Source organism: Streptomyces netropsis (assembly GCF_014203545.1).
In the GTDB taxonomy this organism is placed as follows: Bacteria; Actinomycetota; Actinomycetes; order Streptomycetales; family Streptomycetaceae; genus Streptomyces; species Streptomyces netropsis.
Genome location: NZ_JACHJG010000003.1, coordinates 57,672 through 115,342, shown reverse-complemented (window position 1 = coordinate 115,342; position 57,671 = coordinate 57,672). Strand labels below are relative to the sequence as shown.

46 protein-coding genes and 1 riboswitch (1 of these 47 only partly in view) are annotated in these 57,671 nt (G+C 71.3%); of the genes, 25 read left to right on the top strand and 21 right to left on the bottom strand.

Annotated elements, in window-relative coordinates:
• Positions 1-229: 229 nt before the first annotated feature.
• Together FHS38_RS08280 and FHS38_RS08275 are read left to right on the top strand one after the other, a co-directional pair.
• Positions 230-790: an RNA polymerase sigma factor gene (locus FHS38_RS08280; RefSeq protein ID WP_184732414.1), complete on the top strand. Its 561-nt coding sequence runs from the start codon at positions 230-232 to the stop codon at positions 788-790.
• Complete coding sequence (locus tag FHS38_RS08275; protein ID WP_184732412.1) at positions 787-1,770, top strand: hypothetical protein; 984 nt, start codon at positions 787-789, stop codon at positions 1,768-1,770. The genes FHS38_RS08280 and FHS38_RS08275 overlap by 4 nt, the downstream gene beginning before the upstream one ends.
• Positions 1,771-1,915: 145 nt before the next feature.
• On the opposite strand, the gene glgB is transcribed toward FHS38_RS08275, so the two are convergent.
• The 5 genes from glgB to FHS38_RS08250 all read right to left on the bottom strand — a co-directional run bounded on the left by glgB (position 1,916) and on the right by FHS38_RS08250 (position 11,606).
• Positions 1,916-4,123, bottom strand: a complete 2,208-nt coding sequence (glgB, locus tag FHS38_RS08270; RefSeq protein WP_229822744.1) for a 1,4-alpha-glucan branching enzyme — start codon at positions 4,121-4,123, stop codon at positions 1,916-1,918.
• A 430-nt stretch (positions 4,124-4,553) separates the two neighbouring features.
• Positions 4,554-6,128 carry a maltokinase N-terminal cap-like domain-containing protein gene (locus tag FHS38_RS08265; RefSeq protein ID WP_184732410.1) on the bottom strand — a complete coding sequence of 525 codons (1,575 nt, stop codon included), beginning with the start codon at positions 6,126-6,128 and terminating at the stop codon, positions 4,554-4,556.
• Positions 6,129-6,445: 317 nt separating this feature from the next.
• Positions 6,446-8,176, bottom strand: a complete 1,731-nt coding sequence (gene treS / locus FHS38_RS08260) for a maltose alpha-D-glucosyltransferase (protein WP_184732408.1) — start codon at positions 8,174-8,176, stop codon at positions 6,446-6,448.
• Entirely contained in the window at positions 8,173-10,164 is a 1,992-nt protein-coding gene (locus FHS38_RS08255) for an alpha-1,4-glucan--maltose-1-phosphate maltosyltransferase (RefSeq protein WP_184732406.1), read from the bottom strand. The genes treS and FHS38_RS08255 overlap by 4 nt, the downstream gene beginning before the upstream one ends.
• A gap of 470 nt (positions 10,165-10,634) precedes the next feature.
• Complete coding sequence (locus tag FHS38_RS08250) at positions 10,635-11,606, bottom strand: helix-turn-helix domain-containing protein (RefSeq protein WP_184732404.1); 972 nt, start codon at positions 11,604-11,606, stop codon at positions 10,635-10,637.
• 108 nt (positions 11,607-11,714) lie between these two features.
• Between FHS38_RS08250 and glgP the strand changes: the two genes are divergently transcribed.
• Positions 11,715-14,342, top strand: coding sequence for an alpha-glucan family phosphorylase (glgP, locus tag FHS38_RS08245; RefSeq protein WP_184732402.1), 2,628 nt, complete (start codon positions 11,715-11,717; stop codon positions 14,340-14,342).
• A 73-nt stretch (positions 14,343-14,415) separates the two neighbouring features.
• Here the strand turns inward: glgP and FHS38_RS08240 are convergent, their stop codons facing one another.
• The 4 genes from FHS38_RS08240 to FHS38_RS08225 form a co-directional block, all read right to left on the bottom strand.
• The gene (locus tag FHS38_RS08240) at positions 14,416-15,990 is read right to left on the bottom strand and encodes a M4 family metallopeptidase (protein WP_184732400.1); all 1,575 of its coding nucleotides are present in this window, start codon (positions 15,988-15,990) and stop codon (positions 14,416-14,418) included.
• Positions 15,991-16,254: 264 nt separating this feature from the next.
• Positions 16,255-18,522 carry a M4 family metallopeptidase gene (locus tag FHS38_RS08235; RefSeq protein WP_184732398.1) on the bottom strand — a complete coding sequence of 756 codons (2,268 nt, stop codon included), beginning with the start codon at positions 18,520-18,522 and terminating at the stop codon, positions 16,255-16,257.
• A gap of 689 nt (positions 18,523-19,211) precedes the next feature.
• Positions 19,212-19,910, bottom strand: coding sequence for a response regulator transcription factor (locus FHS38_RS08230; RefSeq protein WP_184733362.1), 699 nt, complete (start codon positions 19,908-19,910; stop codon positions 19,212-19,214).
• A gap of 56 nt (positions 19,911-19,966) precedes the next feature.
• Positions 19,967-21,196, bottom strand: coding sequence for a sensor histidine kinase (locus FHS38_RS08225; RefSeq protein WP_184732396.1), 1,230 nt, complete (start codon positions 21,194-21,196; stop codon positions 19,967-19,969).
• Between the two features lie 164 nt (positions 21,197-21,360).
• Here FHS38_RS08225 and FHS38_RS08220 point away from each other — a divergent pair, with 164 nt between their 5' ends.
• Together FHS38_RS08220 and FHS38_RS08215 are read left to right on the top strand one after the other, a co-directional pair.
• Entirely contained in the window at positions 21,361-21,699 is a 339-nt protein-coding gene (locus FHS38_RS08220; protein ID WP_229822721.1) for a DUF4190 domain-containing protein, read from the top strand.
• A 5-nt stretch (positions 21,700-21,704) separates the two neighbouring features.
• Positions 21,705-23,204 carry an alpha/beta hydrolase gene (locus tag FHS38_RS08215; protein WP_184732394.1) on the top strand — a complete coding sequence of 500 codons (1,500 nt, stop codon included), beginning with the start codon at positions 21,705-21,707 and terminating at the stop codon, positions 23,202-23,204.
• Between the two features lie 51 nt (positions 23,205-23,255).
• On the opposite strand, the gene FHS38_RS08210 is transcribed toward FHS38_RS08215, so the two are convergent.
• Together FHS38_RS08210 and FHS38_RS08205 are read right to left on the bottom strand one after the other, a co-directional pair.
• Positions 23,256-25,109, bottom strand: a complete 1,854-nt coding sequence (locus tag FHS38_RS08210; RefSeq protein WP_184732392.1) for an ABC transporter ATP-binding protein — start codon at positions 25,107-25,109, stop codon at positions 23,256-23,258.
• Positions 25,106-26,926: an ABC transporter ATP-binding protein gene (locus FHS38_RS08205; RefSeq protein WP_184732390.1), complete on the bottom strand. Its 1,821-nt coding sequence runs from the start codon at positions 26,924-26,926 to the stop codon at positions 25,106-25,108. Before FHS38_RS08205 ends, FHS38_RS08210 begins: the two co-directional genes overlap by 4 nt.
• A 179-nt stretch (positions 26,927-27,105) precedes the next feature.
• Here FHS38_RS08205 and FHS38_RS08200 point away from each other — a divergent pair, with 179 nt between their 5' ends.
• Positions 27,106-28,287: a hypothetical protein gene (locus FHS38_RS08200; protein ID WP_184732388.1), complete on the top strand. Its 1,182-nt coding sequence runs from the start codon at positions 27,106-27,108 to the stop codon at positions 28,285-28,287.
• On the opposite strand, the gene glgX is transcribed toward FHS38_RS08200, so the two are convergent.
• The gene (glgX, locus tag FHS38_RS08195; protein WP_184732386.1) at positions 28,257-30,638 is read right to left on the bottom strand and encodes a glycogen debranching protein GlgX; all 2,382 of its coding nucleotides are present in this window, start codon (positions 30,636-30,638) and stop codon (positions 28,257-28,259) included. The two genes, FHS38_RS08200 and glgX, sit on opposite strands and share 31 nt — an antisense overlap.
• Positions 30,639-31,047: 409 nt before the next feature.
• On the opposite strand from glgX, the gene FHS38_RS08190 reads away from it, so the two are divergent.
• From FHS38_RS08190 to FHS38_RS08170, 5 genes are all read left to right on the top strand, one after another.
• Positions 31,048-32,271, top strand: coding sequence for a L,D-transpeptidase (locus FHS38_RS08190; RefSeq protein WP_229822719.1), 1,224 nt, complete (start codon positions 31,048-31,050; stop codon positions 32,269-32,271).
• Between the two features lie 115 nt (positions 32,272-32,386).
• Positions 32,387-33,154 (top strand): enoyl-CoA hydratase/isomerase family protein, encoded by a 768-nt coding sequence (locus FHS38_RS08185; protein ID WP_184732384.1) that lies wholly within the window; start codon positions 32,387-32,389, stop codon positions 33,152-33,154.
• A gap of 178 nt (positions 33,155-33,332) precedes the next feature.
• Complete coding sequence (locus FHS38_RS08180) at positions 33,333-33,941, top strand: ATP-binding protein (protein WP_373301845.1); 609 nt, start codon at positions 33,333-33,335, stop codon at positions 33,939-33,941.
• Positions 33,942-34,451: 510 nt separating this feature from the next.
• Positions 34,452-34,976, top strand: a complete 525-nt coding sequence (locus FHS38_RS08175; protein ID WP_229822718.1) for an N-acetylmuramoyl-L-alanine amidase — start codon at positions 34,452-34,454, stop codon at positions 34,974-34,976.
• A 72-nt stretch (positions 34,977-35,048) separates the two neighbouring features.
• Complete coding sequence (locus FHS38_RS08170; RefSeq protein WP_184732378.1) at positions 35,049-35,261, top strand: EF-hand domain-containing protein; 213 nt, start codon at positions 35,049-35,051, stop codon at positions 35,259-35,261.
• Positions 35,262-35,298: 37 nt separating this feature from the next.
• Here FHS38_RS08170 and FHS38_RS08165 read toward each other — a convergent pair whose 3' ends face one another.
• Positions 35,299-35,607 (bottom strand): hypothetical protein, encoded by a 309-nt coding sequence (locus FHS38_RS08165; RefSeq protein ID WP_184732376.1) that lies wholly within the window; start codon positions 35,605-35,607, stop codon positions 35,299-35,301.
• Positions 35,608-35,669: 62 nt separating this feature from the next.
• Between FHS38_RS08165 and cutA the strand changes: the two genes are divergently transcribed.
• Positions 35,670-35,996 (top strand): divalent-cation tolerance protein CutA, encoded by a 327-nt coding sequence (gene cutA / locus FHS38_RS08160; protein WP_184732374.1) that lies wholly within the window; start codon positions 35,670-35,672, stop codon positions 35,994-35,996.
• Here cutA and FHS38_RS08155 read toward each other — a convergent pair.
• The 5 genes from FHS38_RS08155 to gcvT all read right to left on the bottom strand — a co-directional run bounded on the left by FHS38_RS08155 (position 35,965) and on the right by gcvT (position 41,011).
• Positions 35,965-36,387: a VOC family protein gene (locus tag FHS38_RS08155; protein WP_184732372.1), complete on the bottom strand. Its 423-nt coding sequence runs from the start codon at positions 36,385-36,387 to the stop codon at positions 35,965-35,967. The genes cutA and FHS38_RS08155 overlap by 32 nt on opposite strands.
• A gap of 90 nt (positions 36,388-36,477) precedes the next feature.
• On the bottom strand, positions 36,478-37,860 hold the full coding sequence (locus FHS38_RS08150) for an L-serine ammonia-lyase (protein WP_184732370.1): 1,383 nt from the start codon (positions 37,858-37,860) through the stop codon (positions 36,478-36,480).
• A 250-nt stretch (positions 37,861-38,110) separates the two neighbouring features.
• Positions 38,111-39,373 carry a serine hydroxymethyltransferase gene (glyA, locus tag FHS38_RS08145; protein ID WP_184732368.1) on the bottom strand — a complete coding sequence of 421 codons (1,263 nt, stop codon included), beginning with the start codon at positions 39,371-39,373 and terminating at the stop codon, positions 38,111-38,113.
• Between the two features lie 47 nt (positions 39,374-39,420).
• A complete protein-coding gene (gene gcvH, locus FHS38_RS08140; RefSeq protein WP_184732366.1) occupies positions 39,421-39,795 on the bottom strand; it encodes a glycine cleavage system protein GcvH in 375 nt (124 codons plus the stop codon).
• A gap of 100 nt (positions 39,796-39,895) precedes the next feature.
• A complete protein-coding gene (gene gcvT, locus FHS38_RS08135) occupies positions 39,896-41,011 on the bottom strand; it encodes a glycine cleavage system aminomethyltransferase GcvT (RefSeq protein ID WP_184732364.1) in 1,116 nt (371 codons plus the stop codon).
• Positions 41,012-41,187: 176 nt separating this feature from the next.
• Positions 41,188-41,284, bottom strand: a riboswitch (glycine riboswitch).
• A gap of 248 nt (positions 41,285-41,532) precedes the next feature.
• On the opposite strand from gcvT, the gene FHS38_RS08130 reads away from it, so the two are divergent.
• Complete coding sequence (locus tag FHS38_RS08130) at positions 41,533-42,117, top strand: AAA family ATPase (RefSeq protein WP_308433570.1); 585 nt, start codon at positions 41,533-41,535, stop codon at positions 42,115-42,117.
• Between the two features lie 24 nt (positions 42,118-42,141).
• Here FHS38_RS08130 and FHS38_RS08125 read toward each other — a convergent pair whose 3' ends face one another.
• On the bottom strand, positions 42,142-42,675 hold the full coding sequence (locus tag FHS38_RS08125; protein ID WP_184732360.1) for a hypothetical protein: 534 nt from the start codon (positions 42,673-42,675) through the stop codon (positions 42,142-42,144).
• Positions 42,676-43,043: 368 nt separating this feature from the next.
• On the opposite strand from FHS38_RS08125, the gene FHS38_RS08120 reads away from it, so the two are divergent.
• The 10 genes from FHS38_RS08120 to FHS38_RS08075 all read left to right on the top strand — a co-directional run bounded on the left by FHS38_RS08120 (position 43,044) and on the right by FHS38_RS08075 (position 54,665).
• Entirely contained in the window at positions 43,044-43,907 is an 864-nt protein-coding gene (locus FHS38_RS08120) for an enhanced serine sensitivity protein SseB (protein WP_229822716.1), read from the top strand.
• Between the two features lie 144 nt (positions 43,908-44,051).
• Positions 44,052-44,810 carry an enhanced serine sensitivity protein SseB C-terminal domain-containing protein gene (locus tag FHS38_RS08115; protein WP_184733358.1) on the top strand — a complete coding sequence of 253 codons (759 nt, stop codon included), beginning with the start codon at positions 44,052-44,054 and terminating at the stop codon, positions 44,808-44,810.
• Positions 44,811-45,249: 439 nt separating this feature from the next.
• Complete coding sequence (locus FHS38_RS08110) at positions 45,250-46,248, top strand: ABC transporter permease (RefSeq protein WP_184732358.1); 999 nt, start codon at positions 45,250-45,252, stop codon at positions 46,246-46,248.
• Positions 46,249-46,363: 115 nt separating this feature from the next.
• A complete protein-coding gene (locus FHS38_RS08105; RefSeq protein WP_184732356.1) occupies positions 46,364-48,133 on the top strand; it encodes an ABC transporter substrate-binding protein in 1,770 nt (589 codons plus the stop codon).
• A gap of 120 nt (positions 48,134-48,253) precedes the next feature.
• A complete protein-coding gene (locus tag FHS38_RS08100; protein ID WP_184732354.1) occupies positions 48,254-49,252 on the top strand; it encodes an ABC transporter permease in 999 nt (332 codons plus the stop codon).
• Positions 49,249-50,358 carry an ABC transporter ATP-binding protein gene (locus tag FHS38_RS08095; protein ID WP_184732352.1) on the top strand — a complete coding sequence of 370 codons (1,110 nt, stop codon included), beginning with the start codon at positions 49,249-49,251 and terminating at the stop codon, positions 50,356-50,358. The genes FHS38_RS08100 and FHS38_RS08095 overlap by 4 nt, the downstream gene beginning before the upstream one ends.
• 41 nt (positions 50,359-50,399) lie before the next feature.
• The gene (locus FHS38_RS08090; RefSeq protein ID WP_308433576.1) at positions 50,400-51,452 is read left to right on the top strand and encodes an ABC transporter ATP-binding protein; all 1,053 of its coding nucleotides are present in this window, start codon (positions 50,400-50,402) and stop codon (positions 51,450-51,452) included.
• A gap of 93 nt (positions 51,453-51,545) precedes the next feature.
• On the top strand, positions 51,546-52,958 hold the full coding sequence (locus FHS38_RS08085) for a M1 family metallopeptidase (RefSeq protein WP_184732350.1): 1,413 nt from the start codon (positions 51,546-51,548) through the stop codon (positions 52,956-52,958).
• Positions 52,959-53,045: 87 nt separating this feature from the next.
• Positions 53,046-53,705, top strand: a complete 660-nt coding sequence (locus tag FHS38_RS08080; RefSeq protein WP_184732348.1) for a trimeric intracellular cation channel family protein — start codon at positions 53,046-53,048, stop codon at positions 53,703-53,705.
• A gap of 108 nt (positions 53,706-53,813) precedes the next feature.
• Positions 53,814-54,665 (top strand): thioesterase family protein, encoded by an 852-nt coding sequence (locus FHS38_RS08075; RefSeq protein ID WP_184732346.1) that lies wholly within the window; start codon positions 53,814-53,816, stop codon positions 54,663-54,665.
• A 25-nt stretch (positions 54,666-54,690) separates the two neighbouring features.
• Here FHS38_RS08075 and FHS38_RS08070 read toward each other — a convergent pair whose 3' ends face one another.
• Positions 54,691-55,134, bottom strand: a complete 444-nt coding sequence (locus FHS38_RS08070; protein WP_184732344.1) for a carboxymuconolactone decarboxylase family protein — start codon at positions 55,132-55,134, stop codon at positions 54,691-54,693.
• A 106-nt stretch (positions 55,135-55,240) separates the two neighbouring features.
• Between FHS38_RS08070 and FHS38_RS08065 the strand changes: the two genes are divergently transcribed.
• Positions 55,241-56,410 (top strand): cysteine desulfurase family protein, encoded by a 1,170-nt coding sequence (locus FHS38_RS08065; RefSeq protein ID WP_184732342.1) that lies wholly within the window; start codon positions 55,241-55,243, stop codon positions 56,408-56,410.
• Here FHS38_RS08065 and FHS38_RS08060 read toward each other — a convergent pair.
• Positions 56,403-57,065, bottom strand: a complete 663-nt coding sequence (locus tag FHS38_RS08060; protein WP_229822715.1) for an N-acetylmuramoyl-L-alanine amidase — start codon at positions 57,063-57,065, stop codon at positions 56,403-56,405. The genes FHS38_RS08065 and FHS38_RS08060 overlap by 8 nt on opposite strands.
• 176 nt (positions 57,066-57,241) lie before the next feature.
• Between FHS38_RS08060 and mnmA the strand changes: the two genes are divergently transcribed.
• Positions 57,242-57,671, top strand: the 5' end (the start) of a protein-coding gene (gene mnmA, locus FHS38_RS08055; RefSeq protein ID WP_184732340.1) for a tRNA 2-thiouridine(34) synthase MnmA. The gene runs 737 nt beyond the window's last position; 430 of the gene's 1,167 nt are visible here — the first part of the coding sequence; the start codon lies at positions 57,242-57,244; its stop codon lies beyond the right edge, outside the window.

Below are 57,671 nucleotides of genomic sequence, written 5' to 3'. Positions count from 1 at the left end.
GGCGATTCCCCGCCGATGCCGATGGCCAAGGGGAGTCCCCCTCCGGCCGGCGCCCAGGTCCTGGCGCGGAGGCGTGGGGCGGCGAGGGTGACGCGACCGGCTGCCCCGACGGGCCGTCGCACCGTACACGGCCGCCCGTGCCCGGCTCCCGGGGCGCGAACGCTTTCGCGGGGCGGACACAAGAAGGGGGAGGGGCCGCGGACGGCGTGGCCCGTGGAAGGGGAGGTCCGTGGCGACGGACGAGGAAGTGCTGGCGCGCTCGGGAACCGACGCGTCGGCCTTTGAACCGCTCGTGGAGCGCCATTCGAGGGCGCTCCACGGCTACTTCGCGCGCCGGGCGCCCGGCGCGGCGGACGATCTGCTGGCCGAGGCGTGGCTGCGGGCCTACGCGGGGCGCGGCACCTACGACCCGGCCCGCGGGCCGGTCCGGGCGTGGCTCTTCGGCGTGGCCCGCAACGTGCTGGCCGCGCACTGGCGCGGGCAGGAACGGCCCGCGGCCGCCGCCGCGCTCGCCGGTGAGGCGAGCAGCGACCCGTGGCACGCCGTCGACCGGAGGCTGGACGCGGCGGCGGTCGCGCCACTGATGCGCCGGACCCTGGCCGAGCTGCCGGCCGTGGAGCGGGAGCTGCTGCTCCTGATCGCGTGGGAGCAGCTCAGCCCCACCGAGGCCGCGGCCGTCGTCGGCGTCCCCGCGGGCACGGCCAGGTCCCGGCTGCACCGGGCGCGCACCCGGCTGCGCGCGGCGCTCGGCCCCTCCGCCCCGCTTTCCCTGACAGGAGACCTCGTATGACCGGGCAGGACAGGAACACGGACGGCACGGACTTCCTCGAATTCCCCGGTGCCGGGCGGTTGAGGGCCGCGGGCAAGGTCGCGCCGCCCTCGGCGGACGCCGTCGCCGCGGCGCTGGCCGCGGTGCGGTCGGCGGCCGGCCGGGCGGAGGGGGACGGGCCGGCCATCGAGCTCGAATGGGAGCCGGTGGCCGCGGTCGTCCCGGTGCGGACGTGGCGGCGGCGCCTTCCCGTGCTGGTCTCGGCGGCGGCGGTCGTGGCGATCGCGCTGGGTGTCGCGTTCCAGCCCGGGTCGGGCTCCGGGGACGCGCAGGGCTCCCCGGCGGCGGAGCGGACGGCGGAGCGGACGGGGACGGCACCGTACTGGAAGGTACGGATCCACCAGTGGAACCGGACCAGCGCCCAGCGGCCGGACGACTCGTACGAGACCGTCTGGCTGAGCCGGAGCGACACACGCGGGCAGTTCGGTGACGGTCCGGTCCGGGAGTACACGCCAGTGGAGATGGCGGGGACGGCCTACGTGGTCGGCCGCAATCCGATCATGTGGCGCGAGCTCACGACGCTGCCCACCGACCCGGCGGCGCTGCGGGCCCGGCTCGTCGGGAAGGCCACCGGGGAGGGGGTCGAGGAGGGGCTCTTCGACGGCGTCGAAGAGTTGCTCGCCCGGTCACCCGCCGAACCGGAGCTGCGGGCCGCGTTGTTCAAGGTCCTCACCGGGATTCCCGGGGTGCGGGTGACGGAGCGGGTCAAGGACAGCACCGGGCGCGTCGGCACGGCCGTCGACCTGGACGCCGACACCTGGCGCCGGCGGCTGATCATCGACACCGAGGCGTTCCACACGCTGGAGGCCGTGGACACGGCGCGGGACGACGGCCTGAAGTGGGGGACGCAGAAGCTCCGGGCCGGGGACCTCCTCCACCGCACCACTTACCTCTCCGTCGGGCCCGTCTGGGAGGCGCCGAAGCCGTCCCCGCGGACGTAGCGGCCCACCTTCGGCATCAGGCAGCAGATTCACCCGCACGGCCTTCGTCCTGGTCGGTGCACCTTGGCCGGAGCACATGATCAGGCGAAGGCCGCCTCGACCTCCGTCTGCGCCGTACGACACAGACGGAGGTCAAAAGTCGAGCTCAGGCCGGCCGCAGCCAGACCGTCGCCAGCGGGGGCAGGGTCACCACGATGCTCGACGGGCGGCCGTGCCGCCGGGTCGGCTCGGACTTGATCGGCTCCGTGTCCGTGACACCGCTGCCGCCGTAACGCCCGTCGTCGGTGTTGAGGACCTCCTGCCACAGGGCGTGCCGGGCCGGGACGCCGAGGCGGTAGGCGTGCCGGACGACGGGGGAGAAGTTGCTGACGGCCAGCAGTGGCGAGCCGTCCGCGTCGAAGCGCAGGAACGCGAAGACGTTGTCCTCGCTCGCGTCGCTCTCGACCCACTCGAATCCGCCCGGGTCGGTGTCGCGCTGCCACAGCGCGGGCGTCGCGGCGTAGACCGAGTTCAGATCGCGCACCAGATCCCGCACGCCCCGGTGGTCGGCCTCCGCCGAGTACGAGGGGTCGAGCAGCCACCAGTCCGGGCCGTGCCCCTCGGACCACTCCGCACCCTGGGCGAACTCCTGCCCCATGAAGAGCAACTGCTTGCCCGGGTGGGCCCACATGAACCCCAGATAGGCACGGTGGTTGGCGCGCTGCTGCCACCAGTCGCCCGGCATCTTGGACACCAGCGACCGCTTGCCGTGCACGACCTCGTCGTGGGAGATGGGCAGGACGTAGTTCTCGCTGTAGGCGTAGACCATGGAGAAGGTCATCTCGCCGTGGTGGTACTTGCGGTGGACCGGCTCCTTGACCACGTACTCCAGCGAGTCGTGCATCCAGCCCATGTTCCACTTCAGACCGAAGCCGAGACCGCCGAAGCCGCTCACGCCCACGTGGTGGGTGGCCCGGGTGACCCCGTCCCACGCCGTGGACTCCTCGGCGACGGTGATGACACCGGGGCAGCGGCGGTAGACCGTCGCGTTCATCTCCTGCAGGAACGCCACCGCGTCGAGGTTCTCCCGCCCGCCGTGCTCATTGGGCGTCCACTGGCCGTCCTCGCGGGAGTAGTCGAGGTAGAGCATCGAGGCGACCGCGTCCACCCGCAGCCCGTCGATGTGGAACTCCTCGCACCAGTAGACGGCGTTGGCCACCAGGAAGTTGCGGACCTCCGTACGGCCGTAGTCGAACTCCAGCGTCCCCCAGTCCGGGTGGACCGCCCGCGCCGGGTCCGCGTGCTCGTACAGCGGCCGGCCGTCGAACTCGGCCAGCGCCCAGTCGTCCTTGGGGAAATGCGCCGGCACCCAGTCCACGAGCACCCCGATGCCCGCCCGGTGCAACGCGTCGACCAGGTACTTGAAGTCGTCGGGGGTGCCCAGCCGTGCGGTCGGGGCGTAGAAGCCGGTGACCTGGTAGCCCCACGAGCCGCCGAAGGGGTGCTCGGCGACCGGCATCAGCTCGACGTGCGTGAAGCCCAGGTCCTTCACGTACGCGGGGAGCTGCTCGGCCAGCTGCCGATAGGTCAGCCCCGGGCGCCAGGACGCCAGGTGCACCTCGTAGACGGAGAAGGGCGACTCGTGCACATGCCGCTCCGCGCGGCGGGCCAGCCACTCCTCGTCTCGCCACCGGTGGTGCGAGGCGTGCACGATCGAGGCGTTGGCCGGGGGGACCTCCGTGCGCCGCGCCATCGGGTCGGCGCGCAGCGTGTGCGAACCGTCGGGGCGGGTGATCTGGAACTTGTACAGGGTGCCCTCGCCGATACCGGGCAGGAACAGCTCCCACACCCCGGAAGAGCCCAGCGAGCGCATCGGGGACCCGGTGGCGTCCCAGTAGTTGAAGTCCCCCGCGACCCGTACGCCCTGCGCGTTCGGCGCCCACACGGTGAAGCGGGTGCCGATCACGCCCTCGTGCGTCATCGGCTGCGCGCCGAGCGCCCGCCACAGCTCCTCGTGCCGGCCCTCGCGGATGAGGTGCATGTCCAGCTCCCCGATGGCGGGCAGGAAGCGGAACGGGTCGTGCACCTCCAGCTCGGTGTCGTCGTACGTCACCACCAGGCGGTAGTCGGGGATCTCCTTCAGCGGGAGCACGCCCCCGAACAGCCCGTCCCCCTCGTCGTACAGCTCCGCCCGCAGCCCCTTCGCGGTGACCGAGACCGCCCGGGCGAAGGGGCGCAGGGCCCGGAACGCCACACCGCCGGGTACGGGGTGCGCCCCGAGCAGGGCGTGCGGATCGTGGTGCGCGCCGTGCAGCAGGCGCTCGCGCTCCCCGGCGTCCAGCGGTTCGGCCGGGCGTACGCCCCGGCGGGTCACGGTCTGTGTCGCGGGTGCGGCCGGCGTGTTCGGCGTGGCCGGTGAGGTCTCCGCCGCCGGGGCGCCGTCCGGCGCCGCCACGGGGTCCGCCACCGGGTCGGGCGCCTGGTCGGACACGGGGTCCGGTGACCGGTCCGACGCCGGGTCCGGATCCCACGCGCCATCGGACTCCGGGTCGTCCGTCGAGTCCCACACCGACCACCGGTACACCGGCACCGGCGCGTCCGTCTCCTCCCCGGCCCTCGGCGGACGCCCGCGCGGTGGGGACGCGGGCAGGAACGTGGCCGGAACCGGGGCAGGACCGCCGGGGCGGTCGGCCCCGGGCTCGCGGGACGGTCGGCTGGACGGCGGACGAGCGGTCACGGGGCGGTCCTCCTCGGTGTCCCCCGGACGGTCGGCCGGGGGCGGATCTGGCTTGCGGGTCGGTGGGTCATACGGGATTCCTCGGGCCGGGCCGCAGGTCGCCGCCGCCCGAGGACGGGTCGGTGGGCGCGCCGCCCTCCGCCGGTACCTCCGCGAGCCGCCGGATCGCGGCCATCGGGACCGGGAGCCAGTCGGGGCGGTGCCGGGCCTCGTAGAGGACTTCGTAGACGGCCTTGTCCGTCTCGTGGGCGCGCAGCAGCCGCGGCTCCTCGCGGGGGTCGCCGTGGACCGTGGCGTAGCCCTCGCAGAACGCGGCCCGGGCCCGGTCCGACCAGGCGGTGCCGGCCGCCCGGCCCACCGCCGCCGCGTAGTCGAAGGAGCGCAGCATGCCCGCGATGTCCCGGGCGACGGGCTGCGGCCTGCGGCGCTCGGCCAGCGGACGCGCGGGCTCACCCTCGAAGTCGATGAGGGACCAGCGGCCGTCCGAGGCCGTCCGCAGCGTCTGCCCCAGGTGCAGATCACCGTGGATGCGCTGCGCGGACCAGGTGCGCCCGGCCCGGCCGAGCGCCGCGAGCTCCTCGTACGCCCCGCGCAGCGCGGCCCGGTAGGGGCGCAGGGCGGGGACCGCGTCGGCGGCGGCGTCCAGGCGCTGGGTCATGGCGCCGGCGAGCCGCTCCAGCTGGGGGCGGCGCAGGACGACGGTGGGCAGCGCCTCCGCGAGCGCGCCGTGCACCTCGGCCGTGGCGTGCCCGAGGGCCCGGGCGGAGGCGGTGAAGTCGGCCCGTACGGCCAGGGCGCCCAGGGCCAGTTGCCAGCCGTCGGCCGAACCGGGCAGGAAGGGCTGGAGCACACCGAGCGTCATCGGCTCGCCGCCGGTGCCGGGCAGCCCGGCCGGCCCGGTCAGCCTGGTCAAGTCCGCCTCGAACCAGGCGGCGGGCGTCGGCACCCGCCGGCAGCCCGCGCCGGCGAGCGCGCGCGGCAGTTCGAGATCGGGATTGGTGCCGGGGCAGACGCGGCGGAAGAGCTTGAGGATATACGTTTCGCCGTAAACGACCGAGGAGTTGGACTGCTCCGAGCCGAGCAGCCGGGGCGCGAGGCCCGCGGCGATGACGGTCCCCTCCTCCCGGGCGAAGCGCAGCGGCCCCAGGCGTCCCGGCAGCCGCAGCCGCTCCAGGACCACGGCCGCGAGACGGGGGTCGGCGAGGCCCTCGTAGACGACGCGGCCGTGCAGCGGTCCGCCCGCGGGGCGGCCGATCAGGGCGGGCGCGAGCTGTGGGGGCAGGACGTCCTGGACACCGAGGAGCAGCTGATAGCAGTCGTCGGTGCCGCGCGCCGGGGCGCCGCCGGGGCCCGTGGACCCCAGCTGCTGCGCGCGGACGAGCAGATGGACCAGGCCGGGGGCGGTGCCGCCGGCCGGGGCCGGCAGCAGTTCGGTGGCCGCGACGAGCGTGAAGCCGGTGATCGGGCGGCCCTTGCCCGCGAACCAGCGCTGCCGGGGCAGCCATTCCGAGAGCAGCGGGGCCAGCGAGCCGAGCAGCCCCCCGTCGGCGGGGGGCGCCGCAGGCCGCGCGGCGGTGGCCCGGGCCGCGGACGGCAGAGGACCGGGAGGCGCCCCCCGGCGGGACGGTGCAGCGTCCGACATGGCGTCGCGTCCTTTCCCCGGGCACACGACAGGTAGGGCAAAGTGTCCCGGATTGCGGCTTTGACCGTGCGCGGTGCGGGACGTGTCGGGCGAGGATCGTCCGTACGGTCAGCGCCTGAGGCCCCTGTGTGCGGTGTCGCTGGCTTCTGCGGACTGTGCGGCCACGTGTGGCGGAGTCTGCGTGTGTCGAACGGTGTCGAGCGGTGTCGACGCGGTCGACCCGGGTCCGTGCGTAGTAGTGAGGGTGCCCAGGGCCCGGAAGGGAAAACCGTCCGTGCGCGGTCGGACGACCGTGACCGCCGCGCACGGGGGCGGGTTCAGTGCCCGGCGGGTGGCGCGCCGCGCCGCAGCCGGAACCAGTAGAAGCCGTGACCGGCCAGGGTGAGCAGATAGGGCAGTTCACCGATGGCCGGGAAGCGCACCCCACCGATCAGCTCGACGGGATGCAGCCCGTTGAACGTCTGGAGGTCGAGTTCGGTCGGCTGTGCGAAGCGCGAGAAATTGTTCACGCACAGGACGAGGTCGTCCTCCCGCTGCCCGGGCAGCCGCATCTCGCGCAGGAACGCGAGCACGGCCGGATTGCTCGACGGCAGCTCGGTGTACGAACCGAGACCGAAGGCCGGGTTCTGCTTACGGATCTCGATCATCCGGCGGGTCCAGTGCAGCAGCGAGGAGGGGCTGCTCATGGCCGCCTCGACGTTGGTGACCTGGTAGCCGTAGACCGGGTCCATGATGGTCGGCAGATACAGCCGCCCCGGGTCGCAGGAGGAGAAGCCCGCGTTCCGGTCGGGTGTCCACTGCATCGGGGTGCGCACCCCGTCGCGGTCGCCGAGCCAGATGTTGTCGCCCATGCCGATCTCGTCGCCGTAGTAGAGGATCGGCGAGCCCGGCAGGGACAGCAGCAGGGCGGTGAACAGCTCGATCTGATTGCGGTCGTTGTCGAGCAGCGGGGCGAGCCTGCGGCGGATGCCGATGTTGGCGCGCATCCGCGGGTCCTTGGCGTACTCCGCGTACATGTAGTCGCGCTCTTCGTCCGTCACCATCTCGAGCGTCAGCTCGTCGTGGTTGCGCAGGAAGATGCCCCACTGGCAGTGGGCGGGGATCGCCGGGGTCTTGGCGAGGATTTCCGAGACCGGATAGCGGGACTCCCGGCGGACGGCCATGAAGATGCGCGGCATGACCGGGAAGTGGAACGCCATATGGCATTCGTTGCCGCCGGCCGCGTAGTCGCCGAAGTAGTCGACGACGTCCTCGGGCCATTGGTTGGCCTCCGCCAGCAGCACCGTGTCCGGGTAGTGCTCGTCGATCTCGGCCCGCACCCGCTTCAGGAAGTCGTGGCTGCGCGGCAGGTTCTCGCAGTTGGTGCCCTCCTCGGCGAAGAGGTACGGCACCGCGTCGAGCCGGAAGCCGTCGATGCCGAGGTCCAGCCAGAACCGCAGCGCGGCCAGGATCTCCTCCTGTACCGCCGGGTTCTCGTAGTTGAGATCCGGCTGGTGGGAGAAGAAGCGGTGCCAGTAGTACTGCTGGCGCACCGGGTCGAAGGTCCAGTTGGACGACTCGGTGTCGACGAAGATGATCCGCGCGTCCTGGTACTGCTTGTCGTCGTCCGCCCAGACGTAGTAGTCGCCGTAGGGGCCGTCGGGGTCGGCGCGCGACTGCTGGAACCACTCGTGCTGATCGCTCGTATGGTTCATGACAAAGTCGATGATGACGCGCATGCCCCGCTGGTGCGCCGCGTCCACGAACTCCACGAAGTCGGCGAGATCGCCGAACTCGGGCAGCACCGCGGTGTAGTCGGAGACGTCGTAGCCCCCGTCGCGCAGCGGCGACTGGAAGAACGGCGGCAGCCACAGGCAGTCGACGCCCAGCCACTGCAGATAGTCCAGCTTGGCGGTCAGGCCCTTGAGGTCGCCGACGCCGTCGCCGTCGCTGTCCTGGAAGGAGCGTACGAGCACCTCGTAGAAGACGGCACGCTTGAACCAGTCGGGATCCAGGTCCTTCGCGGGTGTGTCCTCGAACGTGTCCTGTACGGGCTCATTGACGATCATGATGTGGGTGACCCTCCGATCGGTGAGGACGGTCGCAGCGAGAACACGTGCGCGGGCGCGATGGAACGGCCCGGCTCGAGGCGCACATAGTTGTCCCTGCCCCAGTGATAGGTCTCTCCGGTGAGCTCGTCGCGCACCGGGACGGACTCGTGCCATTCGAGGCCGAGTTCCGGCATGTCCAACGAGACCGTGGCCTCCTGGGTGTGGTGGGGGTCGAGGTTGACGACCGTGAGGACGCAGGAGCTTGCCGTGCGCTTCGAGTAGGCGATGACGGCGTCGTTGTCGGCGTCATGGAAGCGCAAGTTCCGCAGTTGGCGCAGGGCCGGCTGCCGCCGTCGCAGCCGGTTCAGCGCGGTGAGCAGCGGGGCCAGGGAGCGCCCCTCGTGCTCGGCGGCCTCCCAGTCGCGCGGCCGCAGCTGGTACTTCTCGGAGTCCAGGTACTCCTCGCTGCCCGCGCGCACCGGGGTGTTCTCGCACAGCTCGTAGCCCGCGTAGACACCCCAGCTGGGGGAGAGGGTCGCGGCGAGCACGGCTCGGATCTCGAAGGCCGCGCGGCCGCCGTCCTGGAGATAGGCGTGCAGGATGTCGGGCGTGTTCACGAAGAGGTTGGGCCGCATGACGGCCGCGGACTCGCCCGACAGCTCCCGCAGATAGTCGGTGAGTTCACGCTTGTCGTTGCGCCACGTGAAGTAGGTGTACGACTGCTGGAAGCCGATCGCGCCCAGGGTACGCATCATCGCGGGGCGGGTGAACGCCTCGGCGAGGAAGACGACATCGGGGTCGGTGCGCCCCACCTCGGCGATGACCTTCTCCCAGAAGACCACCGGCTTGGTGTGCGGATTGTCGACCCGGAAGATCCGGATGCCGCGGTCCATCCACACCCGCAGCACCCGCAGCGTCTCGGCGACGAGGCCGTCGAAGTCCTCGTCGAACGCGAGGGGGTAGATGTCCTGGTACTTCTTCGGCGGGTTCTCGGCGTGCGCGATCGAACCGTCCGCCCGGTGGTGGAACCACTCGGGGTGCTTCGCCACCCACGGATGGTCGGGGGAGCACTGCAGGGCGAAGTCGAGCGCGACCTCCATGCGCAGATCGCGGGCGCACGACACGAAGTGGTCGAAGTCCTCGAACGTGCCGAGGTCCGGGTGGATCGCGTCGTGCCCGCCCTCGGCCGAGCCGATCGCCCAGGGGCTGCCCACGTCGTGCGGGCCCGCGGACAGCGCGTTGTTGGGGCCCTTGCGGAAGGAGGTGCCGATGGGGTGGATCGGCGGCAGATACACCACGTCGAACCCCATCGCCGCCACCGCGGGCAACCGCCGGGCGGCCGTACGGAACGTACCCGACCGCGGCCTGCCGCCTGCCGACGTCGCGCCCTCCGAGCGCGGGAACAGCTCGTACCACGAGCCGAACAGCGCCCGCTCCCGCTCGACGAGCAGCGGCAGCGACCGCGAGCTGGTGACCAGTTCACGCAACGGATAGCAGGTCAGGGCCGCGGTCACGGCCGGGGTGAGGGCGGCCGCGAGCCGGTCGGCGACCTGCCGGTGCCGGTCGCGCAGCGCGTCGGCCGCGGCCAGCACCGTCTCCCGGCCGTCGCTCTTCGGCACCCCGGAGGCGGCCCGCTCGTAGAGCAGGGCGCCCTCCTCCAGGACCAGCTCGGTGTCGATCCCCGCCGGGATCTTGATCCGTGCCTGGTGCCGCCAGGTGGCCACCGGATCGCTCCACGCCTCGACCGCGTACGTCCAACGGCCCTCGGTGTCCGGGGTGACCTCCGCCCCCCAGCGGTCGGTGCCCGGCGCCAGCTCCCGCATCGGGGCCCAGGGGCCCGAGCGGCCGGCCGGGTCGCGCAGCACCACATTGGCACCCAACGCCTCGTGGCCCTCGCGGAACACGGTGGCCGTGACCTGGAAGGTCTCGCCCACCACCGCCTTGGCCGGTCTGCGACCGCAGTCGACGAGCGGCCCGAGGTCCAGGACGGGGATGCGACCGATCATGGGATCACCTGGAGGTTCGACGGAATCTGAGGGTGTGGCGGGTTCTGTACTTTCTATCTGCTCCGTCGGCAGTCGGCTGGCTGCGCGCATGACTGCTCCTGTCCGCGCTGGCCCGGGTTCACTCGGGTGGACGGAAGCGAGGGCGTGGAGAACGGAGCCGTGACCGAGCCGACGGACGCATGACGGGCTGCATACCGGTTGAGCTTTCCCACCAGCCCCGGCCGGGCATGCCCGGACCGTGCGAACTGCCGGTGCGTAGATCCCGTGGCACCAGCTGAGGAGGTCGGCCGGATCGCGTCACCCGTAGGGAGTCTCCTCCGTCGGCCGATCGTGTGCAACGTGACGAAACGGGGTAAGCGGCCGCCGATCGGGGGAACGGCGCCCCGGCCTCCTCACCGGCAGCCGTAGCGGGATTTCGCCGCCCGCACCCCTGCTGTACGCGCGGCGTAGTTCCGCCTCGTACCAGCGCATCAGCCGGTGATCGGCCGCCCCCGTTCGGCCGGCCGGTCCTGTCCACCATGCGGACCGGTGCCGGTTTCCGCGCTTGTTTCCGTGCCGGACCCGGCGCTCGCCCCGGTCGCCCTGGCCGGGCTCGGCCCGGTCGCCGACGCGAGCAGCCGCAGCGCCGCCTCCGACGCCGAACCCGGCTCGGCGCTGAACGCCACCACCCCCTGACCGCCCGAGTCCGGCAACCGCAGCATCTCGAACGACAGCGACATCCGTCCCACCAACGGGTGATGAAAGTCCTTCACCCCCGACGTGCACGCCCGTACCGGATGCCGGGCCCAGAGCGCCGCGAACTCCGGGCTCTTCATCGTCAGCTCCCCGATCAGCTCCGCCAGCCCACGGTCCTCCGGGTGCTCGCCCGCCGCCAGCCGCAGCGAGGACACCGCCCGCCGCGCCTCCGTGTCCCACTGCGGGTACAGCTCGCGCGCGTGCGGGTCCAGGAAGAACAACCGCTGCGTATTGGGCCGGTCGGCCGGGCGCGCCGGGGCGTCGGCGGCCAGATGCCCCGCCAGCAGCGCGTGCCCCAGGGCGTTCCAGCCCAGCACGTCGTAGCGGAGGTCGACGATGATCGCCGGCACCCCCTCCATGGCCGCGACCAGCTGCCGCACCCCCGGCCCGGCCGTCTCCACCCGGGGCGCCGGCCGCCGCCCGGCCCGCCCCGGCCGGGCCAGATTCCGCAGATGATCGTGCTCGTCGGGGGTCAGCCGCAGCGCCCGCGCGATCGCGTCCAGGACGCCGTCCGAGGCGTTGCCCGACTGGCCCTGCTCCAAACGGGTGTAATACGCGACGCTCACGCCCGCCAGCTGCGCCAGCTCCTCGCGCCGCAGCCCGGGCACGCGCCGGCGCGCCCCGTACGACACGAGACCGACGTCCTCCGGCTGCAACCGGGCACGGCGCGTACGGAGGAAGCTTCCCAACTCGCCAGGTGTGTTCATACGTTCCAGTCAACAACACGGCGCACGCCCGTTGCCTGCCCCTGTCAGGGGCAGGCAGTTGGCGTCACTGCCGGAAACCCGGGGGGCCGCGCCGCTACCGTCGTGGGGGTGAAGGCCATTCGTCGATTCAGTGTGCGCCCCGTCCTTCCGGAGTCCCTACGACCGCTCAGTGAGCTGGCGCGCAATCTGCGCTGGTCCTGGCACCCCGAGACCCGCGAGCTCTTCCAGTCCGTCGACCCCGAGGGCTGGCAGGCCGCAGGCGGGGACCCGCTGCGGCTGCTCGGCGCCGTGCCCGCCACCCGGCTGGCCGCCCTCGCCGACGACCGCCGCTTCCGGCGGCGGCTCGCCGCGGCCGCCGACGATCTGCACGACTATCTCACCGGTCGGCGCTGGTACCAGGAGCAACCGCCCGGGCTGCCCGAGGCGGTCGCCTACTTCTCGCCCGAGTTCGGCATCACCGCCGCCCTACCGCAGTACAGCGGCGGTCTCGGCATCCTCGCCGGCGACCATCTGAAGTCGGCCAGCGACCTCGGCGTCCCCCTCATCGGCGTCGGGCTGCTCTACCGCCACGGCTACTTCCGCCAGTCCCTCTCCCGCGAGGGCTGGCAGCAGGAGACCTACCCCCTCCTCGACCCCGACGAGCTGCCCCTGTCCATGCTCCGCGAGCCCGACGGAACCCCCAGCCGTGTCGCCCTCGCCCTCCCCGGCGGCCGCTCCCTGCGCGCGTACATCTGGCAGGCCCGGGTCGGCCGGGTGCCGCTGCTCCTCCTCGACTCCGACGTCGAGGAGAACGGACCGGGCGAGCGCGACGTCACCGACCGGCTCTACGGCGGCGGCAGCGAGCACCGGCTGCTCCAGGAGATGCTGCTGGGCATCGGCGGGGTCCGCGCCGTGCGGACGTACTGCCGGCTGACCGGCCACCCCGCCCCCGAGGTCTTCCACACCAACGAGGGACACGCCGGATTCCTCGGCCTGGAACGCATCCGCGAACTCGCCGAACAAGGCGCCGACTTCGACTCCGCACTGGAGAGCGTCCGGGCCGGAGCCGTCTTCACCACCCACACCCCCGTGCCCGCCGGCATCGACCGCTTCGACCGCGAGCTGGTCGCCCGCCACCTCGGCGACGGCGGGGAGCTGCCCGGCATCGACGTCGGCAAGATCCTCGAACTCGGTCTGGAGACCTACCCGGGCGGCGAGCCCAACCTCTTCAACATGGCGGTCATGGGCCTGCGCCTGGCCCAGCGCGCCAACGGCGTCTCCACCCTCCACGGCCAGGTCAGCCGGGAGATGTTCGCCGGGCTGTGGCCGGGCTTCGACGCCGAGGAGGTGCCGATCACCGCCATCACCAACGGCGTCCACGCCCCCACCTGGATCGCCCCCGAGGTCTTCCGGCTCGGCGCCCGCCAGATCGGCGCGAGCCGTGCCGAGGACGCCCTGACCGTCGGCGGAAAACAGCGCTGGGACACCGTCGCCGACATTCCCGACACCGACATCTGGGAGCTGCGCCGCACCCTGCGCGAACAGCTCGTCGAAGAGGTGCGGGAGCGGCTGCGCGCCTCCTGGCGGCAGCGCGGCGCCGGCACGGCCGAACTCGGCTGGATCGACGGAGTGCTCGACCCCGACGTCCTCACCATCGGCTTCGCCCGCCGCGTCCCGTCGTACAAGCGGCTGACCCTGATGCTCCGCGACCGCGAGCGGCTGACCCGGCTGCTCCTGCACCCCGAGCGGCCGATCCAGATCGTCGTCGCGGGCAAGGCCCACCCGGCCGACGACAGCGGCAAACGGCTCGTCCAGGAGCTCGTCCGCTTCACCGACGACCCGCGCGTGCGCCACCGCGTCGTCTTCCTCCCGGACTACGGCATGGCGATGGCCCAGAAGCTCTACCCCGGCTGTGACGTCTGGCTGAACAACCCGCTGCGCCCCCTGGAGGCGTGCGGCACCTCCGGCATGAAGGCCGCGCTCAACGGCTGTCTGAACCTCTCCGTCCTCGACGGCTGGTGGGACGAGTGGTACGAGCCGGACTTCGGCTGGGCGATCCCCACCGCCGACGGCACGGCCATGGACGAGAACCGCCGTGACGACGTGGAGGCCGCCGCCCTCTACCAGCTGCTGGAGGACCGGGTCGCGCCGCGCTTCTACGACCGGGGCGCGGGCGGGCTGCCCGGGCGCTGGATCGAGATGGTCCGCCGGACGCTGGGCACCCTCGGCCCCAAGGTGCTCGCGGGGCGCATGGTGCGTGAGTATGTCGAGCGGCTCTACGGGCCCGCCGCCGAGGCCCAGCGGGCCCTGTTCCCGGAGGCGGCGCGGGAGCTGGCCGACTGGAAGGCGCGGGTACGGGCCGCGTGGCCGGCGGTGGCCGTCGACCATGTGGAGACGGTGGCCGACAGCCCGCTGAACGGCACGGCGGAGCTGGGGTCCACGGTCTGTCTGCGGGTGAGCGTCACCCTCGGCGATCTGGATCCCTCGGACGTGGAGGTGCAGGCCGTCGCCGGCCGGGTCGACCCCGCCGACCGGCTCACCCGGACCGCCGCCGTCCCGCTCAAGCCCACGGGCGCCCCGGCGATGGACGGCCGCCGCCAGTACGAGGGATCACTGACCCTCGACAGCACGGGCCCCTTCGGTTACACCGTCCGGATCCTGCCCGCGCACCGGCTGCTGGCCAGCGGCGCCGAGCTGGGTCTGGTGGCGCTGCCGCCGGAGTCCTCCGGCGACAAGGCGGGCGTGTTGATGCGATGAACGCGAAGCGCCCGGTGGCACGGCTCCCGCCGTGCGCACCGGGCGCTTTCCGGGTCAGGGAAGCGTCAGCGCGTCACTTGACGTTGACGCCGGTCCAGGCGGCGCCGACGGCCTTGTACTGGGCGCTGTTCTGCCCGTACAGCGCCTTGGCGGCCTTCAGGGTCGCCGCGCGGGCGCCCTTGTAGTTGGTCGTGGACGTCATGTACGTGGTCAGCGCCTTGTACCAGATCTTCTCGGCGGCGGCCCGGCCGATGCCCTTGACGGCCTTGCCGTCCTTGGTCGGGCTGTCGTACGTGACGCCGTTGATGGTCTTCTTGCCGCTGCCCTCGGACAGCAGGTAGAAGAAGTGGTTGGCGACGCCCGAGGAGTAGTGCACGTCGAGGTCGCCGAGCTTGGAGTTCCAGTAGTCGGGCGAGCCGCCGTCCTTGCTGGGCTTGTCCATGTAGCGCAGCGGGGTGCCGTCGCCGTTGATGTCGATCTTCTCGCCGACCAGGTAGTCGCCCTTGTCGGCGGCGTTCTTGGCGTAGAACTCGGTCGCGGCGGCGAAGATGTCGGAGGTGGCCTCGTTGAGGCCGCCGGACTCGCCGCTGTAGTTGAGCTTCGCCGTGGCGGAGGTGACGCCGTGGCTCATCTCGTGGGCCGCGACGTCGATCGAGGTGAGGGGCTTCTTGTCGCCCTCGCCGTCGCCGTAGGTCATGCAGAAGCAGTCGTCGTCCCAGAAGGCGTTGACGTACTCCTTGCCGTAGTGCACCCGGGAGTAGGCGGCCTTGCCGTCGTTCTTGATGCCCTTACGGCCCAGCACGTTCTTGTAGTAGTCCCAGGTGACGGCCGCGCCGTACTGGGCGTCGACGGCGGCGGTCTGGGCGATGGTCGGCTTGCCGTTGCCCCAGATGTCGTCGGCGTCGGTGAAGGTGGCGCCCCGGCCGTCCTCGGCGTGCTTGAGGTTGTAGACCATGTGGCCGCCGCGCGCGGTGTCCTTCAGCAGGAAGGACTTGCCGCTCTTGACCGAGCCGACCTTGACCTTGCCGCTGTACTGGCCGGTGCCGGTGCCGGTCACGACGGCCTGGAACTCGTAGAGCTTCTTGCCGGTCGTGGCGTCGGTGATGACGTGCAGCTTGCTGGGCGTGCCGTCGTGCTGCACACCGGTGACCACGGTCTCGTACGCCAGGACGGGCTTGCCGCTCGCGGCCCAGATCACCTTGCGCGGTGCCTTGTCGGTCTCGGCCGTCTTGCCGCCGGCCGTCTTCGCCGCGGCGAGCGCGTGCTTCTCGGCGGCGGGGGCCTTGATCTTCGGCGTGGTGGTGGGGACCTTGATGTCCGCGTCGGTGGCCTTGGTGACCTCTTCGACCTTGCCGTTCTTGGCCTGGTGGACGATCAGGTCGCCACCGAGCACCGGCAGACCGTCGAAGGTGCGCTCGTACCGGGTGTGGACCGTGCCGTCCGCGTCGGTGATGACGCCACGGGCGATCAGCTTCTCCTGGCCGCTCAGACCGAGGGTCTTGGTGTGGTCGCCCGCGCCGGGGGCGTCGGCGGCCTGGACCGATCCGGTGCTGAAGCCTGTGGCGAGCAGGGCCGCGGCGACCGTGGCGGCGCTGGCGGCGACGACACGGCGGTGACCGGAGCGGGATATGCGGGAGGTGTGGCGCACGCGGTACTCCTCTGACTGTGGGGTGCCGGGCGCCGGAGATCACGCCCAACTGCGCACAGTCTGCTCGAACTTGCGTGCGTTCTGCTGGGAATATTGAGGCTTGGGGGATTACTGTCCGGTAAAGATTCCTTCAACGCAGCATTGCGGGCGGGAAATACCGGACAAAACAGTGCAGCGGCGCCGCCCGGGGGAGTCGAACTCACCCCGGACGGCGCCTGGTTCAGTTGGTTCTCAGCCATGTGCGGGTGGCTGCGGAGCCGGGTCTCAGAAGGTGAGCTTCCAGCTGTCGATGTAACCGTCGTCGGCGGAGTAGACGTCCTGGACCTTCAGCTTCCAGGTGCCGGCGGCAGCCTTGCCGGAGGCGTTGACGGTGTACGAGGCGACGACGTCGGCGGCGGAGTCCCAGGCGTCGCTGTTCTTCAGCCGGTAGGCCGTACCGTCGGGGGCGACCAGGTCGATCTGGAGGTCACCGCGGTAGGTGTGCTTGATGTTGACGTCCACCTTGAGGGCGGACGGGGCGTTGCCGCTGCGGGTCACGACGACCGGCGAGGTCACGGCGTCACCGGCGTCCGGGATCGCCACGTCGGTGGTGTTCTCGAAGACGTTGCCGTCACCCGAGGTGTTGACCGTCCACTTGAAGGTGGCGGTGCCCGTCTTGCCGTTCGCGTCCTTGACCGTCACGGTCACGTTGCTGGTGCCGGCGGTGGTGACGGTGCCGGAGATCAGACCGGTGGAGGCGTTGATCGACAGGCCGGCCGGGAGCCCGGTGGCGGTGTAGTTCAGGGTGCCGGAGCCGGTGGCCTTGACCTGAAGGGACACGGCCTGGTTCAGCACGCTCACCTGGTCGCCGGGGCTGGTGACCGAGACACCGGTGGAGACCCGGGGGCCGACGTTGATGGCGGCCCAGGCGTTGGCGGTGTTGTTGTACGTCTCGCTGCCGACGCCGAACAGCTCACCGGCGGCCCACAGGGTCGCGTCCCGGGCGCCCGCGTAGTCGGTGTTGGACTGCATGCGCTGGGACAGGGCCTTGAACCAGATCTTCGCGGCGTTGTCCCGGCCGATGGCGGTCACCGGCAGCCCGTCGGAGGTCGGGGAGTCGTACTTGACCCCGTTGATCTCCTTCTGTCCGCTGCCCTCGGAGGCCAGGTAGAACCAGTGGTTGGCCGGGCCCGACGAGTAGTGCACGTCGATGCCGCCGAGGCCGGAGTACCAGGAGTCCTTGGACCGGGTGTCCTTGCTGGGCTTGTCCATGTAGCGCAGCGGGGTGCCGTTGCTGTTGATGTCGATCTTCTCGCCGACCAGGTAGTCGCCGACGTCCTGGGCGTTGTTGGCCCAGAACTCGACGGCGGCGGCGAAGATGTCCGAGGTGGCCTCGTTGAGGCCGCCGGACTCACCGCTGTAGACGAGCTTCGCGGTGTTCGAGGTGACGCCGTGCGTCATCTCGTGTGCGGCCACGTCGATCGAGGTGAGCGGCTTGGCGTTGCCACTGCCGTCGCCGTAGGTCATGCAGAAGCAGGCGTCGGACCAGAAGGCGTTGACGTAGTTGTTGCCGTAGTGGACCCGGCTGTACGCGCCCACGCCGTCGCCCTTGATGCCGTTGCGACCGTGCACGTTCTTGTAGTAGTCCCAGGTGAGCTGGGCGCCGTAGTGCGCGTCCACACCGGCGGTGGCCGGGTCGCTGTTCGTACCGTTGCCCCACACGTCGTCGGTGTCGGTGAAGAGCGTGCCGGTGCCGGACGTGCCCTTGTTCAGGTTGTACGTCTTGTGGCCGCCGCGCGAGGTGTCGTTGAGCTGGTACGAGCCGGAGGTCCCGATGGTGACCTTGCCGCTGTACTGGCTGTTGCCGGTGCCCTGCTGGACGCCCTGGAACTGGAAGAGCTTCTTGCCGGTCTTCGCGTCGCTGATGACGTGCAGCTCGTTGGGCGTGCCGTCGTGCTGGAGGCCGCCGACGACCGTCTCGTAGGCGAGGACGGGCTTGCCGCTCGCGGCCCAGATCACCTTGCGCGGCGCCCGGTCGGCCTTGGTGGCCTTCGAGCCCTGCGCCTTGGCCGCCTTGACGGCGTCCTTCTCGGCGCTGGCGGCGGCGAAGGACGCGGAGGTCGAGGCGATGGTCATCCGCGCCTTGGTGGCCTTGGCGACGGTCTTGAGCTTGCCGCCCTTGGCCGCGTCGACCACGAGGTCGCCGCCGAGCACGGGCAGGCCGTCGTAGGTGCGCTCGTACCGGGTGTGCGTGGTGCCGTCGGCGTCCTTGGTGACGTCCCGGACGACCAGCTTCTCCTTGGCGCCGAGGCCGAGGGACTTCGCGGTCGTCGCCTTGGTCGCGTTCGCGTCGCGTATCAGCTCCGCACGCTGCGACGGCGACAGCTTGACCGGCAGGGCGCCGGGGTCGGCCTTGGCGAGGATCTTCTGTCCCGAGCCCGCGTCGTCGGTGCGGGCGTTGGCGGAACCGGTCTGCACTCCGACGGCGAGCATCGCCGTGACGGCGACGAGCGCGCCGGTCGCGACGGCGCGTCGATGGGGGGTGGGTCTCACGCTGGCTCCTTCTGCGGTGGCCACGGTGGGCGTGGCCGGGGGTGACCGGGCGCCCAAGTGGCCGACCGGGCAGAGCGAGGCGGAACACGTGGAACGTCCCCGTACGCCGAGGCGGCCGCCCGGCGCTGTCGGGCGGGCGGGCGGTGGCTGCGGTGAACGGGGGTGTGGGGGCAGGCGGATGTACGGAAGGTCGACGCGAGGCCGAGAGGCTGTGGGGAAGCCGTGCGTCAGTGGAGGGAAGAGTGCCATCGCAGGCATGTACGTGTCAGGACTGTGGAACCAAGTTGGCCAAAATCCGTCCGTTGAGAAAAGACCGCGGTCCGGATAGCGGGCGGAAGCCGGTCGGCCGCCGCTCCCGCTGATCGGCACCGGACCCCTTGATCACCGTCGGTAAACATCCCGGACGGCATTCCGTCCAGGCGTGCGAACCGGCCATGGCCGCCCGACGGGGGCCGTGGCGCACGGGTGGCGCGTTTTCGCCGCCGTTGTGGGGTGGTTCCGCTTCGGTGGTCCGGGGCCGGTGTGTTTCAGTGCTATGAACGCTGCGTTTCCGGTGCCCGGGCGGGCGCGGTTCCCCAACGCGCGCCGTGCGAAACGGACTTGGTTCCCTGCGGCGGCCTGCCACTGGACGGCGACGACCACCGGCCTTCGAAGCCGGCGGGTTCCCCACCGGACGCATGTCAGGTGCGTCAGCCGGCGACCCCCGGCACCACCAGACCGGACTCGTACGCGATCACCACCGCGTGGGTCCGGTTCTGCGCGCCGAGCTTCGTCAGCACGTTCCCGACGTGGGTCTTGACCGTCTCCAGGCTCACCGTGAGCGACTCCGCGATCTCCGGGTTGGACAGACCGGTGGCCATCAACCGCAGCACCTCCTCCTCCCGGCCCGTCAGCGCCGCCTTCGGCAACGCCTCGGCGGAGCCCAGCGGACGGGCGGCGACCATCCGGCGCAATGCCGCCGGGAAGAGGATCGCCTCGCCCGCCGCCACCACCCGCACCGCCTCCGCGATCTGCCGGACCGGAAGGCGCTTGAGCACGAACCCACTGGCGCCCGCGCCGAGCGCGGCGGTGACGTAGCCGTCGTTCTCGAAGGTGGTGATCACTACGACCTTCGGCGGTTCGGCCGACTCGGCCAGCAGCTGCCGGGTGGCCTCGATCCCGTTGAGGCGCGGCATCCGTACGTCCATCAGGACCACGTCCGGCCGCAGCCGCCGCACCTGCTCGACCGCCTCGACGCCGTCGGCGGCCTCCCCGACCACGTCGATCCCGGGCTGTGCCGCGAGCAACATGCGCAGACCGCTGCGGGTCACCTCGTCGTCGTCCGCGATCAGGAGGGTGACGGGGGTGCCGGTAGGGCTGGTGGCGGGGGCGGTGCCGGTGCCGGTCATGACGGCTGAGCTCGCGTCAGGGCCGGTCGTGACGGTTTCGCTCGCGTCAGAGCCGATCATGCCGACAACCGTACCGGCAGCCGAACCGACAACCGCCAGTGCCGCGGCCCGTCCGGGCCGGCCTCGATCTCACCGTGCAGCAGCCGCACGCGCTCGGCCAGCCCGGGCAGGCCGTGCCCGGACGTCGGGAAGGCGCCCGGGCCCCTGCCCGTGCTCGTCCCCGCCCCGGTCCGGTTGACCACACCGAGCTCCAGTCCGTCCGACGCGGCCGCCACCCGGACCTCGATCGGACCGCCCGCCCCGTGCCGCAACGCGTTCGTCAGCCCCTCCTGAAGGATCCGGTACGCCGCCCGGGAGAGCGTCCCCTGCACCTGCGCCCACTCGCCCGACAGCTCCGGCTCCACCACCGCCCCCGCGTGCCGCAACCGGTCCAGCAGCTCGGGAAGGTCGGCCAGGGTCCGGGTCGGCGCCGTCCCCGCAGCCTCCTCGCGCAGCACGCCCAGCACGTAGTCCAGGTCCTCCAGTGCGGCCCGGGCCGACTCCTCGATGCTGCGCAGGGCGGCCCGCGCCGCCAACGGGTCGGCGGAGAGCACCTCGCCCGCCACCGCCGCCTGGATCGTGGTCGCCGTCAGCGTGTGCCCGATCGAGTCGTGCAACTCGTGGGCCAGTCGGTTGCGTTCGGCCAGCCGCAGCTCCCGCTCGGCCGCCAGCGCGAGCCGCTCGGCCGACGACGGCCCCAGCAGCCGGGGCGCCAACCACCGCAGGGCGTACGACACCCCCGCGCACACCACGGCGGCCGGCAGCAGGCAGCAGAGCGCCAGGACCCAGCTCCGCCAGCCGGGCTCCGACCGCACCGACCAGCCGAACAGGCTCAGTTCCGCCTCGGTACGCAGCCCGGTCACCGGGAGCGTCAGGCCCGCGATGACCAGCACACCGCTGACCAGCGCCCCCGCCCACCCCAACGCCACGTGCAGCAGCAGCCAGAGAGGGGTCCGCCAGCGGTCGGTGCCCGTTGCGACAGGGTCCGGCAACGGCACCCGCAGCAGTCGGCGGGCGAACGGGACCAGCGCCCGCCGCGTGGTGCGGGCGAGACCGACCGCAGCGATCAGTGCCGCCCAGATGAGGAGGGTCAGAACAGCCTGTACGCCATAAGGGGCGGATGGCCACGCGAGCGTCGGCAGCATGGCGAATGGCAGCAGCGGAATGCTCGCCAGCGCGCCGCAATAGGCGAACAGCATGCCCGAATACGTGGAGCCGCGCAGCAGCGGCCGGATTCCCCAGATCATGATTCGTCCAGTATGGCCGCGCAGGTCACCGGGGTGCCTCCCCCGATCGAGGGAGCAAATTCTCCCGCCTTCCCGCGATGTGTATCCGAGCCCCCTGAAGCCAGGATCGTGCCGTGCTGAACACGCGAACAAAAGAAGTCACAGCGACAGCGATAGCGACAGAGATGCCGGCGCCTCACACGGCATCGAGCAAGAACGGGATGGCCGGGGCCGCCCTGGTGCTCGGCGTCATCAGTCTGAGCACCTCGATCGTCTTCCTCGGCGGCCTGCTCGGCGTCATCGGCCTGGTCCTGGGCGCCGTGGCCCTGAAGACGGCCGGGCGGACCGGCACCGGGCGGGTCGCGGCCATCACCGGCATGGTGACGTCGGTCCTCGCGATCGCGGTCTCCGTCCTGGTCGCCGTCTTCTTCGTCTGGTACGCCAACAAGACGCAGGGGTGCTACCAGCCCGACAGTTTCCAGCAGTACAAGCAATGCGTCCGTCAGCACCTCACCGGGAAGTGACTCCGATGCGACACACACGAATGGCGTCCCTCATGGCCGTCGGTGCCGTGGCGGCTTTCCTTTCGGCGCCGACACCGGCGACAGCCCTTTCCACAGCCGATCCGACTGCGGCGAGGCAGAAGCTCCGATGGCAGCGCTGTGACACCGACAGCCCCGCCGCCTTTCAGTGCGCGACTCTCCAAGTGCCGTTGGATTACGGCGATCCCGGCGGCAAGAAGATCGACATCGCGGTGTCCCGGCTCAAGGCGAGCAGCGCGGCGGAACGGCGTGGTGTGCTTCTGCTCAACCCCGGCGGCCCCGGCGGTCCCGGCCTGAACCTGCCTGTCGACCCGGTGGTGAGCCTCTCCGGGAAAGTGAGGCGACAGTACGACCTGATCGGCTTCGACCCGAGGGGCGTCGGGCGCAGCTCCCCCGTCAGCTGCGGTCTGACCGAGGGCGAACAGGACCTGGAGCGCCCGTACAAGGCCGAGACCTTCGCGAAGGACGTGGAGTGGGCCCGTACGGTGGCCGACAAGTGCCGGACCGAGGCCGGTGACACGCTGCGCCACCTCACCACCCGCAACACCGCTCGTGACATGGACGTCATCCGTGCGGTGCTGGGCGAGAAGAAGATCTCCTACCTGGGGTTCTCCTACGGCACCTACCTCGGCGCCGTCTACACGCAGATGTTCCCCCGACGAACCGACCGGTTCGTGCTGGACAGTGCGACCGACCCCGCCCGGTACGGGCGGGGCATGTTCCAGGCGATGGCGGAGCGGGCCGATCCCGCCTTCACCCGATGGACCGAATGGACCGCCCGGCGGCACACCACGTACGAACTGGGCACGACCCCGGCCGAGGTCCGCAAGGCCTTCTGGGACCTCGTCGCCCAGGCCGACCGCACACCCATCGCCCAGGGCGGCACCCTCTTCACCGGTGACGCCATCCGCGCTCAGCGCGCCATGTTCTCCCGTGTGGAGAAAGCCGCCACATGGGTCGCCGAGCTGAAGAAGACGGCCGAGGGCAGTAAGCCGGCCCCGTCCGGCACGCCCGGGCAGGCCCCGAGCTCCCTCCCGCCGGCGTCCGGCCGTGACGTTCCCCCGGACAACGAAGCCGCGAGCGCCTGGGCCGTCCTCTGCGCCGACACCCGCACGTCGTGGCCGAGCGATCCCGAGCAGTACCGCCGCGACGCGATCCGCGACAAGGCCCGGTACCCGCTGTCCGGCGATCTCGATTCCAGCATCAAGCCGTGTGCCTTCTGGAAGCCGGGCAGCGAGCCCCGGACCACAGTGAACAACCAGGTCCCCGCCCTCATCCTGCAGAACGAGTGGGACCCCGCAACACCCCCGGCCGGCGGCCAGGCCATGCACCGGGCCCTGCGCGGCTCCCGGATGGTCACCGTCGCCGGCGGAGAGGGGCACATCGTCAACGGCACCAACTCCTGCGCGGACAAGAGCGCCACGGTCTACCTGACCACGGGCAGGCTCCCGGCCCAGGACCTGACCTGCCACGCGCCGGCCGGGTAGCAGGAGCCCGTCCGCTGTCCCTCACCACGCGGAACCCACCCTGCGCCGCGGTCAGACCAGACTGTCCCGCCACGCGCGGTGCAGGGCGGCGAAACGGCCGTCCCCGGCGGTCAGTTCGGCAGGGGTGCCGTCCTCCACGACCCGGCCGTCGGCCATCACCAGGACCCGGTCCGCGATCTCCACCGTCGACAGCCGGTGCGCGATGACCACCGCCGTACGGCCGCGCAGCACCGTGCGCATCGCGCGCTGCACCGCACGCTCGCCGGGGACGTCCAGCGAGGACGTCGCCTCGTCGAGGACGATGACCGCCGGGTCGGCCAGCAAGGCCCGGGCGAAGCCGACCAGTTGGCGCTGGCCGGCGGAGATGCGGCCGCCGCGCTTGCGGACGTCCGTGTCGTAGCCGTCCGGCAGGGCCGTGATGAAGTCGTGGGCGCCGATGGCCTTCGCCGCGCCCTCGATGTCCTCGCGGGTGGCCCCGGGGCGGCCGATGGCGATGTTGTCCGCCACCGTGCCGGAGAACAGGAAGGCCTCCTGCGTCACCATCACCACCGCGCGGCGCAGCTCGGCCCCGGACAGCTCGCGCAGGGGGACGCCGTCCAGCAGGACACGGCCCTCGGTGGGGTCGTAGAACCGGGCCAGCAGCTTGGCGAGCGTGGACTTGCCGGCGCCCGTGGAGCCCACCACGGCCACCGTCCGCCCGGCGGCGAGGGTGAGGTCGAAGCGGGGCAGCACCTCGCCGCCCGTGCGGTAGGCGAAACGCACCCCGTCGAAGACGACCTCGCGGCCCGGCCGACCGGACGGGCGCTCCGGCAGGGGCCGGGGACCGGCCGGCTCGGGCACGGAGGGCCGCTGGGCGAGCAGCCCCGCGATCTTCTCCAGGGAGGCGGCGGCGGACTGATAGGCGTTGAGGAACATCCCGAGCCGGTCGATCGGGTCGTACAGCCGCCGCAGGTACATCACCGACGCCGCCAGCACCCCGAGCGCCAGCCCGCCGGACGCCACCCGGTACGCGCCCCACAGCACGATCGCGGCCAGCGCGGCGTTGGCCGCCAGCCGGGCGGAGACCACATAACGGGCCATCTCCAGCATCACTGCGCCGTTGGCCCGCAGATGGCGCTCGTTGAGCAGCCGGAAGTCCGCCTCGTTGACCCGCTCGCGACGGAACGCCTGGACGGGCCGGATGCCGTTCATCGTCTCGCTGAACTTCACGATGACGGCCGCGATCGCCGTGGACCGCTTGCCGTACACCAGCCGGGAGCGGCGCTGGTAGGAGCGCACGAACAGATACAGCGGGCAGAAGGAGACCATCGCCGCGGCGCCCAGGCCCCAGTCCAGGTAGAGCAGCATCGCGGAGACGTACACCACGGACAGGAGGACGCCCATCAGCTCCTGGAGGCCGTCGTTCAGCAGCTCGCGGATCGACTCGACGTCGGTGGTGGCGCGGGAGACGATCCGGCCGGAGGTGTAGCGCTCGTGGAAGTCGACGCTGAGCGTCTGCGCGTGCCGGAAGATCCGGCCGCGCAGATCCAGCAGGGCGCCCTGGCCGATGCGGGCCGCGAGCCGGACGAAGGCGAGCTGCAACAGCCCGGCGGCCAGCGCACAGATCACATACCCGGTGCCGACGGCGACGAGCGGACCGTAGTCGTGGCGGCGCACGGCGGGCACACCGTGGTCGATGGCGTACGCGACGAGCAGCGGGCCCGCCTGCACCGCGGCCTGCTGGAGCAGCAGCAGGACGACGGCGAGCCGCACCCGGCCCCGGGCGGGGGTGAGCAGCGAGCGCAGCAGGGCACGGGAGGCGCCCTTGGGGGTGGGCAGCACGTCCCGGTCGAAGGGGTCGCCCACGGGCTCGGCGCCCTTGCCCTTCTTCCCGGCGGCCGGCCGGCCGGAGACATCGGTGGTCATCGCGGAGAGCCTCCGTCCCGCTCGCGGCCCTCGGATTCCTCGTGGCCGGACATGAGCGACGCGTACTCCTCGTTGCCGTGCAGCAGTTCGTGGTGGGTGCCGACCGCCGCGATCCGGCCCCGTGAGAGCAGCGCGACGCGGTCGGCGAGCAGCACCGTCGACGGGCGGTGGGCGACGACGAGGGCCGTCGTGGTCGCCAGCACCTCGCGCAGCGCCGCCTCGACCGCCGCCTCGGTGTGCACGTCGAGCGCCGACAGGGGGTCGTCGAGGATGAGGAAGCGCGGGTTGCCGACGACCGCCCGGGCCAGCGCCAGCCGCTGCCGCTGCCCGCCGGAGAGACTGAGCCCCTGCTCCCCGACCTGGGTGCGGTGCCCGTCGGGGAGGCCGTCCACGAAGTCGGCCTGGGCGACGGCCAGAGCACGCTTCAGATCGGACTCGCCCGCGCCCTCCGCGCCCATCAGGACGTTCTCGCCGACGGAGGCGGAGAAGAGGGTGGGCTCCTCGAAGGCGACGGAGACGAGCCCGCGCAGCCGTTCGCGGGACAGCGCGGTGACGTCCTCACCGTCGAGGGTGATGCGACCGGCCGTCGCCTCGTGCAACCGGGGGATCAGTGCGGTCAGCGTGGTCTTGCCGCTGCCCGTGGTGCCGACGAGAGCCATGGTCTCGCCGGGCCGGATGTGCAGATCGACCCCCCGGAGGACGGGCGGGGCGTCCGGCGGCGCGTCGGGATAGCGGAACTCGACACCGTCGAGACGCAGACCGCGGTCCTGCGCCCCCGGCTTCCCCGGCGGTGACGTCGGCCCGGGGGCGGCCTCCGCGACGTCCATCACCTCGAAGAAACGGTCCGCAGCCGTGGCGGTCTCATTGGTCATCGCGAGCAGGAAGCCGAGCGACTCGACCGGCCAGCGCAGCGCCAGCGCCGTGGACAGGAACGCCACGAGCGTGCCCGCCGACAGCTCGCCGTCCGCGACCTGCACCACCCCGAGCAGCAACGCCGCCCCGATCGCCAGCTCGGGCAACACCATGATCAGCGCCCAGAGCGTCCCCAGCAGGCCCGCCTTGCCCAGCTCCGTCGCGCGCAGCCGCTCGGACAGGGCCCCGAAGGCCCGCTCCTGACCCCGGTGCTGGCCGAACCCCTTGATGATGCGGATGCCGAGGACGCTCTCCTCGACGATCGTGGTCACATCGCCCACCTGGTCCTGCGCGGTGCGCGCGGCCTGGGAATAGCGCTCCTCGAAGAACCAGCACAGCACGACCAGCGGTGCCACGGGCGCGAGCAGCACCAGCCCCAGCGTCCACTGCTGCGCCAGCAGAATGACGAAGCCCACCACGATCGTCGTGGCGTTGACCAACAGGAAGGTCAGCGGAAACGCCAGGAACATCCGCATCAGCATCAGATCGGTCGTGCCGCGCGAGAGCAACTGCCCGGAGGACCAACGGTCGTGGAAGGCGACGGGCAGCCGTTGCAGATGACGGAAGAGCGCAGCCCGCATGTCCGCCTCGACCCGCGCCAGCGGCCGCGCCACCAACACCCGTCGCACCCAGAACAACACCGCCTCCGCGGCCCCGAGCACCAGCAGCACCACGCCGCCCAGCCACACCCCGGACGGATCCCGATCGGCGACGGGCCCGTCCACGATCCACTTGAGCGCGAGCGGAATGACGAGCCCCAGACACGACGCCACCACCCCCACGAACGCCGCCCCGACCAGCCGTCCCCGCACCGGCCGTACATACGGCCACAGGCGTAACAGCGAGCGCACGGCGGAGCGCCGCTCGGGCGGACGGGTCTCCGTGGTCGTGGTCGTCACAGTCATCACCGGCGAGCGTACGGTTCCCCACTGACAAGGCCCACTCGGTTTTTGTACCTAGGACTCAGGTTCGTGGTAAACGTCGAGTTGTTCGATTCGTGCGGAAACCAGGGCGAGTTGAGGGGTGGGGCGCAATGCGTGGTGTTCGTGGAGGCCGAAGAGCGGCAGCGATACTGGCCTTACTGATGGGGGCCGTCTCCTGCGGGACGCCGGGCAGCGACGCGCCCCCCAAGCCGGCTCACCCGGTGTTCGACGCCGAGCAGTCGATGCAACTGCTCAAGGCCCGGGAGGTGACCCGGCAGTCGGGCCTTGCCCGCTTCACCTCGACCCTCGTCGTCGGCTCCGCCGGAGGCGACGCGGTCGAAACCACCCGGGGCGAACAGGACTTCGGCAGGGGTACCGCTTACGCGGAGCGGACGCTGAGCGTTCCGGAGGACTTCCCCGACGGGGTCGCCCGGCAGTTGGAGGAGCCGGGCAAGGAGACCTTCGCCGTGGTGGCGCGCGAGGTGTTGGTCCGCGACGGAGCCGCCTGGCTCCGCTTCCGGCCCACGGGAGTGGGACCGCTCTCCGACGCGACCCGCTCGCTACGGCGATTGGCGGGCGAGACGGCGCCCTACGGCGGCACCCTGGCCGAGGTGATCGCCTCGGCCCGCCCGCAGGGCAGGCCTTCGGCCCGCGAGGACGGCGGCCGTGACTACAGGGCATCGGTGCCGGGCGGGGTCGCGACGGCCGTCCTCGGGAAGCTGGGGCGAATGACCGGCGACTGGAACAGCGAAGCCGGCAAGGGCCGCAACGGAATGTTCCCCATGGAGGTACGCCTCGACGCCCGAGGGAGGGTGACCCGGGCCACCATGGATCTGACCCCGCTGCTCCGCTACATGCGGGACCTGGACGGAGTGCGGACCATCCGGGCCACGTACGAGCTGTCGGGCTACGGCGCCAGGGCCACCAGGACGTTGCCCGATCCGTCCACGGTCGAGGACGCCACGAAGACCCTGACCCTGATCGGCGAAGTGGCCCCGGGTGACTGCGCGCTGTTCGCTCCCGGACTCGCCTCGGCCGCGATGGTCCGCACGGTGTCCTGCGCCCGGAAGCACGACCTGCGCGTGTTCGGCCAGGCACTCGTGGGCATCCAGGGCTCGCGAGCCGTGGACGAGGGCGCGGCGAGGGAGGACGCCGTGGTGTCGTGCCGGGAGCAGTTCCGAGAGGCCCCCGAGGAATGGCTGCGGGAGGCCGTCCCGGCAGGCCGCTACCGTGTCACGGGCGGGTCCCGCTTCACCGGACACATCGGCGCCAGCGGAAAGAGCCACAGCCGGCTCAGGGGGCAATTCACCTGCTACGTCCGCACCTCCGAGCCCGCTTCCTGACCGCCGCGCGGGGGCACCGCCCGCAGCAGCAGGACCGCCCGGGGCGGCACCGTGATCCGGGCGCCCGCCCTGCGTCGGGTGCCCGGTGCCGTGCGCTGGTCCTCCCGTGAGGTGTCCACCAGCAGCTCGTACGCGTCCGCCCAAGGTGGACCCGGAAGGGTGAAACGCTGCGGGCGGTGGCCGCCGTGCAGGACGGCCAGGAAGCTGTCGTCCGTGACCGGGCTCCCCTTCGGGTCGCGCTGCGGTATGTCCCGGCCGGAGAGGTACATGCCGAGGGTGCGGGTCGGCGCGTACCAGTCGGCCTCGGTCATCTCCGTGCCGCGCGGGCTGAACCAGGCCAGGTCGCGCAGGCCGTCCGCGCTCTGCGGGCGGCCGGAGAAGAAGGCGCGGCTGCGCAGCACCGGGTGGGTGCGGCGCAGCGCGAGCAGCCGGGAGCAGAGGTCCGTCAGGGCCCGCCAGGCCGGGTCCGCGGTGTCGTCCAGCAGGGACCAGTCGATCCAACTGGTGGCGTTGTCCTGGCAGTAGGCGTTGTTGTTGCCCTGCTGCGTACGGCCCATCTCGTCGCCCGCCACCAGCATCGGCACCCCGGTGGACAGCAGCAGTGTGGTCAGGAGGTTGCGCAACTGCCGCCCGCGCAGGGACCGGACGGCCGGATCGTCGCTCTCGCCCTCGGCGCCGCAGTTCCAGGACCGGTTGTCGCCCGTGCCGTCCCGGTTGCCCTCGCCGTTGGCCTCGTTGTGCTTCTGTTCGTAGCTGACCAGGTCCCGCAGGGTGAAGCCGTCGTGCGCGGTGATGAAGTTGACGGACGCGTACGGGCGGCGGCCGCCCCACGCGTAGAGGTCGCTGGAGCCCGAGAGCCGGTAGCCGAGGTCCCGGACGTCGGGCAGCGCGCCCCGCCAGAAGTCGCGCACCGCGTCGCGGTAGCGGTCGTTCCACTCCGCCCACAGCGGGGGGAAGGCGCCGACCTGGTAGCCGCCGGAGCCCACGTCCCAGGGCTCGGCGATCAGTTTGACGCGGCGCAGCACGGGGTCCTGGGCGATGACCGCGAGGAACGGGGAGAGCATGTCCACGTCGTGCATGGACCGGGCCAGGGCCGCCGCCAGATCGAAGCGGAAGCCGTCGACGCCCATCTCCGTGACCCAGTAGCGCAGCGAGTCGGTGATCAGCCGCAGGACGTTCGGCTGCACCACGTGGAGGGTGTTCCCGCACCCCGTGTAGTCGGCGTAGCGGCGGGCGTCGCCCTGCAGCCGGTAGTAGCCGCGGTTGTCGATGCCCCGCAGGGACAGGGTCGGCCCCAGCTCGCCGCCCTCGGCCGTGTGGTTGTAGACGACGTCGAGGATGACTTCGATGCCGGCCGCGTGCAGCGCCCGCACCATCCGCTTGAACTCGCCGACCTGCCGCCCCCGCGACCCGGAGGCGGCATAGGCGGCGTGGGGCGCGAAGTAGCCGATGGAGTTGTAGCCCCAGTAATTGCGCAGGCCACGTCGTAACAGATGGTCCTCGTGCGCGAACTGATGTACCGGCAGCAGCTCCACCGCCGTCACCCCGAGCCGGACCAGGTGCTCCACGGCCGCCGGGTGCGCGAGCCCGGCGTACGTGCCGCGCAGCCGCTCCGGGATGCCGGGGTGGCGCATGGTGAAGCCGCGCACGTGCAGCTCGTAGATGACCGAGTCGGGCCAGGGGGTCTTGGGGCGGTGGTCGTCCGCCCAGTCGTCGTCATCGGCGACGACCACCCCCTTGGGGACGTAGGGGGCCGAGTCGCGTTCGTCGCGCACGGTGTCGGCGATGTGCTGCTGCGGCCAGTCGCGGACGTGCCCGTACACCTCGGGGGGAAGGGCGAAGTCGCCGTCCACCGCGCGCGCGTACGGGTCGAGCAGCAGCTTCGAGGGGTTCCAGCGGGCGCCCGTCCAGGGATCCCAGCGGCCGTGCACGCGATAGCCGTAGCGGCGGCCGGGCAGCACGCCGGGGACGAAGCCGTGCCAGATCTCATGCGTCAACTCGGTCAGATGACAGCGGGTTTCGCGTACGGCACCGCCCGGGGCGGCCGTCCCCTTCTCCCCCTCGCCCTCTTCCTCGTCGTCGAACAGGCACAGCTCCACGGCCTCCGCCCCGGCCGCCCACAGGGCGAAATTCGTCCCGGCCACCCCGTCCGCGCCGACCTTGAAGCGGGCCCCGAGCGGCTCGGGGCTGCCCGGCCAGACGGGGGCGCCCGCCGGGGGCGCCGAAGCCGTCGGCCGATGGCCGTTCGTCCCGGCCGTGCGGGGGACCGGGCCGGCCCCCGTGCCGGGGCGCCCCGGATCGCGTGCGAACCTCTCGCCCTGTTCCGCCTCTTGCTCGGGTGCGCTCGACACGTGTTCGCCTCCGGCGGCTCTCGGGTAGCGCGCCGGGCACCCGGCTTCCCGTGCCGGGCGTCGGCGGTTGCGTCCTTCCTCCAGTTCTGCCCAGATCCACGGGTGCGCTCACACGCGTGATCGGGACCGGCAAGCGAGTGCAGCGGTGGACCCGGCCCCGTCAGGCCCCCTCGACGGCGTGGGGCCGGGCCGTGGTCATCGGGCCCGTATGGCTGAAATATGCTGCCCCGATCGAGCCACTGGTCAATCACCAGGCACATGGCTCGTACCACCACTCCCATTTGGGACCGAACGGTGACATACGCGGGGGGCGGAGCAGTCCGAGGCGTGTGGTTATCTATCGCCATGCGCGCGTGCCGCGCTCAGATGGGCGCCGCGTGGGCGGGCCGTGTGAGGGGAGACAATCGTTTTGAAGACGCAGCCGATATCGGGTCGGCGGGGGAGCCGCAGCGGGCCGCTCGCCGCGCTGCTGGGGGCCACGTTGCTGCTGGTCACCGCCTGTGGCGGGTCGGATGACGCGAAGAAGGCCGGCGCCAATGTCGGCGGCCCCTCACAGGCCGTCGTCACCATCGCCCCCAAGGACGGTGCGAAGGACGTCCCGACGAGCGGCTCCCTCAAGGTCACCGCCGAGAAGGGCAGCATCACGTCCGTCAAGGTCGCCGACGCCAAGGGCAAGACGGTCGACGGCAAGATAACCGGCGATGGTGCGGCCTGGGAGCCGACCAGTCACCTGGCCGCCTCCACGAAGTACACGGTCGACGCCATCGCCAAGGACAAGGAGGGCCGGACGTCCGCCAAGCACGCGGCGTTCACGACCCTCACCCCGAAGAACACCTTCGTTGGCTACTTCACGCCCGAGGACGGCACCACCGTCGGCGTGGGAATGCCCGTTTCGATCAATTTCAGCCGTGGCATCACCAACACCAAGGCCGTCGAGCGGGCCGTCAAGGTGACCGCCGAGCCGTCCGTACCCGTCAAGGGCCACTGGTTCGGCAACGACCGCCTCGACATCCGCCCCGAGAAGTACTGGGCGGCCGGCACCAAGGTGACCGTCCAGCTCAACCTCGACGGCGTCGAGGGCCGCGAGGGCGTGTACGGCTCGCAGACCAAGACCCTGAAGTTCACGGTCGGCCGCAGCCAGGTCAGCACGGTCGACGCCAAGTCCCACCGGATGACGGTCGAGCGGGACGGCAAGGTCATCAAGACCGTGCCGATCTCGGCGGGCTCCCCTGCCAGCCCCACGTACAACGGCCAGATGGTCATCAGCGAGAAGCACGAGGTGACGCGCATGAACGGCGCCACCGTCGGCTTCACCAAGGCCGACGGCAAGGGCGAGTACGACATCCCGGACGTGCCGCACGCGATGCGCCTGTCCACCTCCGGCACCTTCCTGCACGGCAACTACTGGTCCGGCTCCTCCACCTTCGGCTCGGAGAACGCCAGTCACGGTTGCGTGGGTCTGGAGGACCAGCGCGGCGGCGGCGACCCGTCCACGCCGGCCGCCTGGTTCTACGACAACTCCCTCATCGGTGACGTCGTCGTCGTGAAGAACTCCGACGACAAGACGATCCAGCCCGAGAACGGCCTCAACGGCTGGAACTTGTCCTGGGCGGACTGGGGCAAGAGCAGCTGACGCCTCGAGTCGTCCCTGTGGGGCCCGGTGCACTGTGAGCCAGTGCACCGGGCCCCACGCGTTGCTGCGTCTTCTCGGAGGACACCCCCGAACCCCCCGGTACTAACCTGCTGCCATGACTGTGCATCTAGAGGTAGCCGAGGGCGTCGGCGTCATCCGGCTCGACCGCCCGCCGATGAACGCACTGGACATCGCCTCCCAGGACCGGATCCGTGAGCTGGCCGAGGAGGCGACCCGCCGCGACGACGTACGGGCCGTCGTGCTGTGGGGCGGGGAGAAGGTGTTCGCGGCCGGGGCGGACATCAAGGAGATGCAGAACATGGACCACGCCGCCATGGTGGCGCGGTCCCGCGGACTCCAGGACTCCTTCACGGCCGTGGCCCGCATCCCCAAGCCCGTCGTCGCCGCCGTCACCGGCTACGCCCTGGGCGGCGGCTGTGAGCTGGCCCTGTGCGCCGACTTCCGGATCGCCGCCGAGAACGCCAAGCTCGGCCAGCCCGAGATCCTGCTCGGGCTCATCCCCGGCGCGGGCGGCACCCAGCGGCTGGCCCGGCTCATCGGCCCGTCCAAGGCCAAGGACCTCATCTTCACCGGCCGTCAGGTCAAGGCCGAGGAGGCGCTCTCCCTGGGCCTCGTCGACCGGGTCGTGCCGGCCGAGGAGGTCTACGAGCAGGCGCACGCGTGGGCGGCGAGGCTCGCGGCCGGCCCCGCCATCGCGCTGCGCGCGGCCAAGGAGGCGGTGGACGCGGGACTGGAGACCGACATCGACACCGGGCTCGCGATCGAGCGCAATTGGTTCGCGGGGCTGTTCGCGACCGAGGACCGGGAGATCGGTATGCGTAGCTTCGTCCAGGACGGGCCGGGCAAGGCCAAGTTCGGCTGACCCGCGCCGGGTTGCCGGCCGCCGACACCCTGTCGGGGGCGCACGCCGGAGGGTTGCCCCTTGTGGGGGAATTCTCTCCGGCGTGCGTACCCCTTGGATTGACCCGCTGCCGGGCCTCCGGCGACCCGTCGTACACCGGGCGTCGCCGCAGGTCGGTGAACGTTTCCCAGGGCCCTTGCTGCCCATGGCATATGTCGGGAGGGGCGCATGGAATCGCAGGTTCCGGTGCGGTGAATCCCTACGTTCCCCTCCGTGGCGGCTTTACGGCGGCCATGATGGGGGCATGGCGGGCCTGGAGGGATCGGAGCAGCCGCGGCGGCGGGTCGGTACGGCCGCTGTGCGGTGGAGCCCGACCGTTGAGGATGAACTGGCGCTGAAGGCGCTCGAGCTGTTCGGCAACCCCACACTCGGCGAGGTCCGGCTGCCCTCGCGCCCGGAGTCGGCGGCCGCAGCCCGGCGGCTGACCCAGACCGTCGTCCTGCGCCAGTGGGGCCTCTCGGCCCAACTCACCGAGCACGCGGTCCTGCTGGTCTCCGAACTCGTCGGCAACGCCGTCCGGCACACCGGTGCCCGCTGTTTCGGCCTGCGGATGCTGCGCCGCCGCGGCTGGCTCCGGATAGAGGTGCGCGACCCCTCGCGCGGGCTGCCGTGTCTGCTGCCCGTGCGCGAGCTCGACACGAGCGGGCGAGGGCTGTTCCTGGTCGACAAGCTGTCCGACCGTTGGGGCGTGGACCTGCTGGCGCGCGGCAAGACGACGTGGTTCGAGATGCGGGTCGCGGACCGCTGAGCCGGTGGCGGGCGGGCGGTCGGCGCCGGTGCGCATCACCACAAAACGAAGAGGCCCCCATCCGTCGGTGTTCGACGGGCCGGGGGCCTCTTCGTGGGCCGCGGAATGAATTGGGGTGTATCCCGCGGCGTAATGACGACCTGGCCCGGGTCAATGGGGGTCGTTGCCCCGACTATGTCACGCGGAGTGGTCGGGAGCCAAAGGTGCAATCGCCCCCAAACGGAAATCCCCGGCAATACCGTTCGGTAATCAAAGGTGAGCTATGCCACCCGCCTTGCATTTCATGAATGTTTCGCCATCACCGCTTATCTTTATGCGCCTTTACTGTGCGTAACAGGGGGTGTGATGGGTGGCGTAGCAGGGGTGGGTGCGTCCTATTGGCGATCTTCTGTGTCCCGCGGCGTTCCGCCCCGGGACGGAACGCCGCGCCGCGGTCCTTGCGGTCCGCGTGCCCGGCGGGTGTCATGGCACCAGCGGCGCTTCCCGCGCCACGGACCGATGGAGCCCCCCATGGCACAACCCGCCTTACCGGATCCCGCCACCCCCGCGGCGGGCTACCCGACCACCCACTGGATCCCGGCCAGCGGCGCCAACTACACGGTCTCCGGCCGCCCCGACGCGTACCCCGTCCGGTTCGTCGTGGTCCACGTGACCCAGGAGACGTTCCCCGACGCGATGAAGATCTTCCAGAACCCGCGGTCGAAGGTCTCGGCGCACTACATGGTCGCCTCCGCCGACGGCTACATCGGCCAGTTCGTCCGCGAGAAGGACATCGCCTGGCACGCCGGGAACTGGGACTACAACACCCGCAGCATCGGCATCGAGCACGAGGGCTGGACCGACCGCCCCGAGTACTTCACCGACGCGCTCTACCGCTCCTCCGCGCGGCTGGCCGCCGCCGTCTGCGCCCGCTACGGCATCCCCCGGACCCGCGCCCACGTCATCGGCCACAACGAGGTCCCCGGCGCCACCCACACCGACCCCGGACCGTACTGGGACTGGACCCGCTACATGGAGCTGGTGGCCGACGGCTGAACCGCCGGACGGGCGCCCGGAGGGGACGGCTAATCTGTGCCGGTCACACCAGCACACAAAGGGGAGGCCCGCATGGCCAGCATCGATGCAGCGCGCAAGGCGTTCGACCGGTTCGACGTGGACGGCGACGGTTTCATCACCGCCGTCGAGTACAAGAGCGTGATGGCCGAGCTCGGCGACTTCAACGTCACCGAGACCGTGGCCCAGGCCATCATCAACAAGAAGGACGGCAACGGCGACGGCGTGCTGTCCTTCGAGGAGTTCTGGAACTCCTACAACGCCTGACCCGGCCCGCGACACCCGTGCGGACCCGGCCACCGGGTCAGCGCCAGCCCCGCCGCTGCGCGCTGGCCCGCCGCCGGCGGTCGTTGCACAGCAGGCACCGCCCCCACCCCGGCGGCAGCGGATCGTCCTTGTCCCCGTACAGCGGATCGACCGCCCCCCGCGGATGCTCGGCGCAGCCCGTCGCACCGAACCCGGCACCCAGGGCGTTGGCCGCGGCCAACGCCCGGCGCAGGGCGTCCACGAGCTGGTCGGCCTCGTGCGCCGCGGGCGCGGCGTCCAGGGAGAAGGCGATGTCCGAAGCGGTGTTGAGCGCGCTCTGGAGTTCGCGCAGATCTGCGTAACTCATGCTCGCGAGCGTACGCGGCGCCACTGACAACGTCCCCGTCGCGCTGCGATACGGTCGGCGCCATGCCGGACGCCCAGCACCTCGTGGTGACGACCACGACCGACAGCGCCGACCACGCGCGCCACCTGGCCACGACCGCGATCGCCCGCCGCCTCGCCGCGTGCGCCCAGATCGACGGCCCGGTCACCAGCGTCTACCGCTGGCGCGGCCAGGTCGAGACGGCCACCGAATGGCGGGTGCTCTACAAGACCACGGCCGCCCGCTACCCGCAGCTGGAAGCCCACCTCCGGGCCGAGCACGGCTACGACACCCCCGAGATCATCGCCACGCCGGTCACGGCGGGCAGCGCCGAGTACCTCAGGTGGCTGACGGAGGAGACGGGGGCGTAGCGGGGGCGTCGGGCCCGATCAGGTCCCAGAGGTTCCCGTACAGGTCCCGGAAGACGGCCACCGTCCCGTAGGGCTCCTTGCGGGGAGCCTCCTGGAACACGACCCCGGCCGCCCGCATCCGCGCGTGGTCGCGCGCGAAGTCGTCGGTGTTCAGGAACAGCCCGACCCGGCCGCCCGTCTGATCGCCCACCCGCGCCTCCTGCGCGGGGCCCACGGCCCTGGCCAGCAGCAGCCCCGTCTCCCGGGCGCCCGGCGGGCGGACGACCACCCAGCGCTTCCGGTCGTCGATACGGGTGTCCTCGACGAGTTCGAAACCGACGGCGTCCACGTAGAAGGCGATGGCCTCGTCGTAGTCCCGCACGACGAGGGTCACCAGTCCGAGATGAGGCATGTGATGATCATGCCCCGGAAACGGCCCTGCCCCCTGCCACGGGGTGGCAAGGGGCAGGGTTTCAGACCGTCGCGGCGTGGAACGGCCGGATCAGCACTCGATGACGTTGACGGCGAGGCCGCCGCGCGCCGTCTCCTTGTACTTGACCTTCATGTCGGCGCCCGTCTCCTTCATGGTCTTGATGACCTTGTCGAGGGAGACGTGGTGGCGGCCGTCGCCGCGCAGGGCCATGCGGGCGGCGGTGACGGCCTTGGCGGCGGCCATGCCGTTGCGCTCGATGCACGGGATCTGGACCAGACCGCCCACGGGGTCGCAGGTGAGGCCCAGGTTGTGCTCCATGCCGATCTCGGCGGCGTTCTCGACCTGCTCCGGGGAGCCGCCGAGCACCTCGGCGAGACCGCCGGAGGCCATCGAGCAGGCGGAGCCGACCTCGCCCTGGCAGCCGACCTCGGCGCCGGAGATCGAGGCGTTCTCCTTGAAGAGCATGCCGATCGCGCCCGCGGCGAGGAGGAAGCGGACGATGCCGTCCTCGTCCGCGCCGGGCACGAAGTCGAGGAAGTAGTGCAGGACGGCGGGGATGATGCCGGCGGCGCCGTTGGTGGGGGCCGTGACGACCCGGCCGCCGGCGGCGTTCTCCTCGTTGACCGCCATGGCGTAGACCGTGATCCACTCCATGGCGCGGGCCTGTGCGTCACCCTCGGCGCGCAGCTGGCGGGCGGTGCTGGCGGCGCGGCGACGGACCTTGAGGCCGCCGGGGAGGATGCCCTCGCGGGACATGCCGCGCGCGACGCACGCCTGCATGACGCGCCAGATCTCCAGCAGCCCCTCGCGGATCTCCGTCTCGGTGCGCCAGGCCTTCTCGTTCTCCATCATCATCGCGGAGATCGACAGGCCCGTCTCACGGGAGAGGCGCAGCAGCTCGTCACCGGTGCGGAAGGGGTACTTCAGCACGGTGTCGTCGAGGACGATCCGGTCCTCGCCGACCGCGTCCTCGTCCACGACGAAGCCGCCGCCGACCGAGTAGTACGTCTTCTCCAGCAGCGGGGCGCCGGCCTCGTCGTACGCGAAGAGGGTCATGCCGTTCGCGTGGTACGGCAGGGAGCGGCGGCGGTGCAGGATCAGCTGGGTCGACTCGTCGAAGTCGATCTCGTGATCCGAACCGATCTCCGCGCCGAGCAGCCGCAGCCGCTTCGTGGTGCGGATGCGCTCGACCTCGTCGTCGGCGGTCTCGACGTCGACCGTGCGGGGGGAGTGGCCCTCCAGGCCCAGCAGGACGGCCTTGGGGGTGCCGTGGCCGTGGCCGGTGGCGCCGAGCGAACCGAACAGCTCGGCCCGCACGGACGTGGTGTGCGCCAGCAGGCCCTCGTTCTTCAGCCGCCGCGTGAACATCAGCGCGGCACGCATCGGGCCGACCGTGTGGGAGCTGGACGGGCCTATGCCGATCGAGAAGAGATCGAAAACGGAGATGGCCACGGTGGCGGCTTCCTGTCTGCTGGTGGGTGGTACTGGGGGGACGTGCGGTGACGCACGGGGCGGGCGCGAACGCGCCGACATACGAGACGGGCACTGTGCACGGTTCTACGGCCGTATGTCCAGTGTGCGGTGTGCGGACGCCACTCCTGGGGGCGAGGAGCGTGCGCTGCGCCACACGGTGCGGGGCACCGCACTCACTTCTCAGTGTGCGCGATGCCCCGTACCGGCGGGTGAATCCGAACTGCTTTCGTTACTTCAGGCCGGCGTACAGCGGGTGCTTGTCCGCCAGGGCCGTGACGCGGCCGCGCAGCGCCTCCGCGTCGTAGACCGGCTTCAGGGCCTCGGCGATGATGTCCGCGACCTCGCGGAAGTCATCGGCCTGGAAACCGCGGGTGGCCAGCGCCGGGGTGCCGATCCGCAGGCCCGAGGTGACCATCGGGGGGCGCGGGTCGTTCGGGATGGCGTTGCGGTTGACCGTGATGCCGACCTCGTGGAGACGGTCCTCGGCCTGCTGGCCGTCCAGCTCGGAGTTGCGCAGGTCGACCAGGACCAGGTGCACGTCCGTGCCGCCGGAGAGGACGGAGACGCCCACCTCGGCCACGTCGGACTGCATCAGGCGCTCGGCCAGGATCTTCGCGCCGTCCAGGGTGCGCTGCTGGCGCTCCTTGAACTCCTCGCTCGCCGCGACCTTGAAGGACACCGCCTTCGCCGCGATCACGTGCTCCAGCGGGCCACCCTGCTGACCGGGGAAGACCGCGGAGTTGATCTTCTTGGCCAGCTCGGCCGTGGAGAGGATCACGCCACCGCGCGGACCGCCGAGGGTCTTGTGCGTGGTGGTGGTCACGACGTGCGCGTGCGGCACCGGGGAGGGGTGCAGCCCGGCGGCGACGAGGCCCGCGAAGTGGGCCATGTCGACCATCAGGTACGCGCCGACCTCGTCCGCGATCCGGCGGAAGGCGGCGAAGTCCAGCTGGCGCGGGTACGCGGACCAGCCGGCGACGATCAGCTTCGGGCGGTGCTCCTTGGCGAGGCGCTCGACCTCCTCCATGTCGACCAGGTTGGTCTGCTCGTCGACGTGGTAGGCGACCACGTTGTAGAGCTTGCCGGAGAAGTTGATCTTCATGCCGTGGGTCAGGTGCCCGCCGTGGGCGAGGTTCAGACCCAGGATGGTGTCGCCGGGCTTGATCAGGGCGAACATCGCCGCGGCGTTGGCCTGCGCGCCGGAGTGCGGCTGCACGTTGGCGGCCTCGGCGCCGAAGAGCGCCTTGATCCGGTCGATCGCGATCTGCTCGACGACGTCCACGTGCTCGCAGCCGCCGTAGTAGCGGCGGCCCGGGTAGCCCTCGGCGTACTTGTTGGTGAGGACCGAGCCCTGTGCCTCCATGACCGCGACCGGAGCGAAGTTCTCCGAGGCGATCATCTCGAGGGTGGACTGCTGGCGGTGGAGTTCGGCGTCGACAGCGGCGGCGACGTCGGGGTCGAGCTCATGGAGGGAGCTGTTCAGAAGCGACATGAGTTCTTCCTGGACTTCCTGGGGTGGGGCGGAGGCGGGGTACGGGCTCAGCCGGCGAAGGCGGTGTACTCGTCGGCGGACATCAGGTCCTCCGGCTCGTCCGTGATCTTCACCTTGAACAGCCAGCCGCCCTCGAAGGGGGCGGAGTTCACCAGCGCGGGGTCGTCCACGACGTCCTGGTTGGCCGCGACGACCTCGCCGGTCACCGGGGAGTACAGGTCGCTGACCGACTTGGTCGACTCCAGCTCGCCACAGGACTCACCCGCGGTGACGGTGTCGCCGACCGCGGGGAGCTGGGCGAAGACGACATCGCCGAGCGCGTTGGCCGCGAACTCGGTGATTCCGACCGTCGCCACACCGTCCTCGACGGCCGACAGCCACTCGTGCTCCTTGCTGTAACGCAGCTGCTGGGGGTTGCTCATGGCTTGATTCTCCTGGATGCGCGTGGGTGCTCGTGCGTGGGGTTGCCCCTGGCGGAGCCAAGGGGAGGGTCTGGGTGGGATGAGGCTTGATCGAGAAGGGTCAGCGCCGGCGCTTGTAGAACGGCAGGGCGACGACCTCGTACGGCTCGTGGGTGCCGCGGATGTCCACAGCTACACCCTGCGTGCCCGGCTCGGCGTGCGCCGCGTCGACGTACGCGATGGCGATCGGCTTCGCGAGCGTGGGGGAGGGGGCGCCCGAGGTGACCTCGCCGACGACCTGGCCGTCGGCGACGACCTGGAATCCGGCGCGCGGCACCCGGCGGCCCTCGGCGATCAGGCCGACCAGCTTGCGGGGCGCCTTGGCGGCGGTGCGCTCGGCGGCGGCGGTGAGGGCCTCGCGGCCGACGAAGTCGCCCTCCTTGTCGAACTTCACGACCCGGCCCAGGCCCGCGTCGAAGGGCGTGGTGGCGGTGGTCAGCTCGTGCCCGTACAGCGGCATGCCGGCCTCCAGGCGCAGCGTGTCGCGGCAGGAGAGGCCGCACGGCACGAGACCGGCGTCCGCGCCCGCGTCGGTGAGCGCCTGCCACAGCTTCTCGGCGTCGGCGGGGGCGACGAACAGCTCGAAGCCGTCCTCGCCGGTGTAACCCGTACGGGCGATCAGCGCGGGCACGCCCGCCACCGTGCCCGGCAGGCCCGCGTAGTACTTGAGGCCGTCGAGGTCGGCGTCGGTGAGGGACTTCAGGATGCCGGGGGACTCGGGGCCCTGGATCGCGAGCAGTGCGTAGTTCTCGCGGTCGTCGCGGACGGCCGTCTCGAAGCCCGCGGCGCGCTCGGTCAGCGCGTCCAGCACGACCTGCGCGTTCGAGGCGTTGGCGACGACCATGAACTCCTCGTCGGCCAGGCGGTAGACGATCAGGTCGTCCAGGATGCCGCCCGCGGCGTCACAGATCATGGTGTAGCGGGCCCGGCCGACGGCCAGCGCGGACAGATTGCCGACGAGCGCGAAGTCCAGCGCCCGGCCGGCCTGCGGGCCGGTGAGGGTGATCTCGCCCATGTGCGACAGGTCGAAGAGACCGGCACGGGTCCGTACGGCGACGTGCTCGTCGCGCTCGCTCCCGTAACGCAGGGGCATGTCCCACCCCGCGAAGTCGGTCATCGTCGCGCCGAGCGCGCGGTGGAGCGCGTCGAGGGCGGTGCGGCGGGGGGCTTCGGTCATGGTTCAGGCTCCCAGGCGTGGTCGCGAGACTCGCGGAAGGCTCGCGAAAGAGGGGTCACGGCCTCCCCATCTGTCATCGGAACCTGAGAGGTTCACCGAGAGCCTCGAAACGAGCGAGTCCCCGGCTTGCACCTTGGGTGGAGGACGCCCGGGGGCGCCTCGCTTTTCAGATCTGCCTCACCCGCGCGGTACGGGGCCTGAGAGATTCAAGGGAGGAACTTGCTCCTTCGGCGCCCAGCACACATAGTGCTGGGACTCTCCCGCGCGGATTCGAGCGGCCGGTATGCAGTTGGCGCGCACATCATTGCACGTACAGGCGTGCGACGGACGGCCCGAGACCCCCCGAATTGGATTACCTTTTCTTTACGTTCGGTGGGTAGGGGGCAAATGGGCCGGACGGGGAAGGCCAGAGGAGGGGGATCACGGTGCGGGCGCGGGGTACGGACGCGAGACGGGTGGAAGCCGTGCAGCCTGGGCCACAGGAGGCGCAGGGGGCGCGGCGAAACGTGGGACCGACGGGTGTGCGCGATCTCCGCGGGGGCGCGGCCCCCGCGGCACTGCGATATCCGGCCGGGGACCTGCTCGTCGTCTCCGGACTGCCCGGAAGCGGCAAGTCGACATTGATCCGACGGTCCGTGGCCGCCCTCGACAGCCGCGACGCGGTGGTCTGGTGCGTCGACTCGCAGGACGCCCGCGACCGGCTGGAGCGCCGCACCCCGTCCTGGCTGCCCTACGGGGTCTACCGCCCGCTCGTGCGGATCACCCATTACGCCGGGCTGCGCCGGGCCCTGCGCTCGGACGCGAGCGCGGTCGTGCACGACTGCGGGCAGCGCGGCTGGGTCCGCCGCTGGCTCGTCCGGGAGGCGCGGCGGCGCGGCAGCTCGGTCCATCTGCTGGTGCTGGCCGTGGACCCGGCCGCCGCGCTCGCCGGTCAGGCGGCGCGCGGCCGCACCGTCTCCGCGTACGCCTTCGGGCGGCACCGCCGGGCGATGGCGCGGCTGGTCGCGGACACCGCCGCCGGGCGGCTGCCGGACGGCTGCGTGTCCGCGGCGCTGCTCGACCGCGCCGCGGCCCGGACGCTCGAGGGCATCGTCTTCGACGGCTGAGCCGCCGGGCCGCGTCGCCCCCGCCTAGAGCCCGGGGAGCGGCAGTGGCAGGGCGCCCGTCGCGAGCTTCGGCACCGACAGCAGAAGGGCCTGGAGGTCCGCGACGACCGTGGCGAGGCCCGCCGTCACCTTCGCCAGGTCCTTGGCCACCACGGCCGCGAGAAGGTCGGTGAGGTCCTTGGTCAGCTTCGCCAGGGCGTCCTGGACGTCCTTGACGGCGTCGGCCCGCACGCCACCGGACGCGGTCGCTCTGGCCTTGACGGACTTCAGGAGCTTCTCGGCCGCCGCCTGGTAACGGAGCCGCAGATCGGCGAGCACGGCCGGGTTCGGGGTCTTGGACTGGGCCTCAACGGCGATCTTGGACGCCGCGGAGAGCAGCTCACCCAGATTGGCCACCGTCTCCAGTTGCTGCGTCGTGGCGGCCGCCTTCGGGTCCGGGGCCGCGGCCGTGGGGACCGGTTCCGGCGCGGCGGCGAGGGCGGGACCGGTGACACCCACGACGAGGGAGCCGCAGGCGGCGACGGCTATGGCGGCGGAGGTGAGCTTGTTGATGCGCATGCTGGGTGTTTCCCTTCGGATCGCTGAGGCTGATGGGAGCTGATGGGGAACTGCCCGCTCACCGTGTGCCGGTCCGACAGCACTGCGCAACTCATCGCCTACGGTGGGTGGTGGCCCGTATGAGGCGCCCACAACCGTTTGACCTGCGTCTTCGCGGGGTCGGCCGGGATCCTGTCGTCGAAGGCCCGCGCGCCGCCGAAAGAGTGCGCGCGTCCGGACCGCCGAGGCTCGTGCCCTATATCGGTACGGACGTCGCCACCCGTGCCGAACGCCCGGATCGGCACCGAATTCGGCGGCCGACGAGAGCGCCGGGGCCCGGAGCCGCTAGGGTTCGGATGCGGCTTTGTCGATACGGTGGTTGGACGGCGTTGGGCGAGTTGGACGAGATGAGCATCCCCGAGCAGTACGGCTGGACCCCCGCTCAGGGCAGTGTCCTCCAGAACGGCCCCCAGGGCGGTGTCCCCAGCGGCCCCGGAGCTCCGGGCGCCCCCGGCCTCCCCCAGGGGTGGCCCGCCAACGAACTCGAGACGGTGCTCGCCGGCTCCCTGGGCGACCCCGGCGCCGGTCCGGCGATCGTCGAGGCGCTCGGCCGCAGCCACCTGTGGATACCGCTGCCGAACGGCGGCGGCCCCGACAGCCCCGACCTCGATCTCCCCACGCTCGAACTCGACGGCGCGGCGTTCGTCCCCGTGTTCAGCTCTGAGGCCCAGTTCCGTTGCGTCGCCGGCGACCGGATGTCCTTCACCGTGGCACCCGCCGTGGAGTTCGCCCGCGGCCTGCCGCCGCAGGTGGGCATCGTGGTCAACCCCGAGGGCGCGGTCGGCGTCCCGCTGCCGCCGGCCGCCGTGGCCGCGCTGTGCCGGGCCGGGCGCAGCGCGCTGGACGGTGACGCCACCGGCGGGCGCGTCAGGCTCTTCGAGCCCGACTGGCAGGACGAGCCCACCGCCTTCCTCGCCGCCGCCGGGCTGGAATTCGCGGCCGCCGCCGTGGTGAAGACCGCGCGCCGCAGCCTGGCGAGCGTCGAGGGCGGCGCCCCGGCGCTGTTCGTCGGCGTCGAGCTGGACCTGCCCGACCCCGGGAGCCGCACCGCCGCCCTGGACGCCCTCGGCCGGGCCCTCGGCACCGTGCCGGTGCCCTGGCCCGTACAGCTGGTCTTCCTCGACGTCGCGCAGGACCCCGTCGGAGACTGGCTGCGGGAGAGGGTCCGCCCGTTCTACGACCGTGACCTGTGACTCCTCCCGTGCCCGCCGCCGCGGGCTCGTAAGCTGGTTGGATGACGACAGGGGGCGCGCAGTCACGCCCCCCTGCGGTGGAGAGACGGCCGAGAGAAGAGGCGGACCCAGGTGAGCGCGGGCGCGGAGAGCGGCGTGGAGCAGATGCTGCGCCAAGTGGCGCCCGGCAGGTACGACGCCTACGAGGCGCTGCTGCACGCCCTCGCCGAGGGGCAGGTCTGGATGCTGCTGTGGCACGGCCAGGCCGGATCGCCCGACGCCCAGTACGGGAACATGGAGGTCGACGGGCTCGGTTACGCGCCCTGTGTGACCTCCGCGCAGGAGCTCGCCGCCAGTGGCTGGAACCGCGCCCACGAGGTCGTCCCCGGCCGGTCCATCGCCGCCTCCCTCTTCCCCGACCGCTGGGGCCTGTGGCTCAACCCGCACGCGCCCGGCGGCGGTGTCGGTATCCCGTGGCTCGACCTGCGGCGGATCACCGGCGGCCTCGACCGGCTGCCCGCCGGACCGCTGCGGCTGAGCGAGCCGGCCATAGACATTCCGCAGTTCTACGCCCTGCTCGGCCAGAACGCCCACCGCACGCCCGCCGTCCGGGCGCTGCGCCGGGCCTGGGTGCAGCCCGCGCTGGGCACCCCGTACCTGGCGATCGGCCTCGATCTGTACGACACCTCGCAAGCCGCCGTGGAATCCGTGCGGTTGATGATGCAGCAGTCGATCGGTGTGGTGCCCGAGGGGCTGCCGGTGTCGACGGTGGCGATGTCGGACGAGTACGACCCGGTCGCGATGTGGATGCGGGCCAACGCGCGGCCCTTCTTCGACCGTGACGCCTACGGCGGCGCCGCGCCCGCACCTTCGGCCGGTTACGGCTATCCGCCGCAGCAGGGCTGGCAGGCCGGGGCGTACTGACCCCCGGCCGGCCTCGCCGGTTTCCTGCCCCTTCACGCCTGAACGCCCCGCTCAGGCGGTGTTTCCCCGTGCGGCCCGGCCCTTCGTCGGCAACTGGCCAAACGTTTCAGCGGGTTGCCGCATCCGCTGATGAATCACGGATGTTCGTATAACGGAACCCTCCTCTACACATCACGGTTGCGCATCCATTGCCGGTCAGGTCTGGCGGGTGATCGTGAACGCGTTGAAGACTCCCGCAACAAGGGCCGTCGGCTCTCGCTCTTCGGGCCATCGGCCCTGCGTACGACCTGCTCCGCGTGAACTTCCCGCACCATCGCACCATCCGCGCACCATCTGCACCAAGCGATGCACCTGTGATGCACCAGTGATGTGATCCAGCCGCCTTTCGGGCGGCGGGCGTTGGGCCGGTTGGCGCCGGCCGAGAGGGGTCCACCAGACGATGACGGCACCATTGCACGACACGAGCGCGGCGGAGACCGCAGCCGTCGATGTCGCCGCCGGCGTCCCGGCGAAGGCGATCGAGGGGCGCTCCCCCTGGCGCATCGCCTGGATCCGGCTGAAGCGCGACAAGGTGGCCCTGTCCGGCGGCGTCGTGGTGCTGCTGCTCATACTGGTCGCGATCTTCGCCCCGCTCATCGTGAGCGTGTTCGGCCATCCGCCGAACGAATTCCACGAGGAGACGATCGACCCGCTGTTCAGCACCCCCAAGGGCGACTGGGGCGGTATCAGCGGCGACTTCCTCTTCGGCGTCGAGCCCGGCAACGGCCGTGACGTCTTCAGCCGCGTGGTCTACGGCGCCCGGATCTCGCTGCTCGTGGCCTTCCTCTCCGCGGTCGTCGCCGTCGTGGTCGGTACGGTCGTCGGCATCGTCGCCGGCTACTTCGGCGGCTGGGTCGACGCCGTCATCAGCCGGGTCATGGACCTGCTGCTGGCGTTCCCGCAGCTGCTGTTCATCATCGCACTGGTGTCCGTGGTGCCCAACTCGCTGTGGGGAATGTCCGGTTCGGGCGTGCGCATGGCCGTGCTGATCGTGGTCATCGGCTTCTTCGGCTGGCCCTACGTGGGCCGTATCGTGCGAGGTCAGACGCTGTCTCTGCGGGAGCGCGAGTATGTCGAGGCGGCGCGCAGCCTGGGCGCCGGACAGTTGTACATCCTCTTCCGTGAGCTGCTGCCCAACCTGGTGGCACCGATCACCGTGTACGCCACGCTGATGATCCCCACCAATGTGCTCACCGAGGCCGCGCTGAGCTTCCTCGGCGCCGGCGTCAAGCCGCCGACCGCGTCCTGGGGGCAGATGCTCTCCAAGGCCGTCAGCACCTACGAGTCCGACCCGATGTTCATGATCATCCCGGGTCTCGCCATCTTCATCACCGTCCTGGCGTTCAACCTCTTCGGCGACGGCGTGCGTGACGCGCTGGACCCGAAGGGTTCGCGCTGACCCCAACAGCCCAAGTCCGCTGTCGTACACCGCCCCTGTCGTTCCGTCAGGAGGCCGTTCCCGAAACAAGCCGGCTCGTCCCACGGGCCGCGTCGATCACGGAGGTCGCGACATCTTGACAACTCAGAGCACTTCGAGGCGGAGACTGGCCGCAGGGTCGGCCCTCGTGGTCGCGGCCCTCGTCGGCACCGCCGCCTGTGGCGGCGGCGGGAGCAGCGACGGCAAGGGCGGCAAGGCCGCGGGCTTCAACGCCGGCGTCGGCAAGGTGGCCAGCGCGTCCGACAAGAAGGGTGGCGAGCTGAAGTTCATCGGCACCCAGGACGCCGACTCATGGGACCCGCAGCGCGGTTACTACGGCTTCATGTGGGACTTCGCCCGCTACTACGTCCGCACCCTCGTCACCCCGAAGGCCGCCCCCGGCGCGCAGAGCTCCACGCTCGTGCCGGACATGGCCACGGACACCGGTCAGATCTCGGCCGACAAGAAGACCTACACCTTCAAGCTGCGTGACGGCCTGACCTGGGAGGACGGCCAGCCCGTCACCACCCAGCAGATCAAGTACGGCATCGAGCGCACCTGGGCCACGGACAAGATCTCCGGCGGTCCGACCTGGCTGAAGGACGCCCTGGACCCGGACAAGGAGTACAAGGGTCCGTACAAGGACACCTCCAAGGACAAGCTGGGTCTGAAGGCGATCGAGACGCCCGACGAGAAGACCATCGTCTTCAAGCTGCCCAAGCCCAACGGCGACTTCCTCCAGATGCTGGCCCTGCCCGCGGCGGGCCCGGTCCGCCAGGACAAGGACACCGTGGAGAAGTACGGCAACAAGCCGTTCTCCAACGGCCCGTACAAGTGGGTGTCCTACACCCCGAACAAGGGCCTGGAGCTGGTCCGCAACGACAAGTGGAAGAAGGAGAGCGACCCGGTCCGCAAGGCCCTGCCGGACAAGATCACGGTCAAGCTCACCACCAACGCCGACGACATGGACAACCGGCTGATCGCCGGTGACTACGACCTCGACCTCAACGCGACGGGCATGGGCTCGGCGGGCCGGCAGAAGGCGCTGCAGTCCAACAAGGCCAACGTCGACAACCCCGAGACCGGCTTCATCCGCTACGCCGCCTTCCCCAAGACGGTCGCGCCGTTCGACAACGAGCACTGCCGCAAGGCCGTCATCCACGCCGCCGACCACACCTCGCTGCAGACCGCCCGCGGCGGCCCGCAGGCGGGCGGCGACATCGGCACCAGCATGCTCCCGCCGTCGGTCAAGGGCTTCGACGCCGCGTACGACCCGTACGAGGTCAAGCAGGGCAAGCCCAACGAGGCCAAGGCCAAGGAGGAGCTGAAGGCCTGCGGCAAGGCCGAGGGCTTCAAGACCACGATCGCGGTGCGCAACAACAAGCCGCCGGAGGTCGCCACCGCCGAGTCGCTCCAGGCGGCCCTGAAGAAGGTCGGCATCGACGCGCAGATCGACCAGTACGACGGCGCGCAGACCACCGGCATCATCGGCGCTCCCAAGAACGTCAAGGCCAAGAACTACGGCATCATCATCATGGGTTGGGGTGCCGACTTCCCCAGCGGCCAGGGCTTCCTGAAGCCCATCGCGGACGGCCGCTTCATCCAGGACAGCGGCAACCAGAACTACCCCGAGCTGGACGACCCGGCGGTCAACAAGCTCTTCGACGACGGCGTCGCCGAGACCGACCCCGAGAAGGCCGGGAAGATCTACCAGGAGGCCAACAAGAAGGTCATGGAGGGCGCCTGGTACCTGCCCTTCACCTACGAGAAGAACATCATCTGGCGCAGCTCCCGGCTGACCAACGTCTACACGGCCGACTCCTACAACGGCCGCTACGACTACGCCTCCCTCGGTGTCGTCAAGTGACAGTCCGTCCGCTCCACCGGCGCACCCGCCGCTAGGCCCGAAGGGCAGGTGAGGGCCGCGCGTGGCGGCCCGGGCGCCCCTTGACCGAGGGGTTCCCGGGCCGCCGCCGGGCCGACCGCAGTGTTCGCTTATATCGTCAGGCGGCTGATCGCCGTCATTGTGATGCTGCTCGTGGTCACCCTCGTGACCTTCGGCATCTTCTTCGCGATTCCGAAGCTCACCGGAGCCGACCCCGCCGCCCTGTACGTCGGCAAGCAGGCGGACCCGGCCACGATCGAGGGCATCCGGCAGAAGCTCGGACTGGGCGAGCCGATCCTCGTGCAGTTCTGGGACTTCGTCACCGGCATCTTCGCCGGCCGGGACTACACCGGCGGCGGGACCACCGTCCGTTGCGACGCCCCGTGCTTCGGCTACTCCTTCCGCAACGAGCAGCCCATCTGGCCCGTACTCCAGGACCGGCTGCCGGTCACGCTCTCGCTGGCCGCGGGCGCGTGCGTGCTGTGGCTGCTGGGCGGCGTCACCACCGGCATCGTCTCCGCGCTCAAGCGCGGCAGCGTATGGGACCGCGCGGCCATGACCATCGCCCTGAGCGGTGTCTCGCTGCCGATCTACTTCACCGGTCTGCTCTCGCTCGCGATCTTCAGCTACGGACTGGGCTGGGTGAACGGTGAATACGTCGAGTTCGCCGTGGACCCGGCCGCGTGGTTCGGCGGGCTGATCCTGCCCTGGGTCACCCTCGCCTTCCTCTACGCGGCGATGTACGCCCGGCTCACCCGGGCCACCATGCTGGAGATCCTCGGCGAGGACTACATCCGCACGGCCCGCGCCAAGGGCCTGCGCGAACCCGTCGTCATCGGCAAGCACGCCATGCGCTCCACGATGACCCCCATCCTGACCATCCTCGGCATGGACCTCGGCGCGCTCGTCGGCGGCGCGATCCTCACCGAGACCACGTTCAACCTGCCGGGCCTCGGCCAGGCCGCGGTGAAGGCCATCAGCGACCGCGACCTGCCGCTGATCCTCGGCGTGACGCTCATCGCCGCGGCCGCCGTCGTGGTCGCCAACCTCGTGGTGGACCTCCTGTACGCCGTGATCGACCCCCGAGTGAGGCTCTCGTGACGGACCTTTCCAAGAGCGGCGCCGTCGGCGAGCCCGTCCGCGCGGGCGCCGCGACCCCCTCCGCCTTCCTCGACGTGCGCGACCTGCGGATCCACTTCCCCACCGACGACGGCCTGGTGAAGTCCGTCGACGGGCTCTCCTTCCAGCTGGAGAAGGGCAGGACCCTCGGCATCGTCGGCGAGTCCGGCTCCGGCAAGTCGGTCACCTCGCTCGGCATCATGGGCCTGCACACCGTCGGCCAGTACGGGCGCGGCAAGGCCCGGATCTCCGGGGAGATCTGGCTGGACGGCAAGGAGTTGATGTCCGCCGACCCGGACGAGGTGCGCCGGCTGCGCGGCCGCGAGATGGCGATGATCTTCCAGGATCCGCTGTCGGCCATGCACCCGTACTTCACCATCGGCGCCCAGATCACCGAGGCCTACCGGGTCCACCACGACGTGGACAAGAAGGCCGCCCGCAAACGCGCGATCGAGCTGCTGGACCGTGTCGGCATCCCCCAGCCCGACCGGCGGGTGGACGACTACCCGCATCAGTTCTCCGGCGGGATGCGCCAGCGCGCGATGATCGCGATGGCGCTGGTCAACAACCCCGAGCTGCTCATCGCGGACGAGCCGACGACCGCCCTGGACGTGACCGTCCAGGCGCAGATCCTCGACCTGATCCGCGATCTGCAGAAGGAGTTCGGCTCCGCGGTCATCATCATCACCCACGACCTGGGCGTCGTCGCCGAGCTGGCCGACGACATCCTGGTGATGTACGGCGGCCGCTGCGTCGAGCGCGGCCCGGCCGAGAAGGTCTTCTACGAACCCCAGCACCCCTACACCTGGGGCCTGCTGGGCTCGATGCCGCGCATCGACCGGGACCAGACCGAGCGGTTGATCCCGGTCAAGGGATCGCCGCCCAGCCTCATCAACGTGCCGTCCGGCTGCGCCTTCAACCCGCGCTGCCCCTACGCCGACGTTCCCAAGGACGGCGTCACCCGCACCGAGCGGCCCGAGCTGCGCCTGGTGACCGGAGGTGAGGGCGGCCGGCACCACTCCGCCTGTCACATGTCGCAGGAGGAGCGGACGCGCATCTGGACCGAAGAGATTGCGCCCAAGCTGTGAAGGACCGACCCGTGCCCGATAACGCCGTACCCGACGAAACCGTGCCCGACCAGGACGTGACGATCCCCCGGCAGCAGGGGCCCGGAGGCGAGCCCCTGCTCAAGGTCGAGGGCCTGGTCAAGCACTTCCCGATCACCAAGGGGGTGCTGCGCCGCCAGGTGGGCGCGGTGCAGGCCGTGGACGGCATCTCCTTCGACGTACGGCCGGGGGAGACCCTGGGCGTGGTGGGCGAGTCCGGCTGCGGCAAGTCCACCATGGGCCGGCTGATCACCCGGCTGCTGGAGCCCACCGGCGGGCGGATCGAGTTCGAGGGCAAGGACATCACGCACCTCGGCGTGGCCGGGATGCGGCCGATGCGCCGCGACGTCCAGATGATCTTCCAGGACCCGTACTCCTCGCTGAATCCCCGGCACACGGTCGGCTCGATCGTCAGCGCGCCGTTCAAGCTCCAGGGCATCACGCCCGAAGGCGGGATCAAGAAGGAGGTCCAGCGACTGCTGGGGCTGGTGGGGCTCAACCCCGAGCACTACAACCGCTATCCGCACGAATTCTCCGGCGGGCAGCGGCAGCGCATCGGCATCGCCCGGGCGCTCGCGCTCAAGCCCAAGCTGGTGGTCGCGGACGAGCCGGTCTCCGCGCTGGACGTGTCGATCCAGGCCCAGGTGGTCAATCTGCTGGACGACCTCCAGGACGAGCTGGGTCTCACCTACGTGATCATCGCGCACGACCTGTCGGTCATCCGGCACGTCTCCGACCGGATCGCGGTCATGTACCTCGGCAAGATCGTGGAGTTGGCCGACCGCAAGGCGCTGTACGAGACGCCGATGCACCCCTACACCAAGGCGCTGATGTCCGCGGTGCCGGTGCCCGACCCGAAGCGGCGGGCGAAGCGGGAGCGGATCCTGCTCAAGGGCGATGTGCCCTCGCCGATCTCGCCGCCGTCGGGGTGCCGCTTCCACACCCGCTGCTGGAAGGCCACCGACGTGTGCAAGCAACAGGAGCCGCCGCTGATCCCGCTGGTGACGGGCCATCAAGTGGCATGCCACCACCCGGAGAACATTCCGGAAAAGGCTGTGACGAACGTCCCGGCATGACAAATCGGTAAAGCTCTTGGCTGGTTGGGGCGGGAGAGGGCAGAGTCGGCGCGTGCGCTGCATCGGCGTTCGCGTGTTCGAAAGGAACGACTCATGGCACTCTCCCGCCGCTCCGCCCGGCACCGCTCGACCAGACTTCTCGCCCTCGCCACCGCCGCGGCGTCCGTGTGGGTGATCTCCGCTGCCCCGGCCCCCGTGCCGGGAGCGTCCGGCGTGGGCGACTCCTACTTCCCGAACCTGGGCAACGGCGGCTTCGACGTCCGGCACTACGGGCTCGACATCGGCTACACGCCCGACACCGGGCGCCTCGAGGGGCGGGCGACCGTCACCGCGCGGGCCACCAAGTCGCTCTCCTCCTTCCACCTCGACCTCCAGCAGCTGAAGGTCACGTCGGTCGAGGTGAACGGCAAGCGCGCGAACTTCACCCGCTCCGGCGACGAGATCAACATCCGCCCCCGCCACCACCTGGCCAAGGGCCGGACGTTCACCACCACGGTGACGTACGGCGGCATACCCAAGCCGCTCAGCGGCCCCATCATCTTCGGCTCCAAGTACGGCTGGATGAAGACCCCCGACGGCGTCTTCGTGGCCTGCGAGCCCAACGCCGCCTCCACCTGGTTCCCCTCCAGCGACCACCCCTCGGACAAGGCGGCCTTCGACGTCCGGATCAAGGCCCCCAAGGGCCTCACCGGCATCTCCAACGGCCGGCTGGTCTCCACCCGCACCCAGGGGTCCCAGACCGTCTCGCACTGGCGGGCCACCCGGCCCATGGCGCCCTACCTCGCCACCGCCACCATCGGGAAGTTCGACGTCCGCACGGGCAAGACCCCCGCCGGCACCCCGATCTACGTGGCCATCGACCCGACGCTCAAGGGCAAGAACCCGGTCGACTTCTACGGGATCACCGCCGAGGCCACCGACTACTGGTCGAAGGTCTTCGGTCCGTACCCCTTCGAGGAGACGGGCGCCGTCGTCGACGACATGCCGGACGCCGAGTTCTCGCTGGAGACCCAGACCAAGCCGGTCTACTCGGCGGTCCGGGACGAGGAGACCATCGTCCACGAGCTGGCCCACCAGTGGTTCGGCGACTCCGTCTCGGTGCGCGAGTGGAAGAACATCTGGCTCAACGAGGGCTTCGCCTCCTACTCCGAGTGGCTGTGGGCCGAGCACAAGGGCAAGAAGAGCGCCCACCAGTCCTTCCTGGACGCCTACAACCGCTACGGGGCCGACGACCCGTTCTGGAAGATCGTCGTCGCCGACCCGCAGCGCGACACGATGTTCTCGCGGGCGGTCTACCAGCGCGGGGCGATGGCCCTGCAGGCACTGCGTGAGCGGATCGGCGACAAGGCCTTCTTCAAGCTGCTGCCGCTGTGGACCTCGCAGCACCGCTACGGCAACGCCGACATCAAGCAGTTCATCGCGCTCGCCGAGAAGGTCTCGGGCCAGAAGCTCGGCGGCCTCTTCGACACCTGGATCGGGAAGCCGGGGAAGCCCGCGCTGCCGTAGCGGCGGGTGGGGCTGGGCAGAGCCAGTGAGAGCGCTGGGGACAGTGGGGAGGTCGGGACCACTGTCTGCGACGGGTAAGAATGTCGCGTGCTCACCGATCTGTTCAGCCCCTCAGTCCAGCACTCACTGGACCTCGTCGGGATCTTCGTCTTCGCCATCTCGGGTGCGCTGCTCGCCGTGCGGAAGAACTTCGACGTCTTCGGCATGACCGTGCTCGCCGAGGTCACGGCGCTGGGCGGCGGCGTGCTGCGGGACCTGATCATCGGTGCCGAGCCGCCCGCCGCCTTCGCCGACCTCGGTTACTTCCTGACCCCGATGCTGGCCACCCTGCTCGTCTTCTTCCTGCACCCCGAGGTCGAGCGGATCACCAAGGCGGTGGGTGTCTTCGACGCCGCGGGGCTGGGGCTGTTCTGCGTCACCGGCACGATGAAGGCCCACGCCTACGGGCTCGGCCTCACCTTCGCCGCCGCGCTCGGCGTGGCCACGGCGGTCGGCGGCGGCGTGCTGCGCGACATCCTCGCCCACGAGGTGCCCTCGCTGCTGCGCTGGGACCGCGATCTGTACGCCGTGCCCGCGATGATGGGGGCGACGATGGCCGCCCTGCTGATCCACTTCGATGCGCTGTCCGCCACCACCAGCGTGATCCCGGTCCTGACGGCGTTCGTGCTGCGGCTGCTGTCGATGCACTTCCACTGGCGGGCGCCGCGCGCCTGGCACCGGCGCAGCGCGGCCGCCGAAGAGGTCTGACGGCCGGGGTCGTCCGGCCGGGGGCGTCCGGCCGGGATCGTCCGTGCCGGGGTCACGGACGCACGCTGGACCTACCGGTCAGTAACTTCCGGGTGTAGCGTGCGGAACATGGCACAGGGAACCATCGGCAACAGCGAATTCGACCGGGACACCGCCCTCACGCGGCGCGAACCCGGCACGCCCGGCACGTCCGCTGTCTTCGACGCGGACCTCTCCGCGGGGTGGACCATCGGCCACGCCGTCAACGGCGGCTACCTCCTCGCCCTGCTGGGCCGGGCCCTCGGCGGGACCCTCCGGCACCCGGACCCCTTCACCATCACCGCCCACTACCTCTCCGCCTCCGCGCCCGGCCCCGCCGTGATCCGCACCGAGCAGATCCGCGCCAGCCGGTCGCTCTCCACGGGCCAGGCCACCCTGCTCCAGGTCGACGAGCACGGCGCCGAGGTCGAGCGCATCCGCGTCCTGGCCACCTACGGCGAGCTGGACGCCCTCCCCGAGGACGTCCGCACCACCGCCAAACCTCCGGCCGTCCCGCCGCACGAGCGGTGTCTGAGCAGCAAGGACGGGGACCCGGCCACGGCGCCCGAGATCGCCGGGCGGCTTGACATCCGGCTCGACCCGGCCACGGCCGGCTGGGCGATCGGCGCACCCGGCGGCCAGGGCGAGATGCGCGGCTGGTTCGGCCTCGCCGACGGCCGCGACCCCGACCCGCTCGCCCTGCTGCTGGCCGTCGACGCGCTGCCGCCTGCCGCCTTCGAGCTGGGCGTGACCGGCTGGGTCCCCACCATCGAACTCACCGCCCACATCCGCAGCCGCCCCGCCCCCGGCCCGCTGCGGGTCTCCCTCAGCACCCGCAACCTCGCGGGCGGCTATCTGGAGGAGGACGCCGAGGTCTGGGACAGCCAGGACCGCCTGGTGGCACAGTCGCGCCAGCTGGCGCGGGTGATGCGCACCTTCTGACCTGCTCCTTTCCCGCCGGCTGCTCCTACCGGCCGCCGGCCGGGGGAGCCGGGGCGGCCGGCGGCAGACCCCGCTCGGCGAAGACCTTCTTCGCCACGAACGTGGCGTTGAGCGCCTTGGGGAAGCCGCAGTAGGCGGCCGAGTGCACCAGCGCCTCCACCACCTCCGTGGGGGTCAGCCCCACGTTCAGCGCCGCGTTGACGTGAACCTCCAGCTGGGGCTCGCACCCGCCCAGGGCCGTCAGCATCCCGAGCGTGACCAGCTGCCGGTCGCGCGGGGCCAGCCCGGGGCGGGCGTAGATCTCGCCGAACCCCCAGGCCACCACCTGGTGCGCCAGCTCCGGAGAGATGTCGGCCAGCGCGTCCAGGACGCGCTGCCCGGCGTCACCGTCGACCTGCCGCAGAACCTCCAGGCCACGCTCGAATCGCTCCCGCCGGGCCTCGTCGCGCGCCCCGCTGTTCTCGGTCATGCCCCGACCGTAGGAGCCGACCCGCACTCCGGCACAGGCGCCGCTCCGAGGGAGACCGGGAACGCCCGGTACGGCGCCCGCGCTCAGCTCGTAGAATCGTCCCACCATGGCCTACCTCGACCACGCCGCCACCACCCCGATGCTCCCGGAAGCGGTGCAGGCGATGACCGCCCAGCTCGCCTTCGCCGGGAACGCCTCCTCGCTGCACGCCGCCGGGCGTCGCGCACGCCGTACCGTCGAGGAGTCGCGCGAATCGCTCGCGGCGTCGCTCGGCGCGCGGCCCAGCGAAGTGGTCTTCACCGCGGGCGGCACCGAAGCCGACAACCTCGCCGTCAAGGGGCTGTACTGGGCCCGCCGGGACGCCGACCCGGCCCGCCGCCGCGTCCTCGCCAGCCCCGTGGAGCACCACGCCGTCCTCGACGCCGTCGACTGGCTCGCCGAGCACGAGGGGGCGACCGTGGAGTACCTGCCCGTCGACTCCCACGGGCGGGTGCACCCCGACGCGCTGCGCGAGGCCATAGCCCGCGACCCCGACGACGTGGCCCTGGCCACCGTCATGTGGGCCAACAACGAGATCGGCACGGTCATGCCGGTCCGTGAACTGGCGGACGTGGCGGCCGAGTTCGACATCCCCCTGCACGCCGACGCGGTGCAGGCCTTCGGCCAGCTGGACGTCGACTTCGCCGCCTCGGGGCTGGCCGCGATGACCGTCAGCGGCCACAAGATCGGCGGGCCGTACGGCATCGGCGCCCTGCTGCTGGGCCGCCGGTACGCCCCCGTCCCCCTGCTGCACGGCGGCGGGCAGGAGCGGCACGTGCGCTCCGGCACCCTCGACGTGCCCGCCATCGCGTCGTTCGCGGTCGCGGGCGTGCTCGCCGCCGAGCGGCGCGAGGACTTCGCGCGCGAGGTCGGCGCGCTCCGCGACGAGCTGGTCGAGGCGGTCCTGGCGGCCGTGCCGGACGCGGTGCTCGGCGGCGACCCCGACCCGGCGGGCCGGCTGCCCGCCAACGCCCACTTCTCCTTCCCCGGCTGCGAGGGCGACTCGCTGCTCCTGCTGCTGGACGCCCAGGGCATCGAATGCTCCACCGGCTCCGCCTGCACCGCGGGGGTCGCCCAGCCCAGCCACGTGGTCCTCGCCACGGGCACGGACCGGGACCTCGCCCGCGGCACGCTGCGCTTCTCCTTCGGCCACACCTCCACCAAGGAGGACGTGGCCGCCGTGCGCGACGTCATCGCCTCGGTGGTGGAGCGGGCCCGCACGGCCGGCCTCAGCTAGCGGCTGCCGCCCGCGCCGCCCGGACGAGCTTCAGATACCGGCCCCAGTCCCAGTGCGGGCCGGGGTCGGTGTGGTCCGTGCCCGGCACCTCCGAGTGGGCGACGATGTGGGCCCGGTCCGCCGGGATCCCGTAGCGCGCGCAGATCCCGGCCGTGAGCGTGGCCGACGCCCGGTACATCGCGTCCGTGAAGTCGCCGGGGCGGTCCACGTAGCCCTCGTGTTCTATGCCGACGCTGCGCTCGTTGAAGCGGCGGTTCCCGGAGTGGAAGGCCACGTCCAGCTCGCGGACGGTCTGCGCGACATGGCCGTCCTTGCGCACGACGTAGTGCGCGGCGGCCTGGTGCAGGGGGTCGCGGAAGACCCGGAGGGCGTCGCCGTAGCTGCCCTGGACCACGTGGACGACGACCCGGTCGACGGTGTAGTCGGCCGGCCGGTCCGCCCACCGCCAGTTCGCCGACGACGCGGCGACCCACTCGGCGCCCGCGTGATCGAGCACGCCGTCCGTGCGCGGACGCTCCAGCCCGGCGGCCCGGTAGCACCACCGCACGAGCCCGTCCCGCCCCGCGTACCCCGCCGCCCCCGCGGTCACCGCCACGGCGGCCCCGCCGCCGATCAGCAGACCGCGTCGGCTTACGTGCTTTCTCTCCGGTTCCACCTGTTCCCCCTTGATGCACAGAACGCGTACGGCATTCCCCCGGTTCCGGCCGGGGCTCCGCCCCGGCGGAATATCCAGCCCGTCCGGCGATTGAGGACATCGGTGACCGGCACCACGACGGAGGGCAACCGGTATCCCGACAGACCGCCGGAGGCACCCCGTACCCTGGTACAGCTATGACTGATTCCCTCGGCTTCCCCGGTGCACCTTCAGGCCCTCGCGACGGCCGTCGCCTCCGCGTCCTCGCCGCCATGTCCGGCGGCGTCGACTCCGCCGTGGCTGCCGCCCGCGCCGCCGAAGCCGGGCACGAGGTGACCGGTGTGCACCTCGCCCTGTCCGCGAACCCGCAGTCCTTCCGCACGGGCGCGCGCGGCTGCTGCACCATCGAGGACTCGCGCGACGCCCGCCGCGCCGCCGACGTCATCGGCATCCCCTTCTACTGCTGGGACCTCGCCGAGCGCTTCCGCGAGGACGTGGTCGAGGACTTCATCGCGGAGTACGAGGCCGGGCGCACGCCCAACCCCTGCCTGCGCTGCAACGAGAAGATCAAGTTCGCGGCGCTGCTCGACAAGGCCCTCGCGCTCGGCTTCGACGCGGTCTGCACCG

Coding starts and splice junctions, on each gene's coding strand:
- FHS38_RS08275 (WP_184732412.1), top strand. CDS start 787: ATGACCGGGCAGGACAGGAACACGGACGGCACGGACTTCCTCGAATTC.
- FHS38_RS08265 (WP_184732410.1), bottom strand. CDS start 6,128: ATGTCGGACGCTGCACCGTCCCGCCGGGGGGCGCCTCCCGGTCCTCTG.
- treS (WP_184732408.1), bottom strand. CDS start 8,176: ATGATCGTCAATGAGCCCGTACAGGACACGTTCGAGGACACACCCGCG.
- FHS38_RS08255 (WP_184732406.1), bottom strand. CDS start 10,164: ATGATCGGTCGCATCCCCGTCCTGGACCTCGGGCCGCTCGTCGACTGC.
- FHS38_RS08250 (WP_184732404.1), bottom strand. CDS start 11,606: ATGAACACACCTGGCGAGTTGGGAAGCTTCCTCCGTACGCGCCGTGCC.
- FHS38_RS08230 (WP_184733362.1), bottom strand. CDS start 19,910: ATGACCGGCACCGGCACCGCCCCCGCCACCAGCCCTACCGGCACCCCC.
- FHS38_RS08225 (WP_184732396.1), bottom strand. CDS start 21,196: ATGATCTGGGGAATCCGGCCGCTGCTGCGCGGCTCCACGTATTCGGGC.
- FHS38_RS08220 (WP_229822721.1), top strand. CDS start 21,361: ATGCCGGCGCCTCACACGGCATCGAGCAAGAACGGGATGGCCGGGGCC.
- FHS38_RS08215 (WP_184732394.1), top strand. CDS start 21,705: ATGCGACACACACGAATGGCGTCCCTCATGGCCGTCGGTGCCGTGGCG.
- FHS38_RS08210 (WP_184732392.1), bottom strand. CDS start 25,109: ATGACCACCGATGTCTCCGGCCGGCCGGCCGCCGGGAAGAAGGGCAAG.
- FHS38_RS08205 (WP_184732390.1), bottom strand. CDS start 26,926: ATGACTGTGACGACCACGACCACGGAGACCCGTCCGCCCGAGCGGCGC.
- FHS38_RS08200 (WP_184732388.1), top strand. CDS start 27,106: ATGGGGGCCGTCTCCTGCGGGACGCCGGGCAGCGACGCGCCCCCCAAG.
- FHS38_RS08185 (WP_184732384.1), top strand. CDS start 32,387: ATGACTGTGCATCTAGAGGTAGCCGAGGGCGTCGGCGTCATCCGGCTC.
- FHS38_RS08175 (WP_229822718.1), top strand. CDS start 34,452: ATGGCACAACCCGCCTTACCGGATCCCGCCACCCCCGCGGCGGGCTAC.
- FHS38_RS08170 (WP_184732378.1), top strand. CDS start 35,049: ATGGCCAGCATCGATGCAGCGCGCAAGGCGTTCGACCGGTTCGACGTG.
- FHS38_RS08165 (WP_184732376.1), bottom strand. CDS start 35,607: ATGAGTTACGCAGATCTGCGCGAACTCCAGAGCGCGCTCAACACCGCT.
- cutA (WP_184732374.1), top strand. CDS start 35,670: ATGCCGGACGCCCAGCACCTCGTGGTGACGACCACGACCGACAGCGCC.
- FHS38_RS08155 (WP_184732372.1), bottom strand. CDS start 36,387: ATGCCTCATCTCGGACTGGTGACCCTCGTCGTGCGGGACTACGACGAG.
- glyA (WP_184732368.1), bottom strand. CDS start 39,373: ATGTCGCTTCTGAACAGCTCCCTCCATGAGCTCGACCCCGACGTCGCC.
- gcvH (WP_184732366.1), bottom strand. CDS start 39,795: ATGAGCAACCCCCAGCAGCTGCGTTACAGCAAGGAGCACGAGTGGCTG.
- gcvT (WP_184732364.1), bottom strand. CDS start 41,011: ATGACCGAAGCCCCCCGCCGCACCGCCCTCGACGCGCTCCACCGCGCG.
- FHS38_RS08125 (WP_184732360.1), bottom strand. CDS start 42,675: ATGCGCATCAACAAGCTCACCTCCGCCGCCATAGCCGTCGCCGCCTGC.
- FHS38_RS08115 (WP_184733358.1), top strand. CDS start 44,052: ATGCTGCGCCAAGTGGCGCCCGGCAGGTACGACGCCTACGAGGCGCTG.
- FHS38_RS08110 (WP_184732358.1), top strand. CDS start 45,250: ATGACGGCACCATTGCACGACACGAGCGCGGCGGAGACCGCAGCCGTC.
- FHS38_RS08085 (WP_184732350.1), top strand. CDS start 51,546: ATGGCACTCTCCCGCCGCTCCGCCCGGCACCGCTCGACCAGACTTCTC.
- FHS38_RS08075 (WP_184732346.1), top strand. CDS start 53,814: ATGGCACAGGGAACCATCGGCAACAGCGAATTCGACCGGGACACCGCC.
- FHS38_RS08070 (WP_184732344.1), bottom strand. CDS start 55,134: ATGACCGAGAACAGCGGGGCGCGCGACGAGGCCCGGCGGGAGCGATTC.
- FHS38_RS08065 (WP_184732342.1), top strand. CDS start 55,241: ATGGCCTACCTCGACCACGCCGCCACCACCCCGATGCTCCCGGAAGCG.